Annotated in this window: 47 protein-coding genes, 17 tRNA genes and 1 rRNA gene (1 of these 65 cut by a window edge); 50 read left to right on the top strand and 15 right to left on the bottom strand. The window is 44.4% G+C overall.

What is annotated here, in order from left to right; translation table 11 throughout:
- The first annotated feature begins 208 nt into the window (after nt 1-208).
- The 22 genes from rrf to AC4EHB_RS15750 all read left to right on the top strand — a co-directional run bounded on the left by rrf (nt 209) and on the right by AC4EHB_RS15750 (nt 5,825).
- A 5S ribosomal RNA gene (rrf, locus tag AC4EHB_RS15855) occupies nt 209-324 on the top strand.
- A 13-nt stretch (nt 325-337) separates the two neighbouring features.
- Nucleotides 338-412, top strand: a tRNA-Asn gene (locus AC4EHB_RS15850).
- A gap of 7 nt (nt 413-419) precedes the next feature.
- A tRNA-Ser gene (locus AC4EHB_RS15845) sits at nt 420-509 on the top strand.
- Nucleotides 510-533: 24 nt separating this feature from the next.
- Nucleotides 534-608 (top strand) — tRNA-Glu (locus AC4EHB_RS15840).
- Nucleotides 609-621: 13 nt separating this feature from the next.
- Nucleotides 622-697: transfer RNA gene (locus tag AC4EHB_RS15835), tRNA-Val, on the top strand.
- Nucleotides 698-807: 110 nt separating this feature from the next.
- Nucleotides 808-884: transfer RNA gene (locus AC4EHB_RS15830), tRNA-Met, on the top strand.
- 3 nt (nt 885-887) lie between these two features.
- Nucleotides 888-963: transfer RNA gene (locus AC4EHB_RS15825), tRNA-Asp, on the top strand.
- 19 nt (nt 964-982) lie between these two features.
- A tRNA-Phe gene (locus tag AC4EHB_RS15820) sits at nt 983-1,058 on the top strand.
- Nucleotides 1,059-1,076: 18 nt separating this feature from the next.
- Nucleotides 1,077-1,152 (top strand) — tRNA-Thr (locus AC4EHB_RS15815).
- A 3-nt stretch (nt 1,153-1,155) separates the two neighbouring features.
- Nucleotides 1,156-1,239: transfer RNA gene (locus AC4EHB_RS15810), tRNA-Tyr, on the top strand.
- Nucleotides 1,240-1,245: 6 nt separating this feature from the next.
- Nucleotides 1,246-1,319 (top strand) — tRNA-Trp (locus tag AC4EHB_RS15805).
- A 22-nt stretch (nt 1,320-1,341) separates the two neighbouring features.
- Nucleotides 1,342-1,417, top strand: a tRNA-His gene (locus AC4EHB_RS15800).
- 41 nt (nt 1,418-1,458) lie between these two features.
- Nucleotides 1,459-1,534 (top strand) — tRNA-His (locus AC4EHB_RS15795).
- Nucleotides 1,535-1,543: 9 nt separating this feature from the next.
- Nucleotides 1,544-1,615: transfer RNA gene (locus AC4EHB_RS15790), tRNA-Gln, on the top strand.
- 5 nt (nt 1,616-1,620) lie between these two features.
- Nucleotides 1,621-1,695: transfer RNA gene (locus AC4EHB_RS15785), tRNA-Gly, on the top strand.
- Between the two features lie 6 nt (nt 1,696-1,701).
- Nucleotides 1,702-1,775, top strand: a tRNA-Cys gene (locus AC4EHB_RS15780).
- 10 nt (nt 1,776-1,785) lie between these two features.
- Nucleotides 1,786-1,869: transfer RNA gene (locus AC4EHB_RS15775), tRNA-Leu, on the top strand.
- Between the two features lie 238 nt (nt 1,870-2,107).
- Nucleotides 2,108-2,189 (top strand) — tRNA-Leu (locus AC4EHB_RS15770).
- Nucleotides 2,190-2,360: 171 nt separating this feature from the next.
- Entirely contained in the window at nt 2,361-3,359 is a 999-nt protein-coding gene (locus AC4EHB_RS15765; protein WP_490982026.1) for a tyrosine-type recombinase/integrase, read from the top strand.
- A 4-nt stretch (nt 3,360-3,363) separates the two neighbouring features.
- Nucleotides 3,364-3,621 (top strand): hypothetical protein, encoded by a 258-nt coding sequence (locus AC4EHB_RS15760; protein WP_490982025.1) that lies wholly within the window; start codon nt 3,364-3,366, stop codon nt 3,619-3,621.
- A 660-nt stretch (nt 3,622-4,281) separates the two neighbouring features.
- A complete protein-coding gene (locus AC4EHB_RS15755; protein WP_490982024.1) occupies nt 4,282-5,178 on the top strand; it encodes an abortive infection family protein in 897 nt (298 codons plus the stop codon).
- A 23-nt stretch (nt 5,179-5,201) separates the two neighbouring features.
- On the top strand, nt 5,202-5,825 hold the full coding sequence (locus AC4EHB_RS15750; protein ID WP_490982023.1) for a hypothetical protein: 624 nt from the start codon (nt 5,202-5,204) through the stop codon (nt 5,823-5,825).
- 19 nt (nt 5,826-5,844) lie between these two features.
- Here the strand turns inward: AC4EHB_RS15750 and AC4EHB_RS15745 are convergent, their stop codons facing one another.
- Nucleotides 5,845-6,648 (bottom strand): Shedu anti-phage system protein SduA domain-containing protein, encoded by an 804-nt coding sequence (locus AC4EHB_RS15745; RefSeq protein WP_490982022.1) that lies wholly within the window; start codon nt 6,646-6,648, stop codon nt 5,845-5,847.
- A gap of 186 nt (nt 6,649-6,834) precedes the next feature.
- On the opposite strand from AC4EHB_RS15745, the gene AC4EHB_RS15740 reads away from it, so the two are divergent.
- From AC4EHB_RS15740 to AC4EHB_RS15730, 3 genes are all read left to right on the top strand, one after another.
- Nucleotides 6,835-7,128, top strand: a complete 294-nt coding sequence (locus tag AC4EHB_RS15740; protein ID WP_490982021.1) for a YjcQ family protein — start codon at nt 6,835-6,837, stop codon at nt 7,126-7,128.
- 43 nt (nt 7,129-7,171) lie between these two features.
- A complete protein-coding gene (locus tag AC4EHB_RS15735) occupies nt 7,172-7,804 on the top strand; it encodes a hypothetical protein (protein ID WP_490982020.1) in 633 nt (210 codons plus the stop codon).
- A gap of 123 nt (nt 7,805-7,927) precedes the next feature.
- Nucleotides 7,928-8,668, top strand: a complete 741-nt coding sequence (locus AC4EHB_RS15730; RefSeq protein WP_490982019.1) for a DUF4760 domain-containing protein — start codon at nt 7,928-7,930, stop codon at nt 8,666-8,668.
- A gap of 132 nt (nt 8,669-8,800) precedes the next feature.
- Here the strand turns inward: AC4EHB_RS15730 and AC4EHB_RS15725 are convergent, their stop codons facing one another.
- Both AC4EHB_RS15725 and AC4EHB_RS15720 read right to left on the bottom strand, forming a co-directional pair.
- Nucleotides 8,801-9,694, bottom strand: coding sequence for a hypothetical protein (locus tag AC4EHB_RS15725; protein WP_490982018.1), 894 nt, complete (start codon nt 9,692-9,694; stop codon nt 8,801-8,803).
- An 815-nt stretch (nt 9,695-10,509) separates the two neighbouring features.
- On the bottom strand, nt 10,510-11,079 hold the full coding sequence (locus AC4EHB_RS15720) for a recombinase family protein (RefSeq protein WP_490982017.1): 570 nt from the start codon (nt 11,077-11,079) through the stop codon (nt 10,510-10,512).
- A gap of 1,110 nt (nt 11,080-12,189) precedes the next feature.
- On the opposite strand from AC4EHB_RS15720, the gene AC4EHB_RS15715 reads away from it, so the two are divergent.
- From AC4EHB_RS15715 to AC4EHB_RS15670, 10 genes are all read left to right on the top strand, one after another.
- Nucleotides 12,190-12,432 (top strand): helix-turn-helix domain-containing protein, encoded by a 243-nt coding sequence (locus tag AC4EHB_RS15715; protein ID WP_490982016.1) that lies wholly within the window; start codon nt 12,190-12,192, stop codon nt 12,430-12,432.
- On the top strand, nt 12,433-12,888 hold the full coding sequence (locus AC4EHB_RS15710) for a hypothetical protein (protein WP_490982015.1): 456 nt from the start codon (nt 12,433-12,435) through the stop codon (nt 12,886-12,888). It abuts the gene before it with no gap.
- Nucleotides 12,885-13,361, top strand: a complete 477-nt coding sequence (locus tag AC4EHB_RS15705) for a hypothetical protein (protein WP_490982014.1) — start codon at nt 12,885-12,887, stop codon at nt 13,359-13,361. The genes AC4EHB_RS15710 and AC4EHB_RS15705 overlap by 4 nt, the downstream gene beginning before the upstream one ends.
- Nucleotides 13,361-13,654, top strand: coding sequence for a hypothetical protein (locus AC4EHB_RS15700; protein WP_490982013.1), 294 nt, complete (start codon nt 13,361-13,363; stop codon nt 13,652-13,654). Before AC4EHB_RS15705 ends, AC4EHB_RS15700 begins: the two co-directional genes overlap by 1 nt.
- Nucleotides 13,655-13,656: 2 nt before the next feature.
- Nucleotides 13,657-14,343 (top strand): hypothetical protein, encoded by a 687-nt coding sequence (locus AC4EHB_RS15695; protein ID WP_490982012.1) that lies wholly within the window; start codon nt 13,657-13,659, stop codon nt 14,341-14,343.
- 69 nt (nt 14,344-14,412) lie between these two features.
- Nucleotides 14,413-15,051, top strand: a complete 639-nt coding sequence (locus AC4EHB_RS15690; protein ID WP_490982011.1) for a hypothetical protein — start codon at nt 14,413-14,415, stop codon at nt 15,049-15,051.
- Between the two features lie 219 nt (nt 15,052-15,270).
- Nucleotides 15,271-15,627, top strand: coding sequence for a hypothetical protein (locus tag AC4EHB_RS15685; protein ID WP_490982010.1), 357 nt, complete (start codon nt 15,271-15,273; stop codon nt 15,625-15,627).
- 425 nt (nt 15,628-16,052) lie between these two features.
- A complete protein-coding gene (locus AC4EHB_RS15680; RefSeq protein WP_490982009.1) occupies nt 16,053-16,430 on the top strand; it encodes a VOC family protein in 378 nt (125 codons plus the stop codon).
- Nucleotides 16,431-16,631: 201 nt separating this feature from the next.
- Nucleotides 16,632-19,289 carry a cation-transporting P-type ATPase gene (locus AC4EHB_RS15675; RefSeq protein WP_490982008.1) on the top strand — a complete coding sequence of 886 codons (2,658 nt, stop codon included), beginning with the start codon at nt 16,632-16,634 and terminating at the stop codon, nt 19,287-19,289.
- Between the two features lie 71 nt (nt 19,290-19,360).
- On the top strand, nt 19,361-20,416 hold the full coding sequence (locus AC4EHB_RS15670) for a C45 family autoproteolytic acyltransferase/hydrolase (protein WP_490982007.1): 1,056 nt from the start codon (nt 19,361-19,363) through the stop codon (nt 20,414-20,416).
- 73 nt (nt 20,417-20,489) lie between these two features.
- Here AC4EHB_RS15670 and AC4EHB_RS15665 read toward each other — a convergent pair whose 3' ends face one another.
- Both AC4EHB_RS15665 and AC4EHB_RS15660 read right to left on the bottom strand, forming a co-directional pair.
- Nucleotides 20,490-21,536 (bottom strand): C45 family autoproteolytic acyltransferase/hydrolase, encoded by a 1,047-nt coding sequence (locus tag AC4EHB_RS15665; protein ID WP_490982006.1) that lies wholly within the window; start codon nt 21,534-21,536, stop codon nt 20,490-20,492.
- A gap of 78 nt (nt 21,537-21,614) precedes the next feature.
- Nucleotides 21,615-22,277 carry a B3/B4 domain-containing protein gene (locus AC4EHB_RS15660; protein WP_490982005.1) on the bottom strand — a complete coding sequence of 221 codons (663 nt, stop codon included), beginning with the start codon at nt 22,275-22,277 and terminating at the stop codon, nt 21,615-21,617.
- A 67-nt stretch (nt 22,278-22,344) separates the two neighbouring features.
- Between AC4EHB_RS15660 and queG the strand changes: the two genes are divergently transcribed.
- From queG to AC4EHB_RS15645, 3 genes are all read left to right on the top strand, one after another.
- Nucleotides 22,345-23,490, top strand: coding sequence for a tRNA epoxyqueuosine(34) reductase QueG (queG, locus tag AC4EHB_RS15655; RefSeq protein WP_490982004.1), 1,146 nt, complete (start codon nt 22,345-22,347; stop codon nt 23,488-23,490).
- Between the two features lie 9 nt (nt 23,491-23,499).
- Nucleotides 23,500-23,973, top strand: coding sequence for a tRNA (uridine(34)/cytosine(34)/5-carboxymethylaminomethyluridine(34)-2'-O)-methyltransferase TrmL (trmL, locus tag AC4EHB_RS15650; RefSeq protein ID WP_490982003.1), 474 nt, complete (start codon nt 23,500-23,502; stop codon nt 23,971-23,973).
- 343 nt (nt 23,974-24,316) lie between these two features.
- Complete coding sequence (locus tag AC4EHB_RS15645) at nt 24,317-24,643, top strand: hypothetical protein (protein ID WP_490976376.1); 327 nt, start codon at nt 24,317-24,319, stop codon at nt 24,641-24,643.
- A 74-nt stretch (nt 24,644-24,717) separates the two neighbouring features.
- Here AC4EHB_RS15645 and AC4EHB_RS15640 read toward each other — a convergent pair whose 3' ends face one another.
- A complete protein-coding gene (locus AC4EHB_RS15640; protein WP_490976377.1) occupies nt 24,718-25,194 on the bottom strand; it encodes a putative immunity protein in 477 nt (158 codons plus the stop codon).
- A 99-nt stretch (nt 25,195-25,293) separates the two neighbouring features.
- A complete protein-coding gene (locus tag AC4EHB_RS15635; RefSeq protein ID WP_490976378.1) occupies nt 25,294-26,595 on the bottom strand; it encodes an NCS2 family permease in 1,302 nt (433 codons plus the stop codon).
- A 149-nt stretch (nt 26,596-26,744) separates the two neighbouring features.
- On the opposite strand from AC4EHB_RS15635, the gene AC4EHB_RS15630 reads away from it, so the two are divergent.
- A complete protein-coding gene (locus AC4EHB_RS15630) occupies nt 26,745-27,578 on the top strand; it encodes an aldo/keto reductase (protein WP_490982002.1) in 834 nt (277 codons plus the stop codon).
- Between the two features lie 32 nt (nt 27,579-27,610).
- Here the strand turns inward: AC4EHB_RS15630 and AC4EHB_RS15625 are convergent, their stop codons facing one another.
- From AC4EHB_RS15625 to AC4EHB_RS15615, 3 genes are read right to left on the bottom strand one after another with little or no spacing between them, the layout of a single operon-like run.
- Complete coding sequence (locus AC4EHB_RS15625) at nt 27,611-28,456, bottom strand: RluA family pseudouridine synthase (RefSeq protein ID WP_490982001.1); 846 nt, start codon at nt 28,454-28,456, stop codon at nt 27,611-27,613.
- 52 nt (nt 28,457-28,508) lie between these two features.
- Nucleotides 28,509-28,979 carry a thioredoxin family protein gene (locus AC4EHB_RS15620; RefSeq protein WP_490982000.1) on the bottom strand — a complete coding sequence of 157 codons (471 nt, stop codon included), beginning with the start codon at nt 28,977-28,979 and terminating at the stop codon, nt 28,509-28,511.
- On the bottom strand, nt 28,976-29,407 hold the full coding sequence (locus tag AC4EHB_RS15615; protein ID WP_490981999.1) for a disulfide oxidoreductase: 432 nt from the start codon (nt 29,405-29,407) through the stop codon (nt 28,976-28,978). Before AC4EHB_RS15615 ends, AC4EHB_RS15620 begins: the two co-directional genes overlap by 4 nt.
- Before the next feature lie 130 nt (nt 29,408-29,537).
- Between AC4EHB_RS15615 and AC4EHB_RS15610 the strand changes: the two genes are divergently transcribed.
- The 4 genes from AC4EHB_RS15610 (at nt 29,538) to AC4EHB_RS15595 (ending at nt 34,734) form a co-directional block, all read left to right on the top strand.
- On the top strand, nt 29,538-31,082 hold the full coding sequence (locus AC4EHB_RS15610; RefSeq protein WP_490976382.1) for a GNAT family N-acetyltransferase: 1,545 nt from the start codon (nt 29,538-29,540) through the stop codon (nt 31,080-31,082).
- A gap of 77 nt (nt 31,083-31,159) precedes the next feature.
- Nucleotides 31,160-32,860: a phospho-sugar mutase gene (locus tag AC4EHB_RS15605; protein ID WP_490981998.1), complete on the top strand. Its 1,701-nt coding sequence runs from the start codon at nt 31,160-31,162 to the stop codon at nt 32,858-32,860.
- A 103-nt stretch (nt 32,861-32,963) separates the two neighbouring features.
- Nucleotides 32,964-34,079, top strand: coding sequence for a GAF domain-containing sensor histidine kinase (locus AC4EHB_RS15600; RefSeq protein WP_490981997.1), 1,116 nt, complete (start codon nt 32,964-32,966; stop codon nt 34,077-34,079).
- A 16-nt stretch (nt 34,080-34,095) separates the two neighbouring features.
- Nucleotides 34,096-34,734, top strand: a complete 639-nt coding sequence (locus AC4EHB_RS15595) for a response regulator (RefSeq protein WP_490981996.1) — start codon at nt 34,096-34,098, stop codon at nt 34,732-34,734.
- Between the two features lie 41 nt (nt 34,735-34,775).
- On the opposite strand, the gene rsgA is transcribed toward AC4EHB_RS15595, so the two are convergent.
- A complete protein-coding gene (gene rsgA, locus AC4EHB_RS15590) occupies nt 34,776-35,831 on the bottom strand; it encodes a ribosome small subunit-dependent GTPase A (protein WP_490981995.1) in 1,056 nt (351 codons plus the stop codon).
- A gap of 372 nt (nt 35,832-36,203) precedes the next feature.
- On the opposite strand from rsgA, the gene AC4EHB_RS15585 reads away from it, so the two are divergent.
- The gene (locus tag AC4EHB_RS15585) at nt 36,204-37,514 is read left to right on the top strand and encodes a DUF2254 domain-containing protein (protein ID WP_490981994.1); all 1,311 of its coding nucleotides are present in this window, start codon (nt 36,204-36,206) and stop codon (nt 37,512-37,514) included.
- A gap of 67 nt (nt 37,515-37,581) precedes the next feature.
- Here the strand turns inward: AC4EHB_RS15585 and AC4EHB_RS15580 are convergent, their stop codons facing one another.
- Complete coding sequence (locus AC4EHB_RS15580; RefSeq protein ID WP_490976388.1) at nt 37,582-38,466, bottom strand: cation diffusion facilitator family transporter; 885 nt, start codon at nt 38,464-38,466, stop codon at nt 37,582-37,584.
- Nucleotides 38,467-38,791: 325 nt separating this feature from the next.
- Between AC4EHB_RS15580 and chrA the strand changes: the two genes are divergently transcribed.
- The 3 genes from chrA to kynB are packed head-to-tail and all read left to right on the top strand — an operon-like array spanning nt 38,792 to nt 41,848.
- Entirely contained in the window at nt 38,792-39,961 is a 1,170-nt protein-coding gene (chrA, locus tag AC4EHB_RS15575) for a chromate efflux transporter (RefSeq protein ID WP_490981993.1), read from the top strand.
- Nucleotides 39,962-39,973: 12 nt separating this feature from the next.
- Nucleotides 39,974-41,227, top strand: coding sequence for a kynureninase (kynU, locus tag AC4EHB_RS15570; protein ID WP_490981992.1), 1,254 nt, complete (start codon nt 39,974-39,976; stop codon nt 41,225-41,227).
- Complete coding sequence (kynB, locus tag AC4EHB_RS15565) at nt 41,228-41,848, top strand: arylformamidase (protein ID WP_490981991.1); 621 nt, start codon at nt 41,228-41,230, stop codon at nt 41,846-41,848. It begins immediately after the preceding gene.
- A gap of 32 nt (nt 41,849-41,880) precedes the next feature.
- On the opposite strand, the gene AC4EHB_RS15560 is transcribed toward kynB, so the two are convergent.
- Both AC4EHB_RS15560 and AC4EHB_RS15555 read right to left on the bottom strand, forming a co-directional pair.
- Entirely contained in the window at nt 41,881-42,315 is a 435-nt protein-coding gene (locus AC4EHB_RS15560) for a phosphatase (protein ID WP_490981990.1), read from the bottom strand.
- Between the two features lie 176 nt (nt 42,316-42,491).
- Nucleotides 42,492-43,028, bottom strand: a complete 537-nt coding sequence (locus AC4EHB_RS15555; protein ID WP_490976393.1) for a universal stress protein — start codon at nt 43,026-43,028, stop codon at nt 42,492-42,494.
- A 582-nt stretch (nt 43,029-43,610) separates the two neighbouring features.
- Between AC4EHB_RS15555 and AC4EHB_RS15550 the strand changes: the two genes are divergently transcribed.
- Together AC4EHB_RS15550 and AC4EHB_RS15545 are read left to right on the top strand one after the other, a co-directional pair.
- Nucleotides 43,611-45,347, top strand: coding sequence for an ABC transporter ATP-binding protein (locus tag AC4EHB_RS15550; RefSeq protein WP_490981989.1), 1,737 nt, complete (start codon nt 43,611-43,613; stop codon nt 45,345-45,347).
- A 2-nt stretch (nt 45,348-45,349) separates the two neighbouring features.
- The gene (locus tag AC4EHB_RS15545) at nt 45,350-47,107 is read left to right on the top strand and encodes an ABC transporter ATP-binding protein (protein ID WP_490976395.1); all 1,758 of its coding nucleotides are present in this window, start codon (nt 45,350-45,352) and stop codon (nt 47,105-47,107) included.
- A 108-nt stretch (nt 47,108-47,215) separates the two neighbouring features.
- Here AC4EHB_RS15545 and AC4EHB_RS15540 read toward each other — a convergent pair whose 3' ends face one another.
- Nucleotides 47,216-47,419, bottom strand: coding sequence for a YheE family protein (locus tag AC4EHB_RS15540; RefSeq protein ID WP_135500959.1), 204 nt, complete (start codon nt 47,417-47,419; stop codon nt 47,216-47,218).
- A 73-nt stretch (nt 47,420-47,492) separates the two neighbouring features.
- On the opposite strand from AC4EHB_RS15540, the gene AC4EHB_RS15535 reads away from it, so the two are divergent.
- Nucleotides 47,493-47,897, top strand: the 5' end (the start) of a protein-coding gene (locus AC4EHB_RS15535; RefSeq protein ID WP_490982030.1) for a DUF445 domain-containing protein. It continues 750 nt past the right edge of the window; the window shows 405 of its 1,155 coding nt (coding positions 1-405); its start codon is at nt 47,493-47,495; its stop codon lies beyond the right edge, outside the window.

The following is a 47,897-nucleotide window of genomic DNA, read 5'->3' as shown; positions in this document are numbered from 1 at the left end:
TAGATAGGTTCGGAGTGGAAGCGTGGCGACACGTGCAGCTGACGAATACTAATCGATCGAGGACTTAACCAAAACCGTGGGCACGGATTGCCCGTTTCGTTTCAATGTCGTGTATCCAGTTTTGAAAGAATAAGATAAAAGTTTTTTAAAAAGCTTGTAATACCGTGCAGTATTGGTATAATAAATCTTGTCTTTCAAAATAAATTAGTCTGGTAATGATGGCAAAGAGGCCACACCCGTTCCCATCCCGAACACGGCAGTTAAGCTCTTTTGCGCCAATGGTAGTTGGGGGTTTCCCCCTGTGAGAGTAGGACGTTGCCAGGCTGATTCATATTATTCCGAAGTAGCTCAGTGGTAGAGCACCGCACTGTTAATGCGATGGTCGTAGGTTCGAGTCCTACCTTCGGAGCCATTCTTTTGGAGAGCTGTCCGAGTGGCCGAAGGAGCATGATTGGAAATCATGTAGGCGGGCAACCGTCTCAAGGGTTCGAATCCCTTGCTCTCCGCCAGATATAAATCTCCAAATAAACAATGGCCCCTTGGTCAAGCGGTTAAGACACCGCCCTTTCACGGCGGTAACACGGGTTCGAATCCCGTAGGGGTCACCATTACATTTTCCCTGGAGGATTAGCTCAGCTGGGAGAGCATCTGCCTTACAAGCAGAGGGTCGGCGGTTCGATCCCGTCATCCTCCACCATTTTTCGGAAATACATAAGATAATCGTAAAGTAAGCTATGTTCTTATATAATAGAAGAAACTCGTTTTTCTTTCATTATGAATTTCCAAAAAGTACTACTATATTATTGTCGCGGGGTGGAGCAGTTCGGTAGCTCGTTGGGCTCATAACCCAAAGGTCGCAGGTTCAAATCCTGCCCCCGCAACCAAATGGTCCCGTGGTGTAGCGGTTAACATGCCTGCCTGTCACGCAGGAGATCGCCGGTTCGATCCCGGTCGGGACCGCCATTTTTATCTTAATACATGTGGGTCAGTAGCTCAGTCGGTAGAGCATTAGATTGAAGCTCTAAGTGTCGGCGGTTCGATTCCGTCCTGACCCACCATATTTTTAAAATCTCCATGCCGGAGTAGCTCAGTTGGTAGAGCAACTGACTTGTAATCAGTAGGTCGAGGGTTCGACTCCTTTCTCCGGCACCACTAGGTGGGGTAGCGAAGTGGCTAAACGCGGCGGACTGTAAATCCGCTCCTTCGGGTTCGGCAGTTCGAATCTGCCCCCCACCACCAGTTTTTAGGGGCATAGTTTAACGGTAGAACAGAGGTCTCCAAAACCTCCGATGTGGGTTCGATTCCTACTGCCCCTGCCATTTTTTTAAAAATTATATGATGGCGGTCGTGGCGAAGTGGTTAACGCACCGGATTGTGATTCCGGCACTCGGGGGTTCAATTCCCCTCGTCCGCCCCATGATTTTCTAGCAAAATTCAAATTTAATAAATAAAAGCGTGGCGGTCGTGGCGAAGTGGTTAACGCACCGGATTGTGATTCCGGCACTCGGGGGTTCAATTCCCCTCGTCCGCCCCATTTAGTTATTGGGGTATAGCCAAGCGGTAAGGCAACGGGTTTTGATCCCGTCATGCCCTGGTTCGAATCCAGGTACCCCAGCTTTTGCGGAAGTAGTTCAGTGGTAGAACGCCACCTTGCCAAGGTGGAGGTCGCGAGTTCGAACCTCGTCTTCCGCTCCAATTTTTGGCGGCATAGCCAAGTGGTAAGGCATGGGTCTGCAACACCCTTATCACCGGTTCGAGTCCGGTTGCCGCCTCCATAATTATTTTGCCGGCGTGGCGGAATTGGCAGACGCGCGGGACTCAAAATCCCGTTCCTTCACGGGAGTGTCGGTTCGACCCCGACCGCCGGTATCATGTAAAGGGCCTGCCTGCCCTTTAAAAAAGCTCCAGCTTTGTTTTCAAAGCTGGAGCTTTTTTCTTTTTGTAAATTTTCGCTTTGGTAGCTGCCTGGCCTTAAAGTAAAATCGATCGCGGTGCTTGTTAAAGGGTAGAGGGATTTGACGATAATAAAAGGAAGAAATTATTTTAAAAAAGTAGTGCAGAATTAATTTGAAGATGGTACAATAATAATTGTCCGATTCAAGGTCATGCCAGTGTGGCGGAATTGGCAGACGCGCACGACTCAAAATCGTGTTCCTTCTGGAGTGCCGGTTCGACCCCGGCCACTGGTATACATTTCATCATTTCAGGCAATATGTTAACCGTGAATATTGCTGTAATATCAACCGTTTCTCACAATGTGGGGGACGGTTTTTATTATGCCTATTTTTAGCTGCATGTCATTTCTGATTTACTTCAAATCGTGTGAACAAATCGTGTGTAAAGATTGGGGTGACATTGTAATGACAAGGCGTAAAAATGATTTAACAGCTGCTGAACTGGCTGTAGTTAGGCAAGATAGGAAAATGCACGTTGAGACATTTAAAGAAGCCTTAGAACTGTTTGAGAAGGATTGTGAGTTGCGTAACTTAAGACCGTTTACGATTATTTACTATAGAAACGAAATATCTGCTTTTCTATCTCACTTATCAGAACAGGGAATTGACTTAAGTAAATTTAAGCCGACTGATGTAACTGAAGAACATTTTAAAGAGAACGTGATTCTGTATATGAGGAATTTTAAAGGAATAAAAGTAGTGTCTATAAATACACGTTTAAGGGCATTGAGGTCATTTTTTAACTTTCTTCATAAGCAGAAGCATATTCCTTCAAATCCAATTGAAAACATTAAGCTTCTGAAGGATAGAAAGCGTATTATCCCAACCTTTACTAAAGAACAGCTAAATAAGCTATTTAGGCAACCAGACTTAAAAACATTTACTGGTGTGCGTGATTACACAATCATGATGCTGTTTTTAGAAACTGGAATACGTGTTAATGAACTAACGGGCTTATCACTTGCTGATATACGCTGGGAAGATAATTTAATCTGTATTAGAAATGCCAAAAGCTATAGAGAACGGCTAGTACCTATTCAGCAAGAAATGAAGAAACAGCTTAAGAAATACATTGCTATTCGTGGCTATGTTGAATCTGACTCTTTGTTTGTGACTATTGATGGTACACCATTAACCAGAAGGGGAGTACAAACAAGGATAGACAAATACGGGGTATTAGCAAACTTAAAAGGTGTTCGCTGTAGCTGTCATACATTTAGACATACATTTGCTAAATTGAGTGTACAGCAAGGGGCAAGTATCTTTGAACTTCAGGCTATTCTAGGTCATACAAGCATGGAAGTAGTAAAGATTTACATTAATCTATTTGGAACAGATGTAAGGGAAAGTCATAAAAACTTTTCACCAGTCAAAGTATTGGAGAAAAGAACAATTAAGGAGTGATTTCATGAGAATTGTACAGAAGTTATATGACGTAGAGGACAAAGGATATTCAATAGAAGTAAATAGTTTGTATTTAAAGTTACCTGATGCAAAGGGAGTGTATAAAGAATCTTTAAAAGGGGAGAAGGTAGATAACTCTATATTCTTCAGTATTAGAAATGAAGAAAAAGATGAAGACAGGGGAAGATTTGTTTTTGGTGTAGAAGAAGGGGAGAAGTTCGCTTTAGCTTTACTTAATCTATGTCATTTAATAAAAAACTAATCTAATAAATAGAAAAAGCCACGTGCTGTAACACGTGACCAGTACCTTATAAACACACGACATTAAAACTAAATAACTAAAAGTTACTCGTCCTAACAAAATCATTTTATCGAAAAAAATGTGATTTTGCAAGGCTTCTTAAGTAGTGCCATTTTTATGGAGTAGCCTTTAGCTTGCTGGAATCCCTATTAACAGCAAGTAAAAATAAAATTGACAGGTTAGCTGAAGCCGATGCAATAATTTCAGCGTTCTCACATGTAACCGTTCCTTATTTCGGTTGTGGGAAGTCTACGTGAAAGCTACGTTAGTGCTGTGCGAAGGAAGGGTAGACTGCTTACGGGCAGTGTAGGATAAATCATAAGTAACTAAATCTTTTCAAAGTCCTCTTAAACGAGGTAATGAATTTAATAGCTGAAAAGTCGAAACGTAAGGCTACAGATTAGTGAAACTGTTAGGGCTACTTGATACAGTAGGTTTATTTTGAAGAGATTCAAGCAATTAAATAAGGTGCATACAATACGGATACCTATATTCGACACACCATGTTGTGCAATGCAAAAATTGACTGCTACTTACAGAATTGATTAATTTCAGTTCTGTAGGTAGCCAATTTTTTGCACCAAGCCATTTCCTAATTCTCAACCCATGTTGGCAGAAAAGATGAAAAGAAGTAAAGAAAAGCCTAATGAAAATGAGAAGCCTTCAATAACGCAGGAATATTGGTATAATTATTTAAAAGATATTCCTATTATTGGAGGTAAGAAAGTGAATAACACAGTAGAGTTACTGGACAATGTAAAAGAAAAATTAAGAGAAACTTTTTCCTTAATATATTTAAACAGCAAGGCAGTAGAATTTGAAAATCTTGTTTCAAATAAAGATTTTAGAAAGTGTGCCTTAATAATTAAAAAAATAGCGGATGAGAAGCGTGAGGTAGTTCCAGATTTTCTACTAGGGTGTAGAACGGTTGAAGAATTTTTAAGTGGAGTATTTTATGGAATTCGCGAAAGACACGAGATGCTAGATACTATTTCTTCTGTGTTTAATCCTTATATTTACTATTTAGAAGAAAAAATGTATGAAGTAGAAATAGTGAAAATTGAAGCAGAAATCCCTGAAGAACTTACTTATGTGAGTATTGTTAGTGACTTGGAAAAATGTGATAGTAGAATAGAAAATGGAGATTTTGCGGGGGCGATTACTTCAGCTAAAACTTTAGTAGAAGGAGTGTGTAAGGAACTTTTAACTGTTTTAGGCGAAGACGCAACTAATAAATCAGAAAAATTCCCTAAGCTAGTTACTAGAACACTAACCAGTTTAAATTTAAAGGCTAGTAACGAAGAATTAAACGTTCACTTGAAAGAAATAATAAGTGGCTTAAGTAAAACAATTAGCGGTTTAAACGACGTAAGAAATGCAGGTGGAGACAGTCATTCGAAAATTTTAAATCCGTCTTTTCATCACGCTTTGCTTGCGGTAAATTCTGCAAAGACAGTAACTAGCTTTTTATTCCACACATACGAGTATCAAAAAGAAAAAGGAACAATTAAAATATAATCTTAGAAAAAGGAGAAATGATAATGTTTTACCGTGGTAAAGAAGCAGCATTTAGATTAAGAGTAGGTGGTTTAGAAGATTATTTAAATTATCTAAATGAAATTGAAAAAGTAATTAATAAAAATAAAAATTTTGTTAAACAAAGTGCTGAAACATTGTCTGAAGAGGAACAAGAAGACTACTGGGATAATTATCTCGATGAATATGACAAGTATGATAGCATTTTTCCAGACATACTTCGAAAATCAATCTTTAATAGTCTATTTTCATATTTCGAACACCAGTTAATGGATTTTTGTGAAGACAAGAAGAAGTTAAAAAGTATTGGTGGTGTAGGGTTAGATAAGGCGAAAGTATACCTTTCAAAGCACTTAGGTTATAGCGATTTATTTAGTGGGGAAGAATGGGCAACAATTAAGAAATATAGTAGAGTAAGAAACTGTCTGGTACATGCGGGCGGTTTAATTTATCTTATGAGAGATGAAAATGACCAAGCAGAAATTAAAAAGTTTATAAAAGCAACAAACGGAATTGTGATAAATGAAAATGAAGAAATTGAACTGACTCCGATTTTCTGTGAAGAGTTCGTTAAAATAGCATTTAATTTTTTACAAATAATATTTGATAAGATAGAAGAAGCACCTTGAATTTAGAAAGGTGCTTCTTTTAATAGTTACTTTCTCCAATGATATTTTCAGCTGAATCAATAAGGTTATCGTAGTGTAAAAGTGAGATTCTATCAGTTTGTTTTTTTCTTTTAGTTTTTCTAGTTACTTCATTGAAATCTTCTCTTCTTCCAGCAACCACAACATAGTGTAAGCGAGTAGGGTCAAATTCATAAAATTCAGGTGGAAGCGATTTGCTAGGATTAAGTTTTTTCTGAAATGATTCTCTTAAAGAATTGTAATAGGTTTCTAACCACATTTCCCAATCATCTACTTGACGTAAACCTTTTCTAATTGCTTCTCCAAAATGTCCGCTTTTAATAGTGGTATTGCTGTTGGGATGTTCTAGTTCTACAAATATAAAATGAAAGCCATCTGAGTTTTTCCCTACTAATAGATAATCCACTTGAAATGAATTGCCTAGCTGATATTCAGGAAAGATGTAAGCATCATGATGTCCAAAAGCATAACTTCTTTTTAGTATTGAACCAATTATAAAATACGCTTTATTGTCTTTAATAAAATTCAGTAACGTCCTTTCATTTGAGTCCTTATCTTCTACCTTTTGCTTGAAATGTTGAACAATATTTGAGAGTTCTTCTTCCTTTTTTAAATCCTCAATATCTAAATAGTTATTAGGAAAGAGAGTAAGATAGTGTCTGATGGCTTTAGGATATTCACGAAAAAGATTTTTTCTGCCAAATAATTTACCATCAATTCTTATTTCTTCTTTTAGTTTGATTGCCTCCCAATTTTCTATTTCTTCTTGAGTGAGTTTCGTATAATCTCTTTCAAAAGTATTCAACTTAACGACTCCCTTAATTTTATCTACCTACTAACTATTTATAATATATCATGTTCTTGTAAATACAACATTATGGTAATATGGAATAATGTGTTACTTCTAAATTATCGTTAAATTCCATTATTATAAGACACGTAATGTAATAACCCAGTACTAATATATAGTCCAGAAATAAAGGAGAAGTATATGAATAGAAAAAAGTTGATTTTTAGTGTGCTTAAAGAAATGGAAGAAGGAAAGGATTTGAATAGGTTAGACTATTCTTTGGACATGCAAACTTGGGGAGAACTTGCGTTGCTAATTAAGAATGAAGAATATGCAACTGGAATAGCAGTTGCTTATGGTGATAATGAGATAGTTGAAGTTTCAATGAGTTCAGCAAAAATTACAATGAAAGGATTAGATTTTTTAGAAGAAAACAATGTATGGGCAAAGGCTTATAAAACTGCTAAAGAAGCACGTGATTGGTTGAGAATCTAAGTATGAATAATGAATAGAAAAAGTTATATACAGAGGTGTATTTATGCGATTTAACTTATTAACTAATGGAATAGATTCTCTTAAGGCGAGTTTTGTTTCTATAAGCAAACTAGATGAGTTAGCTGAAGGTGTTGAACACAACATTAAAGATACATTAATGCATTTAAATCATGCTAACGAAATCCTCTTTAAGCTGATGCTTAAAAATCAAAAAGAATACTTAATGTTTGAAGATATTTCAAACTATATGAAGGCAAAATCAGCTATGCTACAGCAGGGTAAATCTAGTGTGTTAGAAATTAATCCGAAATTAAAAACAGTTAACTTTTCAACTGCAATAAATAGAATCGAATTACTGTGTGATATAGAAGTTTCTTCAGAGTTCAAAGGTGCATTGGAATATCTGAACAAAAAGCGTAACCAAATCATGCATTTTGAAATTGATTTAAATAGAGATGAGGTAAATGAATTAATTGAGAAACTTAAAATTTGTCAAAACTTATCAATTGAGTTTTTTAATGAACATCTGAATGGCATTGCAATGTTGATGCATGCAGCGAGATTTGAAGTCACGGTTCAAGATTTTTTGAGTGAGTTAGCACAAGATGAAGCTGAAGAATCTTATATTGATTATATAGAGAGTTTTCATGAAGATGTAGGAGAAGGTAAGTGGTGAAGTTTATTGCTAAATAAGTGTTTATATATGATTAAAGAAAGTTACTGGGAAAATTGATTCTGTTTTTCTTAAATAGTAGTAAAATAAAAGTAACAATATTTTTTTCTGAATAGGGGATTAAACATGGTGAGTTACATAAAGGACAATAGAGTTAAAAGTGCCTTAATAATATTAGGTATTACAGCAGTTATTCTATTTCTAATATATGTTGGCAAGTTAACGGGATATCCAAACTCGCAAATTAGAAATAGTCTTGAAGCTTTGTATTTCGTGACTAATTCATTTTTACTAATAGTAGCTATAGTTGGTCTTAAGCAATTAAATATTGCAAAGGAAAGTTCTAAAATGAACGCTAAACGTGAATCTTACCACTTGGCTGCTGAACAGTGTACCCACTTTCTAAGTCATATTCTTGAATTAGACAGTGAAGTCAACGGAATATGCACCTCTAAATCTATTAAGACATTAGGAGAATTTAAAATAAGTGTTAAAGACGATAAGGTTTCTTTTGAAAATAAACTTATTTTAAAGAATATGAAAATGTTAAATGATGCAGAATTGAATAAAATGGCAAGTGTTATTAATGCTATAGAAGCTTATTCTGTTTTCTTTACTCATCAAGTGGCAGATGAAGAGGTTGCTTTCTCTTCAATAGGTAGAACTTATTGCCAAGTGGTAAAGTTTTATTTGCCTGTTATTCTCGATTTAAGTGATTACGGAGATAAAGGATATTCAAATATTATTAAGCTATATGTAGCTTGGAGTCAAAAATTAGAAAGATTAAATGCACTAAAAGAAAAGTTGAAAGCTGAACAAAAGGTAAACGAGACTGTAACTATAAATTTTAAAAGTCTAGGAACTTAAGGCTTAAAACCATTATTATTCTTGAATAAGCTTTTTAATACCATCATCAAATATTTAAAATTCGCGAAAAGTTAATACTCAACTAAATAAGACTACCTGTGATTAAAACGCAGGTAGTCTTTATGATTTAATTTATGTGTTTCTTCCCTTTTTATTTCGATTATTATCAATCATATCAAATTCAGCAATTAGCCTTGCATCAGGGGAAACTACATCACGCCAGAAAATTCGTGGGTTTAGTTTTAAGTATACTTCATTTTTGCTGATGCTTTTTACATAAGTGGTTTGTCCATTTAATAAAATTCCTGAAATAGATGAACTCATTTTCTTACTGTCTTTCAAATCTAGTAAATCCGCAATTTCTGAAAGGCTGAAATACATAATATCTTCTATATCTAGAACGTCTGGATTTTTGCAAACTATGTTAGATTTTCTATGCAGATACGGAACTAATGCAAAGACTGGATACAGGGAAGTGGGGGAGTATATCTTTTTTCCATTCTCTTTCCGTGCTTCATATAGTTCTCTTATTTGATTTACATAGGTTCTAACTAACATTTGAGGTTTAGCCTTTCCAGCAGTTGTACCATAAAAATTAAATTCTTCATTCCATTTGAATCCAGTTTCTTCAGATTTAATAATGCCTTCTTTCAGTAGCTTGTTAAAGAACTTTAAAAATCCTGAATAGCTGATAGACAGCTTTTCTTGAATGTCCTTTTTCTTCAGCTTGATTCGGTTTTCGTAAGCTAAAAAACCAGTACCATTAACAAAAGTAGCCAGATAAAAAATCATAGTTAAATCGCTTTTGTTAAATTCCTTAGAGTGAGTAATTTTCTTAATCTGTTCTGGATATGACCAGATGAATTTACCAGATTCATTATTGAAAGCTTCAAATTCCCCTTTTGCTTCTTCACGTGCCTTTACAAATTCATTTTGTTTTTTCGTTCGAATATAGTGTGTGTCAGAATTAAATTCCCCTACTTGTTCTCCATCACTGTTAATCACCTTCAGGTTAGTACTCTCCATTACAAATTCAGCCCTTTCTGTTTGCTTCCTAACCTATAAACCACTTTCTGGCAGGAATCAGACATAGAGAAAAGGCTTTTCAAATGTCATGGTCGCTTTTTTTACCACTTTTGGGGCATCTAGGTCGCTTTTTTTACCACTTTTTTTAAGTGGAAATATGGCTTTTAATGCCGTCATATCAACGTTTAAAGCACTTTGTAGGCCGATTTGGTGTCTATTACTATAATCACTTAAAATCCTTCCTGAATAATTGCTAAAAGATAACCGTTATTATTGCTAACGCAACGGGCATATAAACACTGCCCGAACAAATGAAAAACCTAAAGAGTTATATCTGAAAAGGGGCTAAATAAATAGGCTTATTTCAGAAACAAATAGATAGATACAGACATAGTGGATGCGTTAGCATCTGCGAAGCGAAGCGAAGCATAATAACGCCAGTACTATATATTTTGCTGTAGAAGATAAGCAGCTAATAGGGGAAATGGAAAATGAAGCTTCTTTCAGGAATATGGCTTAGGAGTATATTTAATTAAATTGCCTGGGCAGCATTAATGCAGTGAACCACCGTAGAAAGCCATGATTTACAGGCAGGTAAGTTAGTTCCTTTATATACAGAAACCTCCATAAAAGGCTATAGGACGCTGTTTAAGCTGTAACTAAGTGAAGTTATTAGGCATAACTGTAGAAGGTTGTAGGGGGCTTTAAATGGCTGTGTTGTAAAGTGGAGAACAGGTTAGATTCATACAGCAAGTCTTTCTTGGAGAGAGAAAAGAAAACAGTTGAACATTAATATACAAAAAAGAAGCCTGAAATTAATCAGACTTCAGCTTCTTTGCTTCTGCATATATGGACGCACGGGGAACGCCTGTAGTTTTAGCAATATCATTTACCGATAATCCGTTCTGTTCCCTGTTGGCTAGTAGCTTCAGGGCGTGCTGTACGGCTTCTTTAGGTTGCCCTTTACGTCCCAGATGCTTACCTTGCTTCCTAGCCCGTTCCCGTCCTTCAGCCGTTCTATCATTGATTAAATCCCGTTCAAACTGTGCAAAGCTGCCTAGCATATTAAACATAAGCTTTCCTGTTGCTGTGCTGAAATCAATCTGTTCTTTAATGAATACTAAAATGATGCCCCGTGCCGTTAATTCTTCAGCAATCTTGTTTAAGTGTGTGATGGAACGTGCAAGCCTATCCAGTTTATAAACTACGAAAGTATCACCTTCCCTTAAATATTCCAGTGCTTCCTTTAGCTGAACTCTATCAGCATTAGCACCAGATTCCTTTTCTTGATAAATCTTGTCACAACCATATTCAGTTAGTTTTTCCACCTGTAAATCTAAATCCTGCCCTGCTGATGATACCCGTGCATATCCAATAACTGCCATTAAGCCCATTCCCTTCTGTGTGTCTAAATATCTTAGATGTTCTATACAATTTACATTAGACTAACTTCTGTACACTGTAAAGGATTATTTCAAGGGCATATCTGGTTAATATATTAGGTGTACATAAGTTGTAAGTTGTAGACGGTAGGGGGCTATAAAATTAAAGGATGGGGGGCATCTTATTAAAAGGAGGTGGGGCGGTTATGTACAGGCGGTACTGGTAAGCCTGCCTTATCCCTGCCCGTGCCGTGCGTGTGCCGTGCCTGTGAGATGTGCTGTGTGGTGCTATGATGATGTGCTGAAGCTACTGATGCTGATTAAACATATTATTAATGATGTTATATTCAGCACTGTACCACGCATATATCAGGGCTATAGCTGTGCCTGTGTGTGTGCCTGTGTGCTGTGCAGTTGCCTTTTACATCTTTCTAAAGGATTGTTACAACGTCTTACAATGGATTTTGAGAAGAATAAAGACTATTAAAGATGATGAATAATATAAAAAGATATTTAATTTAATTCATTGCGTGTTCAGATACCAGACGGACAGGATAATATACAAAGATATTCGAATTAGTGGTAAAAGATGGTAGGGGGCATGGTTGGGGGCGTGGGTACATAGTCATGCGAGGTAAGCTGTGCGTAGTCAGAATATCCAGATTTGCCCCAATATGTTTTCTATGCCTTCCTGAATCCTACTGAATCGGACTGAATCAACAAGGGGGCATCCAGATAAACTTGAAAGTTAATAATCAAAAATGCCGTGAAAAATTACGCCGCACATTTTTATATGAATTATTTTCCTACCATTCAGATATAAATATAAATGTTGCATCCTGCGTCTTACTTTAGGCATCCGTAACGTACATAGTAGTAGGGAAAAACTAGCCGTGTTCTCTAGCTGATGCTTTAGGTTGTGGTGTGTGGCTTGCACGCCATGTGCTTAAACTAGCTTTGTTGTTCTGATTGCAGTCATAATGCCACCTCTATCATGATGTAGACAAAAGCCCGTCCTTCAGTTAATCGAATCTGAAGAAACGGGCTTTTCTCTATACCTAGAAAGTCACAATGTGTGACACATAAAACTAACTAACAAAGGAATTGATAAAAATGAAATTAAGTTCCAACTTTCTGTATTTTGTACGGAAAATGATGAATATTTCACAGCAAGAAATGGCGAATGTTTTGGGTGTAGATAGAAGCTTGTTAGCTTATATGGAATCTGGTAAACGGCCAGTAACACCGAAAACAGAAAAGCGATTCTGGGCAATGATAGAAGCTGAAGGGCTTTCACTTTTTGAACTTACAGAACTCTACGATAGATACCAGAGAATGAACAAGGGGGCTAACTGAATGTTAACTAATCAAACCAACAACGATAAAACCATAAAGAAATTCAGGAAGGCAAAACGGCTTGTTAAGTCTGGTGCATTGGCTGAAGCTATTGAGTTGATTACAGAAGCAGAGAAGGACATTAGAAATAGCAGTATTTTCTTCTTAAAAGAACGCACAGTAGACACTTACCATAATATTCCACTGAAGGCATACGGCTATAAGATTTATCACAAACTATTCTGCGATTTACATGATTTGAAAATTAATATACAAAACGGCATGACAAGGGAAGCCATTGTTAAATTGGATAAAATCAATGCTACTGATATGTATGGTAACTATATACAAGCAAAGATAAACCATTCTGACCGGAACATGATACGCAATGGAAACTTAAAAAAACAGATGGAAATGCACGGAGAAGAAGGCTTATTACCTCTTTATATCAGTTGGGAAGGATTGTGGAATAAATGACAACAGCAAAAGAAACTATTATGCAGATATTCGAGAAGGTAAAGATTCCCACAACGTTATCAGATAGGCATGTTGAAATTGCGAAATCGTATGCCCTGAATCAGCTTAATGAAAGAATCAGTATGCAGGATTGGTGTAAGCAAAATGAAATGTCCACCAAAACTTACTACTCTTGGCGTAAAGAAGTTAAGGGCTTTGAATCATATGTAAATCAATTACTTGATAACGGCGTGGATGATTCAGTAAAAGACGCTTTAAATGCAATGGATAAGCATGTGCTGAAGCTTGCACATCAAACCAGTGTAACTCCTGCTGAAATCACCATTTTCAGTAACTACTTCGGTTATGCATTGGAAGGACGCAAAAGGCAGTATTTGAAGGATAACGGACTGGATGACAACGGCGAAAAACAGCACATTTCACCAGAAGAACGCCGCAATAATTTATTAGCAAAACTAGGAGGAAAAAATTAATGAATACTTATGAAACAGAACAGTTAATCGTAGCAGCTAACCAGAAGGTAATTCAGGAACGACTGGATGCAAAACGTCAACAACAGCTAGATATGATTGAAGGTACAAAGAAACTTGCGGAACAGCGTGTACAGGATTTAGCAGATTTGAAATCTAAACAAGAATCTTATAAAGAAATTGCACCTGTTTCTGAAGCACAGGAATTAGCAGATTTAAGACAACGTGCAGAACTGGAAGATGCACAGGCAGAACTGGAAGCACTTAGAAAAAGATTTAACAAGGGGGAAAAATAATCATGCTTTTAATCAATACGGAAATCCGAAAATCAAATGTAAATAAACTAAAGGCATTGCAAGATTTATCAGCAGAAATCAAGCTTCAATTTCGGGATGCTAGAGAACGTGTAGAATCAGAAATTGCCGCACACCATATGCAGATTCAGGCACAACAAAAAGTAGTTGCAGAAACTTATGAAGAATATGTTTTGGATTTGAAAACACTTGCTGATTACAAAGCGGAACAGGATGCATTAAAAGTGCTTCAGGAAACTCTATCTGCTGTTCAGGGCAAACTGGCAAGCCTTGATGCAGTACAAGCTAGAAAGATTGATAAAGAAGTTTATCAGGAAATGAAAGCTGTCGCTGAACTTGCAGGAAAAGAAAAAGCTAAAATCTTTGCTGAAAAAAGAAATGCCATTCTTCAGGCTAAAGCTGAATATTTGAAAGTGGTAGCAGAATCAGCTAGTGATTTGATTAAGCTTGAAAGTGCAACCAGTGTAGCTATTGGTGTGGCTAAAGTCGATTCGGGGAATCAAGAAAGATATTATGGAAGCGGTAGTGTCGAACCTTCATTTAGAAAGCTAACTTTCAATGACACGTACAGCGGCGGCAATCCTGTAATCACTGTTTCAGAACAAGAGATTTCAAGCGTATACACTACAGCAGATAAGAGTGCATTTATTAAGCATATAACAAAGGTATAAAACTAACGGGGCATCCTTAACAGGGTGCTTCTTTTTTATTTATCTACTATAGAAGGGGATGGACTTTATATGAGAATGAAGTTGAAAATTTATATTCAGAAACTAGTGGGGCTATTTACTAAACCAGAAGCACCTGCACCAGAACACAAGCAAGCTAAAATCTTTAGCAGAATGGAATCGCTGAAAACTTTGTTACTGAAGAATCTACGGGGCTACGATAACAAACTAACTGAACTCAATCAGAACCACAATAAGGCACTGGTAGACTACCGCCGTAAATATGATGCACACCAGAAGGGGGCTATATCAGATGATGCCCTGATAGATGCTGAAACGCTTTTAACAGAAGCAGGGGAAGAATTAGGATTAGTTGAAGGTTTCAAACGTGAAGATATTTCAGATTTACTAAGTCAGGTACACGCCGAAAAAGAAAGCTATGTATCAGGGCAAGCTGAATTGATTAAACTGCAAGCTGTGGAAGCACAGCGGATTAAGCAAAAATATATCAGCAAGTTGAAAAGCATATCTGATAGATACGGGGCTATTGTTGAACTGGATGATTTGATAGCAGAAGCTTCTAATGGCATCGGCCAGAATCATATTAAAGGATTAGGAGAACTGATGGCAGACCTTACCAGTGACACACCTCTACAGGCTTCAGATATTGCTTTAGATGCTGATGCGGTTATAAAAGCAGTTAGACATTGATAACGGGTATTCCATTCAGCTTGCAGAAGTTAAACGCCGTACAGATGCCCTGACAAGCACAGTAGAATAGAGAAACGCCCTATCCAGTGGTAAGTTCCTGGATAGGGCAGTTTTTTTTGTTTATAATAGACTTCATTGTGTGAAAAATTCTGACAAATTATATATTGTTATTGTATATTAAATAAGCAGCATATATTAATTTAAAGGAGGGATTTAAAGATGGAAAAAGAAAGGTTGAATTTTTACGAGTTAGATAGCAAGGTGTACAAGGCTAATCCAGTTATAGAAGCATTACTATATCAATTAATTACCCTACATAGAGAATGTCCAGAAAGAGAAAAAGATTCTAGTGAAACATGGAATATAATGAATCTTAGTTTAAAAGAAATGATTGCAAAAAACACTTTTAATACACGACCAAGTGGAGAAGAAGAAAGTAACTTAGCGAAGATGTTTGTCCTAATTCTTCAGAATGAACTTACAGTAAACAATGCTACTGCTATGCTGTCAAACTGGAGAGAACTAGATGCGGAAGAACTTAATTACTGGATTAATAGAAGGTTTGTAACTTCTTGAAGCAAGTAGTCGTATCAGTAATTAACAGGGCTTTTTATTAACTTCCTTCTATATAAAGAGATGAATTCAGAAACTCCTGAAAAGGCATTGTATTTTCAGAGTGGTATGGATATAATTAAAAAGTTCACTAATCGTATGAAGTAAGAAATGACTACTCACATGTTGCTGTTGAATATTCGTTAATATCACTGTTCGTAAAGCCTTAAAATGATAAATGAAATTTAAAACACGACTCAAAATCGTGTTCCTTCTGGAGTGCCGGTTCGACCCCGGCCACTGGTATACTAAAAATCCCTTTTGTCATCAATCCCTGATGATGAAAGGGATTTTTTTCTATGCCAGCTTTTTTTGAGCAGGTATGGATGAGGTAAGCGGCGTATAGATAAAGAAACCAATTAATTTTGCATAAGGAGCTGACAGCGATCATGATCAATCGTCTCGACCATCTTGTATTGACTGTAAAGAACATTGAAGAAACCTGTGATTTCTATGGACGCGTTTTGGGAATGGACGTTAGGGAGTTTGGAGATGGGCGCAAGGCGCTGCATTTTGGCAGTCAGAAAATCAATTTGCATGAAGCAGGCAGTGAATTCGAGCCCAAGGCGCATTCACCTCTTCCAGGAAGTGCCGACTTGTGCTTTATTTGGGATGAGCCACTCGAAAAGCTGTTTAAGCATTTGAAGCTATGTGGCGTAGTTGTCGAAGAGGGCCCTGTAGCGAGAACCGGTGCATCGGGGCCTATTCAGTCGCTTTATATCAGAGATCCCGATGGCAATTTGATCGAGTTGTCGAATTATAGCTAAGTTACTGTGCCGTTCCGATTAGTGGACAGCGGACTATACGAGCAAAAGTCCATGATCTTCGTGGTCTTTTTTTTATGCCCACAAAGCATTCCATTTGATAGCAAAATAACTGTAATTTTGCAACGTTAAAAGTTGTGGTATCTGAATAATCAATTTATTATTAAGGCAACATAAGCTGTGCGTGGGATAGGAGGAAGTCTGGTGAAAAAGCTGGCGTGGCATCATCTAGAGGCTGTGGATGTTTTGGCAGAGCTGGAAACGAACACTGAAGAAGGGCTAACAGATGCGGCAGCGGAAGAACGAAGGAAAGTTGCAGGCGCGAACGAACTGCCTGAACCGAAAAGGGAATCAAGGGTGATGCGGTTTTTAAAGCAATTTCATGATGTGCTGATTTATGTGCTGCTCGGGGCGGCGGCGATCACGACCGCGCTGGGACACACGATTGATACATTGGTCATCCTCATGGTCATCGTAATCAACGCAGCGATTGGCTATATCCAGCAGAGCAAAGCGGAAAAGGCACTCGACAGCATTCGCAAGATGTTATCGTTGAAGGCGACCGCAATCCGTGCATCAAAAAGGAAAGTCATCCCGTCAGCCAATCTGGTGCCAGGAGACATTGCCGTTTTAAAAGCGGGTGATAAGGTGCCGGCGGATATCCGGCTGCTTGAAGCGGCTAACCTGAAGGTCGAAGAATCTTCTTTGACGGGTGAATCTGAGGCTGTTGAAAAAACGGTGGACGCTTTGCCGCTCGAGATCGCTCTTGGAGACCGGATGAATATGGTGTTTGCCGGAACATCGGTGTCAGCTGGTTCAGGCGTTGGTGTTGTAGTAGAAACAGGCAGCAACACGGAGCTGGGGAAAATCAGTTCCTCGATTTCCAATGTCCAGAAGCTGCAGACGCCTTTGTTGAAGCAGACGGCACAATTCGGCAAATTGATATCGGCCATCATTGTCGGGAGCGCGGCGGCTATGTTTGGCATCGGTTATTTTTGGCATGATTATCCGGCCGGCGAATTGCTGCTTGCGGTCATCGGCCTGACGGTCGCAGCGATTCCTGAAGGGCTGCCTGCCGTTTTGTCGATTATTCTGGCGCTTGGTGTTCAGGAAATGGCGGCGAAAAAAGCAATCGTTCGGACCTTGCCTTCAGTTGAAACCTTGGGAGCGGTATCTGTGATATGTTCCGACAAAACCGGGACTTTGACTAAAAATGAAATGACCGTCACGTCGATTTTAGTGCCGGATGGAGAGTTTGAAGTGACAGGCACTGGCTATTCTCCCGAAGGCGAAATCTTGAGCGGAAGCCAAAAAGTGATATTGGCGGATTCTCCTGGGCTCAAGCAATTTTTGACATGCGCCAAAACAATTAACGAGTCCCATTTGTTCTGCAACGAGTATGGACACTGGGAGATCAGCGGGGATGCTACGGAAGGTTGCCTTGTAACAGTTGCCGAGAAAGCGGAAGATTCCATTGCGAAACTCGATTGCATGTCAAAAATTCCGTTCGATTCTTCATATAAGTATATGGCCGGGTTAGTAGAACTAGACGGTACAAGAACAATTTTGGTGAAAGGAGCTCCAGAACAGATTTTTAGAATGTCCGATAATGCCAGTGCGGTCGAGCTGGCCCGTTGGCAAGAAAAAATATTGCTCCATGCACGCCAAGGAGAAAGAATGATCGGCGCTGCTGCGAAAAAAGTGCCAACTAACACATCCAGCATTAACCATAGTGATTTGGAAGAAGGGTTCGAGATTTTAGGATTTGCTGGCATAATTGATCCACCGCGGGAAGAAGTAATCGAATCGATTCAGCAATGCAAAAATGCGGGCATTCAAGTGAAGATGATTACGGGAGACCACAAAGAAACGGCGCTTGCAATCAGTTCACAGATGGGCATCGGCACGGAAGGACTTGTCATTGAAGGGATTGAATTGGACCGGCTGAACGACGATGAACTGCTGGAGGCAGCTGTTAAATATGACGTGTTTGCGCGGACGAGCCCGAACAATAAATTGCAGCTGGTGCAGGCGCTGCAATCCCTTGGGCATATTTGTGCAATGACTGGAGATGGCGTTAATGATGCACCTGCTTTGAAACGGGCGGACATCGGTGTGGCAATGGGCATTAAAGGCACTGAGGTATCCAAAGAAGCTTCTGAAATGATCTTGGTTGATGATAATTTTAATACCATTGTCACAGCTGTCAAAGAAGGGCGGCGCGTTTATGATAATTTGAAGAAGACCATTTTGTTCATCCTGCCAACAAATGTAGCGGAAGGCTCAGTTATTTTCGTGAGCATCCTTCTTGGAACTGCGATGCCTTTAACACCTGTCCAAATCTTATGGATCAATATGATAACGGCTGTGACGATTTCCTTAGCGATTGCATTTGAGAAACTTGAACCGGGTGCCATGGAACGGCCGCCGAGAAATCCAAAGGCAAAGCTATTGAGCGGCTATTATGTTTTTCGCATCGCTTTTGTAGCCTTCATCATCTGCGGCGGCCTTTTGTATATGAATAGGGCATTGGCGGAAGCAGGCTTCGATCCGGCAATAGTGAATACGATGACCTTCCAAGCGTTGGTCATTTCCCAGTTATTTTATTTATTCAATTGCCGCAGTGAGAAAGGTTTTGTTTTCCAGAAAGGCTTTTTTTCGAATAAAGCCGCTTTTATCGTTTCCGGAATCCTGATTGCGGTGCAATTGGGGGTGACTTACTTGCCGGTAATGAACATCCTTCTGGGCACCGTGCCAATTGCTGCGCATCATTGGATGTGGCCAATTGGCATCGGCATCAGCGTTTTCGCTATTGTGGAAACGGAGAAATGGGTATGGCGTAAACTGAGCACCTCCCGGTAGGATAGGGGGACAGGGGTTGGTATAATAAACGCAATAAGCGATAAGGGACAGCTTATTGGAAGGAGAGCGTCATGCAAGAAATCCACAGCGAAATCATTCAATTCAGGGGAAGCCACTACGATTTCGGGCTATATCAAGGCGAGCGTTTGAAAGAATCGATCGTTCTCGACAACCGGCAGAAGCAGTGGAAAGCGAAACGTCCGCGTTTTGAAATCGATGTTGCGGAAGCAGAGCAAGCGCTCAGCCGCTTTGCGCCTGCCATCTGGGACGAGCTCGTTGGCCTGCGGGACAGTTTGGAGTTGCCGATGGAACAAGTGCTGCGCAATTTCGGCGGCTATCGGATCGATGCGCTGCCGTCTGGCTGTTCGATTGTCACAGGCCATGACTTCATGGTCCGCAATTATGATTTCCATCCACAAACCTACGAAGGGCGTTACAGCTTGTTCCAGCCTACGGATCATGGCTATGCATTTATCGGGCCAACGTCTCGCATAACGGGGCGCATGGACGGCATGAACGAGAAAGGCTTGGCGATGGGCTATAACTTCACACACCGTAAAAAGCCGGGAGACGGCTTTGTCTGTTATATGATTGGCCGCATCATCCTGGAGACGTGCGCAACCATCGAAGAAGCTGCTACTTTGGTGAAGGAAATCCCGCACCGGGGTTCTTTCAGCTACGTGGTGACGGACGTCAGTGGCAAGACATCAATTATCGAAGCAAGCCCACGGGGAGTCGATGTCAGAAGCGAAAACGCCTGCACCAACCATTTTGAAATCCAGGCGCATGAAAACCGCAATTATTTGAAGGATTCCTATGGACGTCTGGAAGCGATCCAGACCCAGCCGCATGAGACTACTCAAGTGGACAATGCATTCCGCCTTTTCAATGGAACCGGCAATGGCGTATTCTCGGAGCTATACAAAAGCTGGGCTGGAACCATCCATACTTCGGCATATTTGCCGCAAAAAATGGAAGCCTGGTTCTCGCTCGGCGGCGACCAGCAGCCAGCTGTGTTTGATTTTAGAGAATGGTTGAAAGGGACATCACTGGAGAGGGATAAGATTCATGGCACCATCGATACAAAAATCGGCTTTGCGCATTTGGAAAAACAATTTGCGGAATGAAAAAGGCTGTCCCGGAAGTCAGGAATAATGACTTTCAGGACAGCCTTTTCTATTTTTAAAGGGATGGAGCAGATTACATCTCAGTCATGTGTGCAAAAGGCAGATGGGTGTCGACACGGCCTTTAACGCGTTTAGCGTTCAAGCGTTCTCCTGCGAGCCATTGCTTAAAATCGAGCATTAGCGGCAAACGGTCCTGGCCGAGGGCAAAGCCGACTTTCAAGCTGGCGGGAAAATACGATGCGGTGTGCAACGTACCGGACGCTGTCGTGTATTTTTTTGAAAAAACGCCTTTGTCCGAATCGTTGAGCATGCGGAATGCACTGTATGGTTCGGCCATCGTTTCCTGCTGCGAAAGGATGATTTGTTCCCGGCGGCGCGAATCTTCGATCTGATAGCGGTTCTCTTCTGTAAGCAAGTCAAAATGGTTGGTAGATACAGCTGACTCCCGTGAAACGACCGAGCGTGGGGACGCTTCGACCACAATGGATTTTCCTTTGCGGTCCAGCAGCACATAGCTGAACGAGCGACGATGGGGAAGTTCCTCCAATAAACCGACTGCTTCATCAGCATCCGCACAATTTTCGAGGATTAAGCGGCCGATCATGTTGCAGATAAAGCCGTCACCGGAATTGCGCCGGTTGATGAAGTTATAGCCCATCGCCAAGCCTTTCTCATTGATGCCGTCAGTGCGGCCGGTAATTTGCATCGTCGGCCCGATTGTCGCGTAGCCGCCGTCGGATGGCTGATATAGCGCAAAACGGCCCTCGTAGCCTTGCGGCGAGCTATCATAATTGCGCACCATGAAATCTTCCCGGGTGAAGATAGAGCATCCGCTGCGCGTATATTCCAGGTAATATCCGCCGAATTCACGGATGGCGTCGTGGGCATTCCATTCGAGTGCGTCCGCTAAGCCGTTGATTTCTTCCCAAATGCGGGGGGCGAACGAACGGAGGATGCCAGTTGCTTCCTGTTCATTGATCATGAAGTTTTTATTGGATGGGGGCCATTGCTTGCGGCGGTTGGGCAATAGGAGTGAATCTTTTAATAGCTCGCCTTGATGCCGTCCATAATCGTAATGGCTGCCCCGGAATTGGATAATATCGCTGTGAATTTGTTTCACTTGATGATCCCTCTTTTATTATGAAGTAACCCGATTTTACTGCACAATAGTTCGAATTCAAAGGAATCTGCCTCGGACCTATAAAACGGAAATTTGAGCCTCGCCACCGTTGATGCCAGTGAACATATTCGCAGCGGCGTTCAACAGTTCAAGCGCTTGTCCACGTTCCATCGAGGGACGCAGGTAAAAGATGTGGAGTGCATTTTTGGTGTTTTCTGTGACGGCTGTCCGTGTGGAATCGACGTAGGGGCTGCCGAAAGCACCTGAGGCGTCTTTGGACACCAGGATATTGTCTAATGTGTTGGTACGGTTGTTCAGGCCTTCGAACTGATCCTCTTCAGTGCCGAGTGCGATTTCAACGTCGCCATTGATTTTATCCGCATCGTAGAGGCCGAGCGGAATTTCATATTGCAGCGATAAAAAGCTGTTCATGTCGACTGCTGAATGGATGGAAGACAGGTAATTCTGCTTTTTAATGCGGCGGAAAAGAGCTTCGGCGGAAGGGCGATAGCGGCTTGGGCTGCTGCCTAACGCTTTCCAAACCAGCTGCCATTCGAGCAGTCCGGGAAAATGGGTGATGTCTTTGTCTTCCAAATCGAAATATAATTGCTCCTGGAAAAGCTGCAGGCGGCCTTTTAACATTTGAGGTGACTCCGAAACGGTGATATTGTTATAATGAATAGTTCCTATTTTAAAGTCAGGAAGGATTTCCTTAATGTGACGCTGAATGGTGATTTCCACAGCAATCTTCCTTTCAGGGGATGTATTAGGGATATCGTATCATAGATATAGAATGAGAGGTTACAGCATGAATCTCGATGGATTTCAACAAGAGCTTGTTGCCTATGCCTCGGAGATCGGAATCGATAAAATCGGGTTTGCTTCGGCAGAGCCTTTTTATAATTTGCGCCATCAATTGGCTCGCCAGCAGCAATTGAATTACCAATCTGGCTTTGAAGAGCCTGACCTTGATAAACGGACACGTCCGGAGCTTTTATTGGACGAAGCGGTGAGCATCATTTCCATCGCGATCGCCTATCCTTCGAAAATGCAGGATGCGCCGCAAGGGGCACGGGGTGCAAGGCGCGGAATTTTTTCCCGTTCGTCGTGGGGCAAGGATTACCATGCCGCGCTCAGAGAGCGTTTGACATTGTTGGAAGCGTTCATCGCCGCGCGTTTCCCTGAAGCCCGCATTCGGTCAATGGTGGATACAGGCGAATTGTCCGACCGCGCGGTTGCTGAACGCGCAGGTATCGGTTGGAGCGCGAAAAATACAGCCATCATCACGCCGGAGTTCGGTTCCTATGTGTATTTGGGCGAAATGATTACCAATATTCCGTTCCGCTCAAATGAACCGATGGAAGACCAATGCGGTGATTGCCGCCTGTGCATCGACGTCTGTCCGACCGGGGCAATAGTTGAGGGCGGCCAATTGAACGCCCAACGATGCATTTCTTTTTTGACGCAGACAAAAGGCTTTTTGCCGGATGAATTCAGAGGCGTCATCGGCAATCGGCTATACGGCTGCGATACGTGCCAAACCGTGTGCCCGAAAAACAAGCGGAAAGCGAATCTCATCCACGCGGAATTTACGCCGGATCCTGAAATCGCCAAACCGCTGCTCGAACCGCTGCTAACGATTTCAAACCGCGAATTCAAAGAGCGTTTCGGCTATGTATCCGGTTCATGGAGAGGCAAAAAGCCGATTCAACGCAACGCGATTCTCGCTTTGGCCCATTTCAAGGAAAAAAGCGCTGCGCCGGTATTGATCAAGCTGCTGATGGAAGACGAACGTCCGGTCATCCGCGGCACAGCGGCTTGGGCACTCGGTAAAATCGGAGCGCAAGAAGGTTTCGAAGCGCTGCAAGCGGTGCTGGAGACTGAGCAAGATGAAGAAGTAAAAGATGAAATTCAAAAAGGACTGGCATTTTTTGCCGAAGAGATGAAAGGATAAGTGAAAGTTTTGGCTATACACATCGTTTTATACCAGCCGCTGATTCCAGCAAATACAGGAAACATTGCCCGCTCTTGTGCGGGAACCGGGGTGAAATTACATTTGATCCGTCCACTCGGATTTTCCACGGATGATAAGATGCTGAAGCGGGCAGGGCTCGATTATTGGGAGCATGTTGACTTGGCTTATTATGATTCGCTACAGGAATTGTTTGACCGTTATTCCGGCGCTGCGTTTTACTATATTACAAAGTTCGGCACGAAGACTTATTCGTCTTTCGATTATTCGGATACGAAAAAAGACCATTTCTTCGTATTTGGCCAGGAAACAAAAGGCTTGCCGAAAGAATTGATTGAGCAGAATCCGGAAACGTGCCTGCGCATCCCGATGAATGACCATATCCGTTCGCTGAATTTGTCCAACACAGCGGCGATTTTGATGTACGAGGCATTGCGCCAGCAGAATTTCCCAGGACTGGAATAATTAAAAGTACAAAAAAAGCCGGCGCATATGCACCGGCTTTTTATATTATTCTTTTTCAGCAGTTCCTGGTTTGTCATCATAGCCTGCAGTTAAGATAGCGGCCAAAAATGCTACAGTAACACCTAGAATAAGGATTAAGTTCATAAATAACGACCTCCTTGTAATATGCATCTTTGTTTAGTATAGCGTATGTAGCAGGAAAATGAAATATAGGGCTGAATTGAAATGTGGAGAAGTTTTGTCTTTTCCATGCTGGATTTTTAGCTTTTTATTAAAAAATGAAACCTTTGGCTTGGCCAACCGTAGAATAGGAAAGAACAGTTCAGGAAAGGATGAAATAAAAATGAAAATGAAAATTTCCGTTGCGTTATTATGGATTACCGGCTTGGCTGAATTGCTATTGGCAATTCCGTTTATCGGGGGCACTTTTGTCATCAGCACGGGCTATGCGGCGCTCGGGGTCATGTTCTTGCTCCACGCAGTGACGTTATTTTTCTGCTTCCGTGAATACTCGTCGAAATCGGGTTCGATTTTAGGAATCATCACAAGCATTGTTGCTTGGATTCCATTAATCGGATGGGCAATGCATTTGCTGACTGCTGCAGTGTTGCTGGTAGCAGCGGGCATAACAAGCGCTAGAGTGAGACCAACTTCTGAGTACAAAGGATAACCCGGTTTTCAGGTAATGGAGTACAAAAGATTATAAAGAAATGCCCAGAGCTCAAACCAGCTCTGGGCATTTCTTTATAATTTGAATCCTTTTTCTTTCTGGCTCATTGTATGCAGTACGAGATCGGCAAGTTCAGGCACCACTTGCTTCAGCTGGCTGATTTGCCATTCTCTTTCTTCGGTCAATGGTTTCCCCGCGAGTTTAAGGGCTTTAAGTGCATATAGCGGAGCCCCTAATGCATGGTCGGCCATATGGGCGGTAGCAACTGCATGGCCAATTGAACGGGCTACAGCTGTCATCACGGGATTGTCTGCTTCTCTAGCCGCTGCATGCGCAGCCACTGAAGCTTTCATAGCAGCACCCGTCGGAACTTTAGTATTTTCCCAATCTTTCGCAGTGTCCAAGGCATGTGCAAGGCGGGGCTCGATTTTTTCACCAAGAAGAGGCAAAATGTGTTCCGAGCACATTCTGGCCCAGCGGATCAGCCGATGATGATTTTCGGGCGTAAGCGTTCCGCTTCGATGGACTGCCACAAACCGTTTATCTCTCATATTACGTCTCCCCCGGATCATCAGAATTTGGCCGCTTGCTCCTTCACCCTATTCTAATCAGGATACCAAAAAAGAAGCAACCAATGGCTGCTTCTTTTTTCAATGAGGTGCAATCAGGATCTGGATAGCGAACAGAACCGCAAAGATGTACAAAATTGGGTGGACGGATTTCCATTTTCCTTTAAAGATTTTCATCAATGGGTAAGAGATAAAGCCGAGTGCAATACCGGTTGCAATACTTGATGTGAGCGGCATTGCCAGTATGATCAGGAATGCCGGGAACGCTTCATCAAATTCTTCCCACTCAATATGTTTAACAGCACCAATCATTAAACTGCCGACGATAATCAGCGCGGGTGCAGTGATGGCAGCAACGCTTGATAAAGAAGAAACAAGCGGACCAAAGAAGGCAGCAATGATAAACAGGATGCCGACAGTCAGCGTCGTCAGTCCTGTTCGTCCGCCAGCAGCAACGCCGGCAGAAGATTCCACATAAGCGGAAGTCGGGCTTGTGCCGAACATAGCACCGGCAGTGGCAGCCACTGAATCTGCAAGCAGTGCTTGGCGCATGCGCGGCATGTCATTGTTTTTCATGAGGCCAGCCTGTTTCGCCACTCCAATCATGGTGCCCGTAGTATCGAATAACGTTACTAGCAGGAAGGAAAAGACGACGCCGTATAATCCGAATTCGATGACCAATTGGACCGCTTCAATTGGATTCCAGACGATGATTCCTTCTGGAAGTGACGGAAGCTGCATCAAACGGCTTTCGAATTTCAATTGGCCCGTAAAGAAAGCAATGATAGCTGTTACGATCATACCGAAGAAAATGCCGCCGTGAATGTTCAACGACATGAAGATGAGAGTAATCATAAGGCCAACCAAGGTCAACAGGACTGGAGCTGAAGTCAAATCACCGAGACCGACTAAATTTGCTTCATTTCCCACGATGATTCCGCTTAGGCGCATGCCGATAAAAGCGATGAAAAGCCCAATGCCGGCAGTAATGGCGTGTTTCAGGTTTTCGGGAATGGCTTGGATGAGAATTTTGCGCATTTTGGTCATCGACAACAGGACGAATATGATGCCTGCAACGAATACGGCCGAAAATGCTGTCACATAATCGATTGTGCCGCCTGAGCCGAGCACCATCGAAGTGAAATATGCATTTAATCCCATGCCGGGTGCTATGGCAATTGGGTAATTGGCGAAAAGTGCCATCCATAAGGTTCCAATCGCTGCTGCGATAATGGTTGCCAAGAATACTTGGTCAAACGGAACGCCCGCTGCACCCAAAATAACAGGATTGACAATGACGATATAAGCCATTGTTAAGAACGTTGTCATACCGGCAAGAACTTCTGTTTTAACGTCTGTGCCAAACTCTTTCAAATGAAACATTTAAATACTCCTTTCAAAATCCGAACGATTTAAACAACATTTCATATATTATTCGCTTTTATAAAGAAATGCAAGTGGTTTAGCCAAATTCTTTAAAGTCGAGTTTTTAGCCGATTATTTGTACAATGGATAAAGAGAGGATGATGAAAATGGTATTAGAGATCAATTCAATGAAAACCTTACATAATGGAGTAGAAATGCCGCGTTTCGGCCTTGGCGTGTTCAAAATGACAGATAAAGAAGCAGCAGTGGAGGCCATACTTGCAGCCCTCAAAGCAGGGTATCCGGCAATTGATACAGCAAGCATCTACGACAACGAACAAGAGGTCGGGGAAGCCATCCGTGCATCGGGCATCAAGCGCGAAGACATCTTCGTCACCTCGAAAGTCTGGAATACGGACCAAGGCTACGACAATACATTGCGTGCTTTCGAAGCATCGCTTAAGCGCTTGGACTTCGATTATTTGGACCTGTATTTGACGCATTGGGCCATGCCCGATACGTATGAAGAAACATACCGCGCCATTCAACGGCTGTATGACGAGAAATTGGTGCGCTCGATCGGCGTTTCAAATCACCAGCAGCACCATTTGGAAAAACTATTGGCAACAGCGAACACGAAGCCGATGGTAAACCAGATCGAGCTTCACCCACAATTAACACAAGAACCGCTTCGCCAGTTCTGTACAGACAACGAAATTGCTGTGACTTCATGGTCGCCGCTCGCTCGCGGCCGCCTGCTCGGAGAACCGTTGCTCGGGAAAATTGGGGAGACCCACGGCAAGTCGATCGCACAAGTCATTATCCGTTGGCATTTGCAGCATGACTTGATCGTCATTCCGAAATCGGTTAAGCCCGAACGCATTCTGGAGAATGCAGACGTCTTCAATTTCGAGTTGTCTCCGGGGCAGATGGAGATGATTGACGGTTTGAACAAGGATTGGCGCACAGGCACCCATCCCGATGAAATCCATTTGCGATAAAAAAAGAAGTTCCCGCTGGGGAACTTCTTTTTTTATCTACTGTTGTCTTCAACGACGATTTTTTCGCCGGTGAACGGATGGATGAACGACATGCGGAACGCATGGAGATGGTAAGCGCCATCTTGCGTCGGCGGTCCGTCGTATAACTCGTCGCCGATAATCGGGTGATTAATATGCGACAAGTGCGCCCGGATCTGATGGGTACGGCCAGTTTCGAGCGTCAGGTGAAGCAAAGTTTTGCCTTCCAAAGGTTTCAATACGCGGTAATGCGTCACAGCACTTTGTCCGGAAGGGGATACACGCCGGCGCGTCGGATGATGGCGGTCGCGGCCAAGCGGAAAATCGATCGTGCCGGTCCGGTTCACGACTTTGCCTTTGACAACGGCTTCGTAATCGCGCACGAGCTGTTTTTGTTCGAGCATGCGGTCCATTACGTTTTTGGCGACCGGATGCTTCGCGACCATCAATAGGCCGGACGTTCCTTGATCCAAGCGATGGACGTGCTCGCCATAGGACCCGCCATTGCGGATGATGTGGCCGAGCATGGCGTTGATGAATGTATCGGTCTGACCGACTTCATTCGGGTGGGTGGCCATTCCTTTTGGTTTTCTGGCAATGATGAAATGGTCATCTTCAAACAAAATCGGCAACTCGATATCGTGTTTCGGTTCATAAGGCGAAGAAGCAGGCGGCAATTCAAAAAGCAGGACAGTGCCTTTTTCCAGTGGCTCTTTCCAAACCACTTCCTGATGCTTGGCGTTCGTTACGCTTTTGGCCATGCGCATCTCGTGGACCACTTTCTTGCCGAGTCCCCATTCCGTGCGCAGCAATTCTTCGACAGTCATACCGTCTTCCTGTATTTCGTAAGTCCATTCCATGTCTTAACCTCCATATAAAAGGGCCATGCGCGTTGCACATGGCTCCCCTTTGTTATTTCAATACGACTTCGTCGAAAAATCTTTCAATAATCTCTTTCGGTTGGGATCCGCTCCAGCGAGAGACTTCTTCGCCGTTTTCGTAATGAACCAATGTCGGTGTACCTTCAATGGCATAATCTTGCCAGCCTTGATCGTACTCTAATACATTGTATTGCAGGACTTCGACGTCCTTGTCTTCAGCGACCGGCATCAGCACAGGCGTAGTGACCTTGCAATGCTCACAAGTCGGGCTGAAGAAATAAACCGTAGTCGGTTCGCCGCTCTTGATTTTTTCGTCGACTTCATCTGGCACCGCGATGTTCTGGTAGTTTTCATCAGACAATAAGTCGATGGTCGGCTGCTCCAGATCGTCCGTGTCGTATGGGTTGTCTGCTAGTTTATCGTTGTTCGAAATATTCGTCAGCACGATGATCAAGGCGAATATTGCCGCAACGACCCCGGCGATGATTAACATTTTTTTCATTTTCCTTGTTCCTCCTTCAATGACTTCAGCAAGTACATGCTCAGGGCTGCGATTAAAATGAACGCAGTGAGCGCTAAAAATGGGATGGTGATAAATCCGAGATAATTGATGTACTGGCCGGTACACGGCACTTGGCCACAAGACGGTGCGGCATCAGAAAGGAAATCCAATTTCTGCAAGCCGTAATGGTAAAGTGAAATAAAACCGCCAATGATGGAAAACGCCAGCGTGGTCGCTGCAATCCGAACGTTCTTTTGCACATAGGCGACGCCGACGACGATAATGAGCGGATACATGAAAATCCGCTGCACCCAGCATAAAGTACAAGGTGCATAGCCGCGTATTTGGGAAAAATACAGCGATCCGGCAGTGGCAATCAGCGCTATGACCCACATGGCGAGCATGATATTTTCTTGGCGCTTGGACATAGAACAGTACCTCTTTTCAAAATTACTTCTATAAAAGTATAATTCTTAAACGCAAGCAAGTAAAATAATATCAACCTGTGCCGCTATCCTATATAATAAACTGTGATACTTTTGTGAAGGAGTGGCTGTAGTGCCCGAAGAATTCGATTTGTCCCATTTTGAGAAGAGCATGATCATACGTGAAATGACGTATGCAGATATAGATGCCATTATGGAAATGCAGCGCCTCAGTTTTCCTGGAATGGATCCATGGAAAGAAGAGCAGCTTCGCAGCCATCTCGGCGTTTTCCCGCAAGGACAGCTTGTCGCAGAACTTGACGGCGTAGTCATCGGTTCTTGCTCGAGTTTATTGATAAATTTTGACGAATATGACGACCGCCACACGTGGGACGACGTCACAGACGGCGGATACATCACGAACCATAATCCGGACGGCTACAATATGTACGGCATTGAAGTGATGGTTCACCCGGAATACCGCCGCATGCAAGTCGGCCAACGTTTATATGAAGCGCGCAAAGAACTGGCGCGGGAATTGAATTTGAAATCGATCATTCTGGGCGGCCGCATCCCGAATTTCCATAAGCACGCAGATGAAATGTCGCCGCGTGAATATGTCGATGCGGTTTCGCGCCATAAAATCTATGATCCTGTTTTGACGTTCCAGTTGATGAACGGTTTCCAGCTGATGCGGATCAATCCGAATTATTTGGAAGACGATCTTGCATCCGGAAAATACGCGACGCTCATGGAATGGAATAATGTCGATTACAAACCGGTATCGAAGCGTCATTTCAAAACAAGTCTTCCGGTCCGTATTTGTGTTGTGCAGTATTTGATGCGTGCCATCGAATCGTTCGATGATTTGGCAAACCAAGTGGAATACTTTGTCGATGTCGCATCAGATGCACATTCTGATTTCGTCGTCTTCCCGGAAATTTTCACAACGCAATTGATGTCTTTCCTCAACGAACCGTCGCCAAGCCAGGCAGTTCGCAAATTGACGGAATACACGCCTCAATACATTGAATTGTTCACGGATCTTGCCGTCCGCTACAACATCAATATCATCGGAGGATCGCATTTCGTTAAAGAAGAAAACGACGAGATTTACAACATCGCTTACCTGTTCCGCCGTGATGGATCGATTGACAAACAATACAAAATCCACATCACACCGAACGAACGCAAATGGTGGGGCATTTCGGCCGGCGACTCGGTTCGCGTATTCGATACGGATTGCGGCAAAATCGCGATCCAGATCTGCTACGATATCGAGTTCCCGGAATTGGCGCGCATCGCGACAGATATGGGAGCGAATATCATCTTTTCCCCATTCTGTACAGAAGACCGCCAAGGCTATTTGCGCGTCCGTTATTGTGCACAAGCCCGCGCAGTCGAGAACCAAATCTATACAGTTATTTCCGGCACAGTCGGAAACTTGCCGCAAACGGAGAACATGGACATCCAGTACGCGCAATCGGGCATTTTCGCACCGTCCGATTTCGAATTCGCACGCGACGGCATTGTCGGCGAAACCAACGCGAACTTGGAAATGGTGCTGATCGGCGATGTCGATTTGGAAATTTTGCGCCGCCAACGTCAGAACGGTACAGTCAAGCAATTGAAGGACCGCCGCCACGACGTTTACCGCGTAGAATACAAAAAAGATTAAAGCATGTGCCGCTTCCCAAAAGGAAGCGGCTTTTTTTTTGATTTTTTGGTAAACTAAGTTTATTGGAGGGATGTCTTATGACTTGGCAGGAACGGCTAAAGCGCTGGTTGGATCACGGCCAGCATGATGAAGGGACAATACAAGCTTTATCTTTACTGAAAGATGATGAAAAAATGGCAGAAGATGCATTTTACCAGGATCTGGCATTCGGCACAGGAGGGATGCGCGGCGAAATCGGCCCGGGAACCAACCGCATGAATGTCTACACGGTCCGCAAAGCATCGCAAGGAATCGCGGATTATATCAAAGACAGCGGTGAACAAGCAATGGCGCGCGGAATCGTGATTGCGTACGACAGCCGCCGCATGTCGCCGGAGTTCGCGCTCGAAGCAGCAAAAACTTTTGCAGCAAATGGCATCCACACCTATCTATACAGCGAACCGCGCACTACGCCACAATTGTCATTCAGCGTGCGGTACTTGAATGCATTTATGGGAGTGGTCATCACCGCCAGCCACAATCCGCCTGAATACAATGGCTATAAAGTTTACGGCGACGATGGGGCGCAACTTAACCTTGAAGACGCGGACCATGTCATTGATTTTGTCAGCAAGGTCGAAGACGAATTGGCCATCGACAATTCAGTGTACGATGAAAAATCGCTCGTCCATTTAGGGGAGCGTTTGGACGCGGCGTATATCGAACAAGCGTTGACGGTGCAGGAAGGGTCGGCCAATCCGATTGCTGCAGTATTTACACCGCTCCACGGTGCATCCGGATCAACTGTGAAGAAGTTGTTGGAAACGGCAGGCTACACGAATATCGCCTATGTTGCGGAACAAATGCAGCCGGACGGGGAATTCCCGACGGTCAAGTCACCAAATCCCGAAGAAGCCTCCGCCTTTGAACTGGCGATGCAATACGGCGAGAAGACCGGCGGCGAATTACTGATTGCCATCGATCCGGATGGCGACCGCGTCGGAATCGCAGTCCTTGCGAGCGGACATTACGAATTGCTGAACGGCAACCAGACGGGCGCAATCCTCATTGATTACCTATTGAGCCAGAAACAAGCAAAAGGCACGCTGCCTGAAAACGGCAAAATCTTTAAGACGATTGTGACATCTGAATTCGGCCGCGTGATCGCGGAGTCGTATGGCGTCGAATGTGAAGATGTGCTGACCGGCTTTAAATTTATTGGCGAAAAGCTGAAGCATAACGACGAACATCCGCAATTCGAATTCCTATTCGGCTATGAGGAAAGCTATGGCTATTTGATCCGTGACTTTGCGCGCGACAAAGACGCAGTCCAAACAACCTTATTGCTGGTGGAAGCTGCCGCCTATTACAAGACGTTGGGCAAAACTTTACATGATGTGTTGGTTGAACTTTATAATCGCCATGGCTGGTACCGTGAAGCGCTTGTGTCCGTCACCAAAAAAGGACTCGATGGCGCGCGGGAAATATCTGCGCTTCTCGAAGGGCTGCGTAAAAAGCATTTAAACCAAATCGCGGGCATACCAGTGGTGTCCATTGAGGATTATGAAACCCAGAACCGGATTTTCGTCGATTTGAATACGAATGAAAAAATTGTATTGCCCCAATCGAATGTCCTTAAGTATTTCTTGCAGGACGGCTCATGGGTTTGTGTCCGCCCAAGCGGCACGGAGCCGAAAGTGAAATATTATTTCGGCGTTGCTGCAGCAAGCGAACGTGACAGTGATGAAAAACTGGAACTGATCAAACAGTCTTTCCTAGACGAATTGGACAATAGATAATCGAAAGCTCCCTCTCGCAGGGGGCTTTTTCATTCGAAAGTACGAGGCGCGCTGGGAATGGAAAAGTGTATGGTAGAGAAAGAACAGTGATGAGGTGAAGGGGATGGAAGCTGGCCAGCATTCAAATGTGGCGCTATTGAAAGAAATTGCGGAATTGTTGAATGAAGAAACGGATATGGGACGAATGCTCGAAGGGGCGATTTGGAAGCTGTTGGACGGCTCGGTATTCGAGGCGGCATGGATTTTCTTCATTGATAAAAACGGCAAGCATCAGCTCGCAGCGCAGGCAAATCTGCCGCCGGCGCTGAAAGGGAACGATTGTCGCCACTTGAAAAAAGGCGGATGCTGGTGCGTTAAACGCTACCACGACGGCAATTTGGAAAAAGCATCGAATATCATCGCTTGCCAGCGGATTGACAACGCTATTTCATCACTTGCCGGAGACGCCGAAGGAATTACGCACCATGCTACGGTTGCGCTGCGATCGGGCAATGAAAAGTTTGGGCTTTTGAATATCGCCGCTCCGGATACGGTGCGGTTTTCCAATGATGAATTGGCGCTGCTGGAATCCGTGGCGTTCCAGATCGGCTCCGCCATCAAACGGATCTTGCTGACAAAACAGGAACAGGAATTGGCATTGGTGCAGGAACGCAATCGGTTGGCGCGCGACTTGCATGATTCGGTCAATCAGCTGCTGTTTTCGGTGACGTTGACGGCCAGGGGCGGCAGTGTCATGTCAGAAGATCCGGAAGTGCAAGAAACGTTCCGCGATATCCAGCACCTGACACAAGAAGCGTTGAATGAAATGCGCGCGCTGATTTGGCAATTGCGGCCAAAAGGCTTGGAGAGCGGATTGCTCGAAGCGGTAAAAGGCTATGCCGAAATGCTCGGGCTGTTGACTGAACTGAAAGTGACAGGCGTCATCCAGCTGCCGTCGCGCACAGAAGAAACGCTGTTCCGCATCGCCCAGGAGGCGCTCAACAACATCCGCAAACATGCGGGCGTCCATAAAGTGCAGCTTTATATATCAGTGACTCCATCGGATGTGCTGCTAGTGATTAAAGATGAAGGCCACGGATTTGTCATTGATGAGCATCTCAACTTGCCATCGATCGGCATCCAGAGCATGCGTGACCGCGCAAAAGCGGAAGGCGGCAACATCGAATGGTCAAGTGAAATTGGAAGAGGCACGGAAATTCTCATAAGGATTCCGTATTAATCGGGGAGTGGTTGACGTGGTGAAAGTTTTGATCGCCGATGATCATCATGTGGTGAGGCGCGGATTATTATTTTTCTTGAAAACGCAAAAAGATATTGAAGTGGTCGGGGAAGCGGTCAATGGCCGGGAAGCAGTAGATATGGCAGACAGGTTGCGCCCGGACATCGTGTTGATGGATCTCGTCATGCCGGAGATGGACGGCATCCAGGCAACCCAAAAAATAAAAGAACAGCATCCGGAGATGATCGTCCTGATGCTGACGAGCTTTTCAGACCGTGACCATGTTGTTCCAGCCATGGAAGCAGGGGCTGCCGGATACCAATTGAAAGATATCGAACCGGATGAATTGGTCGAATCGATCCGGAGCTTGATGCGCGGCGAAAACACGCTGCACCCGAAAGCGACTACAGAGTTGTTGAAAGGGCCGACAGAACCGGCGCCGCATACGCTGAACCTCCTGACGCCGCGGGAAAAAGAAGTACTGGCGGAGTTGACGAAGGGCAAGAGCAACCGGGAAATCGCATCTGCGTTATTTGTGACGGAAAAGACAGTGAAAACGCATATCTCCAATATTTTCAATAAGCTGGAGGTACAGGACCGGACGCAGGCGGCGCTCTACGCAGTCAAGCACGGGCTTACCGGACCCGGGAATTGAATAGAAAAAAGAAGCAAGCCGAAATGACGGCTTGCTTCTTTTTAGCGTTTTTTGACGGGGCGTTTGCGGCTGTCTTTCGTGATCTGTTTCCATTTGCCGCGCTCCGCTTTCTGGGCGGCCGCGTCGCTTTTGCGTTCGATATGCGCAAGTTCGCGTTTCAGCTTGATGTAGCTGCGGTAGCGGTCATGCTGCAATTCGCCGGTCCGTAATGCTTCCTGCACACGGCATCCGGGTTCATTGCCATGCTGGCAATCGCGGAACCGGCATTCGCCAGCGAGCTGCTCAACATCGGCAAAGCCGCTTTCAACGCCTTCTTCGTAATCGCCCAGTTGAAATTCCCTCATTCCGGGCGTGTCGATCAGCAAGCCGCCAAGCGGCAGCCGCACCAGCTCGCGGTGGGTAGTCGTGTGGCGCCCTTTACTGTCATCTTCGCGGATATCCTGGACAGCCATCAATTCACTGCCGGATAGGGCGTTGATGAGCGATGATTTCCCTACGCCGGAAGAACCGAGCAATGCACCAGTATGGTTTGGCGACAGCAATTCCTGCAATTTGCTGATGCCTTCGCCGGTGACGCTCGATACTGCAATCGTAGGAATGCCGAACGCAACTGATTCCAATTCGCGCATGTACGGCTCCAAGTCTTCGCATTGGTCTTTTTTAGTCAGTACGACGACCGGGTTCGCACCGGAATCCCACGCGGCGATCAAATAGCGTTCCAAGCGCCGGACGTTAAAATCATGGTTCAATGAAATGACGAGAAATACGTAATCGACATTGACCGCGATCAATTGGATATCCGATGTCTCGCCTGCCGCTTTTCTGGAGAACTGGGATGAACGCGGGAGGACATTATGGATGATCCCTTTTTCCTCGCCAGGCATTTGTTCGACCATGACCCAATCGCCGACTGCCGGGAATTCGACGCGGTGGTGTTCATGCCGGTATTTGCCGGATAATGTGCTGAGCCATTCTCCGCGGTCTGTCACCACGCGATAGATATTCTTGTGTTCTAGAGTGATGCGCCCCGGAATTCCGGAAGGCCCTATTTTTTCTTGCCATGCTGTATTCCAACCGTATTGTTCGATTAAATTCAATGTAATTTCCTCCTATTATGCAAAATAAAAAACCATGGATGCGCGCAAATCGCAGTCCATGGTCCCCGGGCATAATGGAAGAAGCGTATCGTCAGCGATACACAGAGTGGGGTACTATAGACTGGATTTGCGTATTTACAATGATCATCGCCATAATACCTCACCTCTTTCTTCAAGTTACTCTAAAGATACTGTATCCTTAAAATCAGGTCAAGGATTTTTTATAAGAAAGTTTTATTAAATCAGATTATTAGAGAAAGCTGCTGCGACCACGTTGTGCAATGCAGCCGGCTTTGGTGCATCAAGCTTTGTTTGCGCTCATAATATGTAGGGGAAAAGCAGGACTAGACCATGATCTGAAAGCGAGGAGAAATGATGAAGTCTACTACGTATTTATTCAAGGAAAAGTTTTGGCTGACGCCCGCGATCTTCAGTCTGTTTGCTGTCGCTTTATCTGTAGGCTTCTTTTACGTGGACTTGCTGCTTGTCGAACGGTTCAAAGAATTTATCCCTTCCATCTTGCTGACCAAAGTCGATTTGGCAAAAACCATTATGGGAACCTTGGCAGGCGCGCTGTTGACGATGAGCACTTTTACATTTTCAACAATCCTAGTCGTTTTGACGATGTATTCCGCACAGTTTTCACCAAGGGCATTGAAAAACTTCGTTCACGATTCGGTGACGTGGCGGGTGCTGGGCATTTTCCTAGGCGGCTTTATCTACAACACCTTGTCCTTATTGTTTATGAGAGATGACTTGTATACACATGATGTATTATCGACGTTTGTCGGAATTGTCATCGCCTTTTTCTGCCTTGGTACGTTCGCATACTTCATTCATTATATTGCCACTACGGTACAGGTCAGCAAATTGATTGGGGAGCTTATCGAAGATGCGGAAGATGTGATTTCCTATTACGAGGATTTCGAAGAGAAATGCGCCGTTTCTGAAATTTCCCCGGCATGGAATCCAGTAGGGGTCATTGAAACCCTAAACGCTGAAACGAGCGGCTATCTGCAATTCCTGTCTTTTGAAAAATTGCTTGGGCATGCGGACAAGAACGGGTTTACAGTCGACGTACTTGTGTGCATCGGCGATTACATTTATGAAGGAAAACCGCTCATGAACATCTATCGAAAAGAAGGGCAAGACTATGATGTCAGCGGATATTATTCCATCGGCGGAGAACGGTCGGCTGAACAGGATTTGCCTTACGCACTACAGAAGCTGGTGGAAATTGCATTGCGCGCAATCTCTCCCGGCATCAATGACCCGAATACCGCGAATGACATTATCGTCCGCATCGGCAGGCTGCTTGGAAAAATCGCCCATATCCCTCAAGGGGACGTGGTTTTGGCAAATAAAGAAGGACAGAATATCGTGAAATGCACGCTTCCGGAATTCTCCGGAGTGTTATACAAAGTTTATTATCAAATGTCCTTTTATGGAAAAGAAGATATCTCCGTTTTGCATTCCATGTCCGACTCTTTGAAAATTATCGCTGAGCTAGCCCCGTCCGAGCATCACCAAGCGATTTGGGGCATTCAGGCATATATTCTGGAATCGCTCGAAGGGCAGCCATTAAAGTCGATGGATAGGGACTTTCTTCAAAAAAAAATCGATGAATTGGCAGTGGCCACCAACCAGCGTTCGGTCCGGATTGATGCTTTGACAGGAGAATAATTACACAAAGCTTGTATTTTGAAACCCAAAAAGGACAGCGAAAAAATTTCTTTTCGCTGTCCTTTTTTTATTCATCTTCATCTTCTTCGTAAACCGGCTCGATGTGAACAAGGATTACGCAATGGGGCTTTACTTTATGGATTTTTCTTTCGATTTCTTCTGTAATCCAATGGCTTTGAACGACGTTCAGCGATGGGTTTACCGCAATTGTTAAATCAATGAACATGACATTGCCGTGGTTGCGCCCTTTGAAATCGCGAAGTTCACGGACGCCCGGCACTTTTCTTACAAGCACGGACATTGTTTCCACTTCATCTTCGTTAAAGCCGTCCGTCAACGTCCATACAGCTTCTTTGAAAATATCCACAGCCGTCTTGATGATAATCAAGCCGACGATAAAAGCGGTGATGACGTCGAGTATCGGGGCGCCGAAAACCGCGCCGATAATTCCGATGCCGGCCCCGATGCTGACGAGGGCATCTGACCGGTTATCGTATGCGGCTGCCTGGACCGCGGAGCTTTTGATTTCCTTGCTCAGTTTGATGTTATAGCGGTAGACAAAATACATGACAATGGCACTGAAGAAAGCGACACCCGCGGTAAAGAGGGAGGGAGTGGCTTCAACGGGAACGAAAAAGTTTTGAACTGCGCCCATCAGCACTTGCAGGCCGATGACCGCCATGATGAACGATGCCAGTAAAGAAGCAATCGTCTCCGCCCGGAGATGTCCGTAATGATGGTTTTCGTCGGGCGGCTTTTGGGAAATGCGCAGCCCGATCAGCACAGCAACTGAAGCGATAATATCCGTCAAGTTGTTCAGGCCGTCCGCCTTCAAAGCTTCAGACGAACCAGCGTAGCCGAAGCCAAGTTTGATGGTGCTGAGGAAAACGTAAGCCCCGATGCTGATCCAGGCGCCTTTTTCCCCTTTGCGTAAATTTGTATAGAGTTCCATAAAGTTTCCTGCCTCCAAGTCTCCTGAACAAAGTGAAACGACCCTCGAATGAGAGCCGTTTCAATAGAACATATGATATACAGTCCATCCAGGGCGAAAAGCCGGGAGAACTTTTATAAGTGCTGTGAAATTATATTTTTAGCTCCATTAGTATAGCAGGAAATTGGCCTTAGCGCCAATCGATAAATAGTATTGAAATTCATTTAACCAAAGAGTGCATGACAACATATAAGCAATCAGTTATGCTTTAATTGCAGCAATAAAAATACAGGCCACACTGGAATTCATTCTTTTGAGTATGGCCGGCGCATCAAAGGAGACGGTTATGGCTAAAAAGCATTATATGGAAATTTTGAAAGCATCAACAAAATTAGGGCTTACGGCATTCGGCGGTCCTACTGCCCATCTTGGGTATTTTCGGGAAGAATATGTCGTTAAACGGAAATGGCTCGATGACAAGGCGTATGCTGATCTTGTGGCGTTATGCCAATTCCTTCCCGGACCTGCGAGTTCACAAGTCGGCATTTCAGTAGGGATGCTGAGAGGTGGAATGTTCGGTGGGTTCTTGTCGTGGTTCGGCTTCACGATGCCATCTGTCCTCTTGTTGGTGCTGTTCGCGATGCTCGTGTCCAACGCGTCATTCGACAGCGGGTGGATCCACGGCTTGAAAATTGTCGCAGTCGCAGTCGTTGCACATGCATTGATGGGAATGGGGAAATCATTGGCCCCCGACTTGCCGAGAATCGCGCTTGCAGTCGCTTCGGCTTCGGCCATCCTGCTCGTGCCCACTGCATGGGCCCAAATAGCGGTCATCGTTTTGGCAGGCATTTTCGGCTTTTGGATGTACCGCAAAGAAAAAGCGCCGGAACCAGTGAAGCTCGCACTCACTTTCGGGAAAAAAACAGGGATAGCCGCTTGGACGATATTCGTCGCTTTGCTGGTGGGACTTCCGCTGCTGCGGCCGTTCATTGAATCTGCACTGTACGCGATTTTTGATATTTATTACCGTGTTGGATCTATTGTTTTCGGAGGCGGCCATGTCGTTCTGCCAATGCTTGAGCGGGAAGTGGTCCCTGACTGGATGGGGCCGGATGTCTTTATCTCGGGATATGGGGCGGCACAGGCTGTTCCTGGTCCGCTGTTCACATTGGCAGGCTACCTCGGTCAGATCATGTCCGGTGGATGGGGAGCGGTTATTGCCGTCATTGCTATGTTTTTACCGTCGTTCCTGCTTGTTATCGGAACGCTGCCATTTTGGAGTATCATCCGCACGAAGTCAGGTGTTCAGGCCGCTTTAAAAGGAGTGAACGCGGGTGTTGTAGGCATTCTGCTTGCCGCCTTGTATAATCCGGTCTTCACATCGGGAATTCGTGGACCGGTCGATTTTGCCATTGCGATTACAGCGTTTGCAATGTTAGTCTATTTTAAACTGGCACCGTGGATTGTTGTGTTAGTCACGGCGATTCTTGGCGCTATGTCTTATGCATTTTTATAAGGGGGAAAAATCATGTCGGCTGCAAAACAGTGGGATGAAATGGATTCGCTGGCGCGTTTCAAAAAAGAATTTTACCAGACAGAAAACCAAATATACATGGACGGCAATTCACTCGGATTGATGTCGAAACGTGCAGAAGCTAAATTGCTGGAGGTCGCGGAAAGCTGGAAAATTCACGGCATCGATGGCTGGACGGAAGGAAATGACCCATGGTTTACGATGGCGGAAAACCTGAGTGCCCGCATCGCTCCTTTGGTTGGCGCAAAGCCGCATGAAGTGATGGTGACGGGATCGATTACATCGAATATCCACCAGATGCTGTCCACCATTTTTCAGCCGAGCAGAAACCGCTTCGCGATTGTAGTGGACGAATTGAATTTTCCGTCGGATATTTACGCGGTGGAAAGCCATCTGCGCCTGCGCGGGCTAGATCCGGAAACATGCATGAAAAAAGTGCGGAGCCGCGACGGTTACACATTGGAGTTGCAGGACATTATTGATGAATTGACTGATGAAGTGGCGATTATTATGCTGCCATCGGTCCTTTACCGCAGCGGGCAATTGCTGCCGATCCGGGAAATTACGGAAGCCGCGCATGAAAAAGGAATTTTAGTGGGATTTGATTTGGCCCACTCCATCGGGGCTTTGCCTCATGAACTGCATGACTGCGGTGTCGATTTTGCAGTATGGTGCCATTATAAATATATGAATTCAGGTCCGGGCGGCACAGGCGGATTGTACATCCATGAACGCCACCACCAGTTGCTTCCAGGCAACGCCGGCTGGTTCGGTTCGGATAAGGCAAAGCAATTCGATATGGACCATTCATTTTCGAAAGCGGAAGGGGCCGGTGCCTATCAGATCGGGACGCCGAATATTTTCAGCATGGCGCCTTTGCTTGGCAGCATCGAAATTTTCGAAGAAGCCGGCATTGGAGCGGTGCGGGAAAAATCGCTTGCTTTGACTGGGTTGCTTCGTGATTTGATTGCCCAAGAAATTCCGTCGCTGAAAGATGTGACGCCTGTTGAAGACGCTGGACGCGGCGGCCATATAGCATTGGCGCATGAAGAGGCGGCACGCATCTGCAAGGCTTTGAAAGAAGCTGGCGTTGTTCCTGATTTCCGTGCGCCGAACATTATCCGACTGGCGCCGGTAGCACTTTACACGTCTTACAGCGATGTTGAAAAAGTGGTGGGGCGTTTGAAGGCCATCATGGACAATGAAGTCTATAAAAACTTCAGCAACGACAGAAACGTGGTGGCGTAAATGGCAAAAAAGATTTTTGATATTTCCATGGCATTGAATGCGCAGACGCCGGAATGGCCAGGAGATGTGCCATTCAATTTCCGCCTATCAGTAACACAAGAACAAAGCGGCTCGGTGAATATCGGTGAATTGTCAACGAGCACGCATATGGGCACGCACATCGATGCCCCTTTCCACTATGATGAGAATGGCTTGAAAGTGAATGAATTGCCGCTGGATATCTATTTGACAAAAGCCCAGGTGGTGAATGTAGCGGAATTCCAGAACGTATCGGCAAAAAATCTTCCGGAAATAGAAGAAGGGGTGGAAGCTGTGCTGCTGCATACAGCGGCATGGCAGGACCGGACAACATTCCCAAGTTCTTGGCCGAAGTTCGACACATCAATTGCGGAATGGATGGCCGGCAAAGGGATTCGCCTCCTTGGCGTCGATGTTCCTTCGGTGGACCCGCAGACCAGCAAAGATTTGCCGATGCACCAGGCTATGAACCGCAATGAGCGCTTTATTCTGGAGGGCATCGTATTGGACGGCGTTCCTGCAGGTGTTTATCAGTTGGCAGCTTTGCCGCTGAAAATTACAGGAGCGGATGGAAGCCCGGTCCGCGCAGTTTTATACACATGAAAAAACCCGTCTCTTTTTAAAAGAGGCGGGTTTTACATATAATTAGAACGAAAATAAGGTTCTAGATTTTTTATATTAATGGCGATTTCATCGCAGATTTCCTGGTAGAGAGCCCATTGTTCATGTTCATCGGAAGTGCGCAGTTCGGGATTGCGGATGTCCCATATAAGCAGCTTTTGAGCAGGAAGGTCCGACGGAATATCGGCACTTTCCAAATCACCGTCATGCAAGGCGATGATCAAATCAGCTTCGCTTACTTCTTTCGGATTGTAAGAACGCGGTCGGACTTCTGGTATGTCCAACACAACTTCTTTCATCACTTGAAACGGCGTTTCATTGAATTGTGGCTGGCCCCACGCAGCGCTCCGGATGTCCCAGTCAGGAAGTTCCAGGCGATTCGCCCAAATTTCAGCCATGAGACCGAGGTGCTGGTGCGAGTCCAGAAAATATACGGTATGTTTTGACATAGCTGCTTCCCTTCTTCCTTTGCATTACAGTATTTTAATTCTTAGTAATGTTTACCCAACTGAAATGGCGTTAAACTGATAAATTTATGACGATTTCGTGGATGAAATATTATTATTCCCATAAAAAAACCGCGAAGTAAGAGGAAATGCCTACCTCTGGATTCACGGAGTAATAATTATTTGATAACTAAAACAGAGCACGGCGAATCTTTCAACAAACGTTTGCTGACTGATCCGACGAAAAATTTTTGCAGCCCAGATTTCCCACTGTTTCCAACAACCAATAGATCGACATTTTGTTCATCGATATAGGCGGGAATCATTTTGCTGGCACTGCCTTCAAGTGCCAAAACATTCGCTTTCACACCTTTTGCATCAAGTTGCTGCTGGATAGAACTGTGCATATACTTAGAATATTCCGTAGCCGAGTCTTCGAAATCATCAGGGCGTTTCAAATCGCTCGGCGCACGATAATCATTTTCGCCGATTTCGGGCGGCATGTATTGAGCATATGTGCTATCCACGTTGGCCGAAACGACTCTTGGGGAAACATCGCCGATCCGAGTCGCCCTGAAATTGTCATGGTATTCTTCGTTGACGTAAATGACATTTAACTTGGCATCGGGCATCGCTTCCAGAAGTTTAAGCGCTTGTTCGAGTGCCATTTTGCTTCCTTCTGAACCATCGTAAGCTACAGCAATATTGTGAAACATCAATACCATCTCCGTTCAAATATAATTTATTAGTACTAAATTACCCTCCAAGCGCTCGATGAAACATTCCACTTTGACAAAATATAGTATTTATTCGAAAAACGTTGACAATTCAAAAATGGCAGTGGTACTCTTGAATTACCAAATCAAAGGAAAAGGAGGTTACGGCAATGAAAAAGTCAATTCGCGTGTTTCCAGCCAATTTCATATTGTTGCCAGGCCTCCTTGTAATCAGTCTTTGAATTTATTTCGTGACTAGAATTAGTTAAGGCGGGTCTGCGGACTTGCCTATTTTTTCGTGCACGCGCACCTTGAAAATGGGTGCGCGTTTTTTTATGCACAAGTACTGGGAAATTTTTGAATTTTTCACGAGTGGTTTGGTCAGCCTTTGGCTGTTCAAATAAATAACGCAGTTTTGCCATTCCAGGCGGATAGTGAAAATCCGTTATCGGGACACTGGTAAATCAAACAAAACGAGAAGGGGAGAATGAAGATGAGAAAGCTTCAAAAACGGAAAATCATGATCAAGGAATCGCTTGAAGGCGACTAGCGAAAGACAGAAAACGAAAGTGGGAATAAAAGATGTTCAGTGTTTTATGGAAATTAAGATGGTTTTTTAAAGAGAATTGGATTCGCTACAGCATTGCCGTAGGGCTGCTGATGGTCGCAAACGTGCTGGAAATCATTCCGCCATGGCTTATCGGGCTGGCTATCGACGCCATCGCGCAAGAAGAAATGACTTCGCTTTTGCTGTGGCAGTATGTAGGGGTATTGGCGGCATCGATGGTGCTTGCTTATATAACGAATTTTGTCTGGCAATACCAGTTGTTTGGAGGGGCTTATGTCATTGAGCGTCAACTCCGCTCGAGCCTGATGGGCCATTTCATGAAGATGACCCCGACGTTCTATGAAAAAAATCGGACGGGCGACTTAATGGCGCGGGCAACGAATGATTTGCGCGCAATCTCGGAAACCGCCGGCTTCGGCATTTTGACGCTTGTCGACTCAACGCTTTATATGGCCACCATCATTGTCGCGATGGGAATGCTCGTATCGTGGGAATTGACGTTCATGGCGTTGATCCCGCTGCCGATCCTGGCCATCATCGTGCAAGTGCTGGGCAAGAAAATCCATGCCCGCTACACGGCTGCACAAGATGCGTTCGGCGATATGAATGACAGCGTACTTGAGTCAATCGGCGGAGTGCGGGTCATCCGAGCATATGTGCAAGAACGGAAATCCGAAAAAGGGTTTTCCGACATGACAAATGATGTCTACGAAAAATACATGGCCGTTGAACGGATTGATGCATTATTCGCTCCGGTTACGAAGGTACTGACGACGATCAGCTATATGATCGGTCTGGGCTATGGGGCATTCCTTGTTGCGGAAGGAACGATGACATTAGGCGACCTGGTCGCGTTCAATGTATATTTGGGTATGATCGTCTGGCCAATGTTCGCTATCGGTGAAATGATCAACATTCTGCAGCGCGGCAATGCTTCGCTTGACCGGGTTGATGAAACACTCAGCCATAAAGAGGATGTCGCCGAAGCGCTGCATCCGAAAACGCTGGAGTCGCCAAGCCGAATAAGTTTCCGGGAATTCAGCTTTACGTATCCGCAGTCGAGCTCCATCAACTTGCAAGGCATCAATTTGTCGTTGAACAGCGGGCAAACGCTGGGCATCGTCGGCAAGACGGGCAGCGGGAAAACGACGTTCGTCAAACAATTGCTGCGTGAATACCCTGCGGGCGAAGGGGCAGTCCTTATGGACGGCATCGACCTGGCGGAGCTGCCGAAAGACCAGCTGCGCAGCTGGATTGGCTATGTCCCACAGGACCATGTGCTATTTTCCCGTTCGGTGCGCGACAATATCCTGTTCGGCAAGAGAGATGCCACAGATGAAGACATCCAAGAAGCGATTCGCGTCGCACATTTCGAGTCGGATCTGGCGAAACTGCCAAACGGTTTGGAAACGATGGTTGGTGAAAAAGGCGTCGCGTTGTCTGGCGGCCAGAAACAGCGGATTTCGATTGCGCGGGCATTGATCAAAAAGCCGGAAATTCTCATTCTAGACGATTCCCTTTCTGCAGTCGATGCGAAGACGGAAGCGAAAATCATAGAAAATATTCAGAACGAACGTTCCGGCAAAACCACAATCATCACGACGCACAGGCTTTCTGCTGTGCAGCATGCCGATTGGATTGTGGTGCTTGATGAAGGAAAAATCATTGAAGAAGGAACTCATGAGGATCTGCTGAAAGCAGGCGGTTGGTTCCACGAACAATACCTTCGCCAGCAGATCGAGGAGGTGTAATCATGGGGACAGGAAAAAGATTAGTCCATTACGCCCTAGATTTTAAAGGGATGTTGATTTGGGGGCTTGTGCTCCTGGCGATTGCGGTTGCGGCGGACCTTGCTGCTCCGCTTATCGCCAAAGAAATAATCGATGAACATATCGCGCCTATGCAAGGAGGTGCTGTGAATTTCGAACCGATTGCATATTTATTGGTGATTTTCCTTGCATTCGGAATTGTGGCGGCAATATTCCGCTACCTCCAATTCATCTTTCTGCAAAAAGGAGCGAACAGCATCATCAAAAAAATGCGCAATGACGTTTATGGCCATGTCCAGACATTGCCGATCCGTTATTTCGACAATTTGCCAGCCGGCAAAGTTGTGTCGCGCATCACGAATGATACAGAAGCGATCCGGGAATTATTCTTTACCGTATTCTCGCAATTTGCGACGAGTTTTATGTATATGATGGGAATCTACGCGGCATTGTTCTACCTCGATTGGAAGCTTGCAGCTATCATGCTCGTGCTCATTCCGATGCTTTACGGCTGGATGCTCATTTACCGCAAATACGCGGCTCGTTACAATCATGTCGTCCGTGAAAAATTGAGTGATATGAATGCCATGATCAATGAGTCGATTCAAGGGATGACGATCATCCAGGCTTTCCGCAATGAAAAAAATATGGAAGCGGAATTCGAAGAAATGAATAATAAGCATTATCAGTTCCAGCAAAAACTGCTGGTGCTTGAGGCAGCCGCTTCGCATAATATGGTGGGCGTCTTGCGCGCATTGATATTCATTTTGTTCATCGCTTATTTCGGAAGCGGTTCAATTACTGGGGAAGGCGTCGTGACAGTCGGTGTCCTTTACGCGTTCATCGATTATATCATCCGCTTATTCAATCCGATCAGCGGCATCGTCAACCAGTTTTCGCGCTTGGAACAAGCACTTGTTGCGGCTGAGCGGGTTTTCCGCCTGCTTGACTTGGAAGGCGAGCCCGTCAGCGATGCAAAGGTTGCACGATACAGAGGCAACGTACGCTTTGAGGATGTCTGGTTCGCTTATGACGCTGAAGAATATGTGCTGAAAAACATTGATTTTGAAGCGAAACAAGGGGAGACTGTTGCACTTGTCGGCCATACGGGTTCCGGCAAAAGCTCTATCATGAACTTGCTGCTGCGGTTCTACGATGTGTCCAAAGGAAGGATTACGATCGACGGCATCAATATCAACGATATGACGCGCCAGTCGGTCCGCCAACATATGGGCATCGTGCTTCAGGATCCGTACTTGTTCACAGGGACGATCGAGACGAACGTGTCGCTTGGTGACGAACGGATCACGCGCAAAATGGTGGAAGACGCACTCGACGCGGTTGGAGGCGAACGCGTGCTGAAGCATTTGCCAAATGGTATTGACGAGCGGGTTGTCGAAAAAGGCAGCACCTTGTCATCTGGACAGCGCCAATTGGTGTCGTTCGCCCGGGCCTTAGCATTCGATCCGGCGATCCTGATTTTGGATGAAGCGACTTCAAACATTGATACGGAAACAGAAGAAATCATCCAACACGCGATGAATGTATTGAAAAAAGGCCGTACGACGTTCATCATCGCCCATCGGCTGTCGACGATTAAAAACGCCGACCGCATCCTGGTCCTCGACCACGGTGAAATCGCCGAAATGGGTTCCCATGAGGAATTGATGAAACTTGGCGGCCAGTACCACCAGATGTATAAAATTCAATCGGGAATGTCTCCTGCCCAGCAAGTCGGGTAGAAGGGGCATTTCCCTTTTTTTGTTGAATTGCTATTGCTGTTAAAAAACGGTGGTGTTACCTATAATGAAAAAGCGGGAAGAAAAAAACGCCGGAACTTTTCCGGCGTTTCAATCGTATACATGGAAGAGCATCAGTTCATGGATCATCGTCTTCACGGACTCCTCGTCCTGCGGCGGATCCGTCAGCCAAGCGATTTTTCCATCAGGATGGTATTCGCCCGCGATGCGTTCACTTTTATAGAAGAAGGAAATGTTCCAGCCAGGAAGCTGGGCATTTTCGAACATTGGTTTGAATTTAAAATGCTGAAGCATAGATATCCCCCTTTGCGTCTCTTCTATAGTATAAAGGGATGGAATCGGATTGACAAAGAAGAAAAAGAAAAGAGTGAAGAGATTGAACATAATACTTACGCTGGTCTTCATGGCAATCATCGGGGCTTTGATTGGCGGTGTCACCAACTTTATCGCCATCAAAATGCTTTTCCGCCCGTATAAAGCGATTTACATCGGCACATGGCGTGTGCCGCTGACGCCGGGATTAATCCCGAAACGGCGTGATGAATTATCCACTCAATTAGGGCGTACGATCGTCGATCACCTGTTGACGCCGGAAACTTTCAAAAAACGGTTTTTAAATGAAGAAATGCAGATTCGAACAGAGGGATGGATCCAACGGCAGCTTAAAACCCACGTTTTCCAATCTTCGCGTTCATTTAAAGATTGGCTGGAAGTCGCAAATCAGCAAGACATCGATATAAAGATCGAGTCGAAACTGGATGAATTGGTGGAC

It is taken from the genome of Planococcus sp. TJ-302 (assembly GCF_058268455.1).
The sequence above is the reverse complement of the archived record's forward strand: the minus strand, read 5'-3'. Positions and strand labels throughout refer to the sequence as shown.

Excerpts from the sequence above, each read along its gene's own strand:
- AC4EHB_RS15695 (WP_490982012.1), top strand. The coding sequence starts at position 13,657 with ATGCTTTTAATCAATACGGAAATCCGAAAATCAAATGTAAATAAACTA.
- AC4EHB_RS15700 (WP_490982013.1), top strand. The coding sequence starts at position 13,361 with ATGAATACTTATGAAACAGAACAGTTAATCGTAGCAGCTAACCAGAAG.
- AC4EHB_RS15670 (WP_490982007.1), top strand. The coding sequence starts at position 19,361 with ATGCAAGAAATCCACAGCGAAATCATTCAATTCAGGGGAAGCCACTAC.
- AC4EHB_RS15750 (WP_490982023.1), top strand. The coding sequence starts at position 5,202 with ATGTTTTACCGTGGTAAAGAAGCAGCATTTAGATTAAGAGTAGGTGGT.
- AC4EHB_RS15755 (WP_490982024.1), top strand. The coding sequence starts at position 4,282 with ATGAAAAGAAGTAAAGAAAAGCCTAATGAAAATGAGAAGCCTTCAATA.
- AC4EHB_RS15580 (WP_490976388.1), bottom strand. The coding sequence starts at position 38,466 with ATGGAACTCTATACAAATTTACGCAAAGGGGAAAAAGGCGCCTGGATC.
- AC4EHB_RS15705 (WP_490982014.1), top strand. The coding sequence starts at position 12,885 with ATGACAACAGCAAAAGAAACTATTATGCAGATATTCGAGAAGGTAAAG.
- queG (WP_490982004.1), top strand. The coding sequence starts at position 22,345 with ATGAATCTCGATGGATTTCAACAAGAGCTTGTTGCCTATGCCTCGGAG.
- AC4EHB_RS15760 (WP_490982025.1), top strand. The coding sequence starts at position 3,364 with ATGAGAATTGTACAGAAGTTATATGACGTAGAGGACAAAGGATATTCA.
- kynU (WP_490981992.1), top strand. The coding sequence starts at position 39,974 with ATGTCGGCTGCAAAACAGTGGGATGAAATGGATTCGCTGGCGCGTTTC.
- AC4EHB_RS15720 (WP_490982017.1), bottom strand. The coding sequence starts at position 11,079 with ATGGCAGTTATTGGATATGCACGGGTATCATCAGCAGGGCAGGATTTA.
- AC4EHB_RS15730 (WP_490982019.1), top strand. The coding sequence starts at position 7,928 with ATGGTGAGTTACATAAAGGACAATAGAGTTAAAAGTGCCTTAATAATA.
- AC4EHB_RS15765 (WP_490982026.1), top strand. The coding sequence starts at position 2,361 with ATGACAAGGCGTAAAAATGATTTAACAGCTGCTGAACTGGCTGTAGTT.
- AC4EHB_RS15560 (WP_490981990.1), bottom strand. The coding sequence starts at position 42,315 with ATGTCAAAACATACCGTATATTTTCTGGACTCGCACCAGCACCTCGGT.
- AC4EHB_RS15615 (WP_490981999.1), bottom strand. The coding sequence starts at position 29,407 with ATGTCCAAGCGCCAAGAAAATATCATGCTCGCCATGTGGGTCATAGCG.
- AC4EHB_RS15605 (WP_490981998.1), top strand. The coding sequence starts at position 31,160 with ATGACTTGGCAGGAACGGCTAAAGCGCTGGTTGGATCACGGCCAGCAT.
- AC4EHB_RS15540 (WP_135500959.1), bottom strand. The coding sequence starts at position 47,419 with ATGCTTCAGCATTTTAAATTCAAACCAATGTTCGAAAATGCCCAGCTT.
- AC4EHB_RS15640 (WP_490976377.1), bottom strand. The coding sequence starts at position 25,194 with ATGAGAGATAAACGGTTTGTGGCAGTCCATCGAAGCGGAACGCTTACG.
- chrA (WP_490981993.1), top strand. The coding sequence starts at position 38,792 with ATGGCTAAAAAGCATTATATGGAAATTTTGAAAGCATCAACAAAATTA.
- AC4EHB_RS15585 (WP_490981994.1), top strand. The coding sequence starts at position 36,204 with ATGATGAAGTCTACTACGTATTTATTCAAGGAAAAGTTTTGGCTGACG.
- AC4EHB_RS15735 (WP_490982020.1), top strand. The coding sequence starts at position 7,172 with ATGCGATTTAACTTATTAACTAATGGAATAGATTCTCTTAAGGCGAGT.
- kynB (WP_490981991.1), top strand. The coding sequence starts at position 41,228 with ATGGCAAAAAAGATTTTTGATATTTCCATGGCATTGAATGCGCAGACG.
- AC4EHB_RS15630 (WP_490982002.1), top strand. The coding sequence starts at position 26,745 with ATGGTATTAGAGATCAATTCAATGAAAACCTTACATAATGGAGTAGAA.
- AC4EHB_RS15620 (WP_490982000.1), bottom strand. The coding sequence starts at position 28,979 with ATGAAAAAAATGTTAATCATCGCCGGGGTCGTTGCGGCAATATTCGCC.
- AC4EHB_RS15600 (WP_490981997.1), top strand. The coding sequence starts at position 32,964 with ATGGAAGCTGGCCAGCATTCAAATGTGGCGCTATTGAAAGAAATTGCG.
- AC4EHB_RS15725 (WP_490982018.1), bottom strand. The coding sequence starts at position 9,694 with ATGGAGAGTACTAACCTGAAGGTGATTAACAGTGATGGAGAACAAGTA.
- AC4EHB_RS15550 (WP_490981989.1), top strand. The coding sequence starts at position 43,611 with ATGTTCAGTGTTTTATGGAAATTAAGATGGTTTTTTAAAGAGAATTGG.
- AC4EHB_RS15555 (WP_490976393.1), bottom strand. The coding sequence starts at position 43,028 with ATGTTTCACAATATTGCTGTAGCTTACGATGGTTCAGAAGGAAGCAAA.
- AC4EHB_RS15645 (WP_490976376.1), top strand. The coding sequence starts at position 24,317 with ATGAAAATGAAAATTTCCGTTGCGTTATTATGGATTACCGGCTTGGCT.
- AC4EHB_RS15710 (WP_490982015.1), top strand. The coding sequence starts at position 12,433 with ATGTTAACTAATCAAACCAACAACGATAAAACCATAAAGAAATTCAGG.
- AC4EHB_RS15635 (WP_490976378.1), bottom strand. The coding sequence starts at position 26,595 with ATGTTTCATTTGAAAGAGTTTGGCACAGACGTTAAAACAGAAGTTCTT.
- AC4EHB_RS15690 (WP_490982011.1), top strand. The coding sequence starts at position 14,413 with ATGAGAATGAAGTTGAAAATTTATATTCAGAAACTAGTGGGGCTATTT.
- AC4EHB_RS15740 (WP_490982021.1), top strand. The coding sequence starts at position 6,835 with ATGAATAGAAAAAAGTTGATTTTTAGTGTGCTTAAAGAAATGGAAGAA.
- AC4EHB_RS15680 (WP_490982009.1), top strand. The coding sequence starts at position 16,053 with ATGATCAATCGTCTCGACCATCTTGTATTGACTGTAAAGAACATTGAA.
- AC4EHB_RS15685 (WP_490982010.1), top strand. The coding sequence starts at position 15,271 with ATGGAAAAAGAAAGGTTGAATTTTTACGAGTTAGATAGCAAGGTGTAC.
- AC4EHB_RS15545 (WP_490976395.1), top strand. The coding sequence starts at position 45,350 with ATGGGGACAGGAAAAAGATTAGTCCATTACGCCCTAGATTTTAAAGGG.
- AC4EHB_RS15715 (WP_490982016.1), top strand. The coding sequence starts at position 12,190 with ATGAAATTAAGTTCCAACTTTCTGTATTTTGTACGGAAAATGATGAAT.
- AC4EHB_RS15625 (WP_490982001.1), bottom strand. The coding sequence starts at position 28,456 with ATGGAATGGACTTACGAAATACAGGAAGACGGTATGACTGTCGAAGAA.